The 50,929-nt window shown below is 56.1% G+C and carries 48 protein-coding genes; 22 read left to right on the forward strand and 26 right to left on the reverse strand.

From position 1 onward, the window contains the following. The 4 genes from arfA (HMPREF2796_RS07100) to HMPREF2796_RS07115 all read right to left on the reverse strand — a co-directional run. The coding region (gene arfA, locus HMPREF2796_RS07100) for an alternative ribosome rescue factor ArfA (RefSeq protein ID WP_141749204.1) at positions 1-83 on the reverse strand (83 nt) is incomplete at its 3' end. Between the two features lie 200 nt (positions 84-283). Beyond that, the gene (locus HMPREF2796_RS07105) at positions 284-1,549 is read right to left on the reverse strand and encodes a Glu/Leu/Phe/Val family dehydrogenase (protein WP_070632350.1); all 1,266 of its coding nucleotides are present in this window, start codon (positions 1,547-1,549) and stop codon (positions 284-286) included. A 362-nt stretch (positions 1,550-1,911) separates the two neighbouring features. Next, positions 1,912-2,145 carry an alternative ribosome-rescue factor A gene (gene arfA / locus HMPREF2796_RS07110; protein WP_070632353.1) on the reverse strand — a complete coding sequence of 78 codons (234 nt, stop codon included), beginning with the start codon at positions 2,143-2,145 and terminating at the stop codon, positions 1,912-1,914. 213 nt (positions 2,146-2,358) lie between these two features. Then, positions 2,359-3,195: a 23S rRNA (adenine(2030)-N(6))-methyltransferase RlmJ gene (locus HMPREF2796_RS07115; RefSeq protein ID WP_070633455.1), complete on the reverse strand. Its 837-nt coding sequence runs from the start codon at positions 3,193-3,195 to the stop codon at positions 2,359-2,361. 556 nt (positions 3,196-3,751) lie between these two features. On the opposite strand from HMPREF2796_RS07115, the gene HMPREF2796_RS07120 reads away from it, so the two are divergent. Further along, positions 3,752-5,257 carry an SEL1-like repeat protein gene (locus HMPREF2796_RS07120; protein WP_070632356.1) on the forward strand — a complete coding sequence of 502 codons (1,506 nt, stop codon included), beginning with the start codon at positions 3,752-3,754 and terminating at the stop codon, positions 5,255-5,257. A gap of 249 nt (positions 5,258-5,506) precedes the next feature. Beyond that, on the forward strand, positions 5,507-5,857 hold the full coding sequence (erpA, locus tag HMPREF2796_RS07125) for an iron-sulfur cluster insertion protein ErpA (RefSeq protein ID WP_003821808.1): 351 nt from the start codon (positions 5,507-5,509) through the stop codon (positions 5,855-5,857). Between the two features lie 212 nt (positions 5,858-6,069). On the opposite strand, the gene glyA is transcribed toward erpA, so the two are convergent. The 4 genes from glyA to ilvA all read right to left on the reverse strand — a co-directional run bounded on the left by glyA (position 6,070) and on the right by ilvA (position 10,439). Further along, the gene (gene glyA / locus HMPREF2796_RS07130; protein WP_070632360.1) at positions 6,070-7,320 is read right to left on the reverse strand and encodes a serine hydroxymethyltransferase; all 1,251 of its coding nucleotides are present in this window, start codon (positions 7,318-7,320) and stop codon (positions 6,070-6,072) included. 392 nt (positions 7,321-7,712) lie between these two features. Then, positions 7,713-8,036: a divalent-cation tolerance protein CutA gene (cutA, locus tag HMPREF2796_RS07135; RefSeq protein ID WP_070632362.1), complete on the reverse strand. Its 324-nt coding sequence runs from the start codon at positions 8,034-8,036 to the stop codon at positions 7,713-7,715. A 141-nt stretch (positions 8,037-8,177) separates the two neighbouring features. Continuing rightward, a complete protein-coding gene (locus tag HMPREF2796_RS07140) occupies positions 8,178-8,813 on the reverse strand; it encodes an alpha/beta hydrolase (protein ID WP_070632366.1) in 636 nt (211 codons plus the stop codon). Positions 8,814-8,912: 99 nt separating this feature from the next. Next, positions 8,913-10,439 (reverse strand): threonine ammonia-lyase, biosynthetic, encoded by a 1,527-nt coding sequence (gene ilvA, locus HMPREF2796_RS07145; RefSeq protein WP_070632369.1) that lies wholly within the window; start codon positions 10,437-10,439, stop codon positions 8,913-8,915. 281 nt (positions 10,440-10,720) lie between these two features. On the opposite strand from ilvA, the gene HMPREF2796_RS07150 reads away from it, so the two are divergent. After that, positions 10,721-11,962 carry a D-alanyl-D-alanine carboxypeptidase family protein gene (locus HMPREF2796_RS07150; RefSeq protein WP_070632372.1) on the forward strand — a complete coding sequence of 414 codons (1,242 nt, stop codon included), beginning with the start codon at positions 10,721-10,723 and terminating at the stop codon, positions 11,960-11,962. Positions 11,963-12,038: 76 nt separating this feature from the next. Here the strand turns inward: HMPREF2796_RS07150 and HMPREF2796_RS07155 are convergent, their stop codons facing one another. From HMPREF2796_RS07155 to murU, 5 genes are all read right to left on the reverse strand, one after another. Continuing rightward, positions 12,039-12,815, reverse strand: a complete 777-nt coding sequence (locus tag HMPREF2796_RS07155) for a hypothetical protein (RefSeq protein ID WP_070632375.1) — start codon at positions 12,813-12,815, stop codon at positions 12,039-12,041. 104 nt (positions 12,816-12,919) lie between these two features. Beyond that, positions 12,920-13,681, reverse strand: a complete 762-nt coding sequence (locus HMPREF2796_RS07160; protein ID WP_141749184.1) for a surface-adhesin E family protein — start codon at positions 13,679-13,681, stop codon at positions 12,920-12,922. Between the two features lie 121 nt (positions 13,682-13,802). Next, positions 13,803-14,579 (reverse strand): hypothetical protein, encoded by a 777-nt coding sequence (locus HMPREF2796_RS07165; RefSeq protein ID WP_070632381.1) that lies wholly within the window; start codon positions 14,577-14,579, stop codon positions 13,803-13,805. Positions 14,580-14,653: 74 nt separating this feature from the next. Beyond that, positions 14,654-15,736: a FlxJ family methyltransferase gene (locus HMPREF2796_RS07170; protein WP_070632384.1), complete on the reverse strand. Its 1,083-nt coding sequence runs from the start codon at positions 15,734-15,736 to the stop codon at positions 14,654-14,656. Positions 15,737-15,879: 143 nt separating this feature from the next. Then, positions 15,880-16,578 carry an N-acetylmuramate alpha-1-phosphate uridylyltransferase MurU gene (gene murU / locus HMPREF2796_RS07175; RefSeq protein ID WP_070632387.1) on the reverse strand — a complete coding sequence of 233 codons (699 nt, stop codon included), beginning with the start codon at positions 16,576-16,578 and terminating at the stop codon, positions 15,880-15,882. Positions 16,579-16,856: 278 nt separating this feature from the next. On the opposite strand from murU, the gene HMPREF2796_RS07180 reads away from it, so the two are divergent. Both HMPREF2796_RS07180 and HMPREF2796_RS07185 read left to right on the forward strand, forming a co-directional pair. Beyond that, positions 16,857-17,108 carry a DUF1289 domain-containing protein gene (locus HMPREF2796_RS07180; RefSeq protein ID WP_064085009.1) on the forward strand — a complete coding sequence of 84 codons (252 nt, stop codon included), beginning with the start codon at positions 16,857-16,859 and terminating at the stop codon, positions 17,106-17,108. Between the two features lie 50 nt (positions 17,109-17,158). Then, the gene (locus tag HMPREF2796_RS07185; RefSeq protein WP_070632390.1) at positions 17,159-18,076 is read left to right on the forward strand and encodes an EamA family transporter; all 918 of its coding nucleotides are present in this window, start codon (positions 17,159-17,161) and stop codon (positions 18,074-18,076) included. A 61-nt stretch (positions 18,077-18,137) separates the two neighbouring features. Here the strand turns inward: HMPREF2796_RS07185 and mutY are convergent, their stop codons facing one another. Then, positions 18,138-19,154 carry an A/G-specific adenine glycosylase gene (mutY, locus tag HMPREF2796_RS07190; protein WP_070632393.1) on the reverse strand — a complete coding sequence of 339 codons (1,017 nt, stop codon included), beginning with the start codon at positions 19,152-19,154 and terminating at the stop codon, positions 18,138-18,140. Positions 19,155-19,314: 160 nt separating this feature from the next. On the opposite strand from mutY, the gene HMPREF2796_RS07195 reads away from it, so the two are divergent. Continuing rightward, a complete protein-coding gene (locus HMPREF2796_RS07195; RefSeq protein ID WP_070632396.1) occupies positions 19,315-20,472 on the forward strand; it encodes a THUMP domain-containing class I SAM-dependent RNA methyltransferase in 1,158 nt (385 codons plus the stop codon). A gap of 82 nt (positions 20,473-20,554) precedes the next feature. On the opposite strand, the gene aspA is transcribed toward HMPREF2796_RS07195, so the two are convergent. Both aspA and pip read right to left on the reverse strand, forming a co-directional pair. Beyond that, on the reverse strand, positions 20,555-21,952 hold the full coding sequence (gene aspA, locus HMPREF2796_RS07200) for an aspartate ammonia-lyase (RefSeq protein WP_070632399.1): 1,398 nt from the start codon (positions 21,950-21,952) through the stop codon (positions 20,555-20,557). A 232-nt stretch (positions 21,953-22,184) separates the two neighbouring features. After that, positions 22,185-23,123, reverse strand: coding sequence for a prolyl aminopeptidase (gene pip, locus HMPREF2796_RS07205; protein WP_070632403.1), 939 nt, complete (start codon positions 23,121-23,123; stop codon positions 22,185-22,187). A 702-nt stretch (positions 23,124-23,825) separates the two neighbouring features. Between pip and HMPREF2796_RS07210 the strand changes: the two genes are divergently transcribed. From HMPREF2796_RS07210 to HMPREF2796_RS07240, 8 genes are all read left to right on the forward strand, one after another. Beyond that, complete coding sequence (locus tag HMPREF2796_RS07210) at positions 23,826-24,113, forward strand: FeoA family protein (RefSeq protein WP_064106137.1); 288 nt, start codon at positions 23,826-23,828, stop codon at positions 24,111-24,113. A gap of 163 nt (positions 24,114-24,276) precedes the next feature. Beyond that, entirely contained in the window at positions 24,277-26,139 is a 1,863-nt protein-coding gene (locus tag HMPREF2796_RS07215) for a ferrous iron transporter B (protein ID WP_070632406.1), read from the forward strand. Further along, entirely contained in the window at positions 26,139-26,267 is a 129-nt protein-coding gene (locus HMPREF2796_RS10830) for a FeoB-associated Cys-rich membrane protein (RefSeq protein ID WP_003683546.1), read from the forward strand. The genes HMPREF2796_RS07215 and HMPREF2796_RS10830 overlap by 1 nt, the downstream gene beginning before the upstream one ends. 312 nt (positions 26,268-26,579) lie before the next feature. Next, positions 26,580-27,689: a glycerol dehydrogenase gene (locus tag HMPREF2796_RS07220; protein ID WP_023886366.1), complete on the forward strand. Its 1,110-nt coding sequence runs from the start codon at positions 26,580-26,582 to the stop codon at positions 27,687-27,689. A gap of 593 nt (positions 27,690-28,282) precedes the next feature. Beyond that, a complete protein-coding gene (locus tag HMPREF2796_RS07225) occupies positions 28,283-29,053 on the forward strand; it encodes a (Fe-S)-binding protein (RefSeq protein ID WP_070632409.1) in 771 nt (256 codons plus the stop codon). Further along, positions 29,050-29,748 carry a LutC/YkgG family protein gene (locus HMPREF2796_RS07230; protein WP_064087067.1) on the forward strand — a complete coding sequence of 233 codons (699 nt, stop codon included), beginning with the start codon at positions 29,050-29,052 and terminating at the stop codon, positions 29,746-29,748. Before HMPREF2796_RS07225 ends, HMPREF2796_RS07230 begins: the two co-directional genes overlap by 4 nt. After that, positions 29,745-31,199: a LutB/LldF family L-lactate oxidation iron-sulfur protein gene (locus tag HMPREF2796_RS07235; protein ID WP_064104644.1), complete on the forward strand. Its 1,455-nt coding sequence runs from the start codon at positions 29,745-29,747 to the stop codon at positions 31,197-31,199. The genes HMPREF2796_RS07230 and HMPREF2796_RS07235 overlap by 4 nt, the downstream gene beginning before the upstream one ends. Positions 31,200-31,402: 203 nt before the next feature. Beyond that, positions 31,403-32,959 (forward strand): L-lactate permease, encoded by a 1,557-nt coding sequence (locus HMPREF2796_RS07240; RefSeq protein WP_070632412.1) that lies wholly within the window; start codon positions 31,403-31,405, stop codon positions 32,957-32,959. A gap of 119 nt (positions 32,960-33,078) precedes the next feature. Here the strand turns inward: HMPREF2796_RS07240 and HMPREF2796_RS07245 are convergent, their stop codons facing one another. Together HMPREF2796_RS07245 and alaS are read right to left on the reverse strand one after the other, a co-directional pair. Beyond that, on the reverse strand, positions 33,079-33,429 hold the full coding sequence (locus tag HMPREF2796_RS07245) for a VOC family protein (protein ID WP_070632415.1): 351 nt from the start codon (positions 33,427-33,429) through the stop codon (positions 33,079-33,081). Between the two features lie 103 nt (positions 33,430-33,532). Then, positions 33,533-36,154, reverse strand: coding sequence for an alanine--tRNA ligase (gene alaS / locus HMPREF2796_RS07250; protein ID WP_070632418.1), 2,622 nt, complete (start codon positions 36,152-36,154; stop codon positions 33,533-33,535). Between the two features lie 305 nt (positions 36,155-36,459). Between alaS and HMPREF2796_RS07255 the strand changes: the two genes are divergently transcribed. After that, positions 36,460-37,533 carry a ubiquinone anaerobic biosynthesis protein UbiU gene (locus HMPREF2796_RS07255; protein WP_239683339.1) on the forward strand — a complete coding sequence of 358 codons (1,074 nt, stop codon included), beginning with the start codon at positions 36,460-36,462 and terminating at the stop codon, positions 37,531-37,533. A 251-nt stretch (positions 37,534-37,784) separates the two neighbouring features. Here HMPREF2796_RS07255 and HMPREF2796_RS07260 read toward each other — a convergent pair whose 3' ends face one another. Then, on the reverse strand, positions 37,785-38,654 hold the full coding sequence (locus tag HMPREF2796_RS07260) for an acyl-CoA thioester hydrolase/BAAT C-terminal domain-containing protein (protein WP_070632421.1): 870 nt from the start codon (positions 38,652-38,654) through the stop codon (positions 37,785-37,787). 93 nt (positions 38,655-38,747) lie between these two features. Between HMPREF2796_RS07260 and HMPREF2796_RS07265 the strand changes: the two genes are divergently transcribed. From HMPREF2796_RS07265 to HMPREF2796_RS07285, 5 genes are all read left to right on the forward strand, one after another. Further along, entirely contained in the window at positions 38,748-39,080 is a 333-nt protein-coding gene (locus HMPREF2796_RS07265) for a hypothetical protein (RefSeq protein WP_070632424.1), read from the forward strand. Positions 39,081-39,091: 11 nt separating this feature from the next. Then, positions 39,092-39,343 carry a hypothetical protein gene (locus HMPREF2796_RS07270; protein WP_064084940.1) on the forward strand — a complete coding sequence of 84 codons (252 nt, stop codon included), beginning with the start codon at positions 39,092-39,094 and terminating at the stop codon, positions 39,341-39,343. A gap of 42 nt (positions 39,344-39,385) precedes the next feature. After that, complete coding sequence (locus tag HMPREF2796_RS07275; RefSeq protein WP_070632427.1) at positions 39,386-40,306, forward strand: U32 family peptidase; 921 nt, start codon at positions 39,386-39,388, stop codon at positions 40,304-40,306. Between the two features lie 11 nt (positions 40,307-40,317). Continuing rightward, positions 40,318-40,761 (forward strand): ubiquinone anaerobic biosynthesis accessory factor UbiT, encoded by a 444-nt coding sequence (locus HMPREF2796_RS07280; RefSeq protein ID WP_070632429.1) that lies wholly within the window; start codon positions 40,318-40,320, stop codon positions 40,759-40,761. 245 nt (positions 40,762-41,006) lie between these two features. Further along, positions 41,007-41,804 carry a formate/nitrite transporter family protein gene (locus HMPREF2796_RS07285; protein WP_070632432.1) on the forward strand — a complete coding sequence of 266 codons (798 nt, stop codon included), beginning with the start codon at positions 41,007-41,009 and terminating at the stop codon, positions 41,802-41,804. Between the two features lie 183 nt (positions 41,805-41,987). Here HMPREF2796_RS07285 and HMPREF2796_RS07290 read toward each other — a convergent pair whose 3' ends face one another. The 3 genes from HMPREF2796_RS07290 to HMPREF2796_RS07300 all read right to left on the reverse strand — a co-directional run bounded on the left by HMPREF2796_RS07290 (position 41,988) and on the right by HMPREF2796_RS07300 (position 43,871). Beyond that, complete coding sequence (locus tag HMPREF2796_RS07290; protein WP_070632435.1) at positions 41,988-42,416, reverse strand: PaaI family thioesterase; 429 nt, start codon at positions 42,414-42,416, stop codon at positions 41,988-41,990. After that, a complete protein-coding gene (locus HMPREF2796_RS07295) occupies positions 42,413-42,883 on the reverse strand; it encodes a PaaI family thioesterase (RefSeq protein ID WP_064104692.1) in 471 nt (156 codons plus the stop codon). The genes HMPREF2796_RS07290 and HMPREF2796_RS07295 overlap by 4 nt, the downstream gene beginning before the upstream one ends. 130 nt (positions 42,884-43,013) lie before the next feature. Beyond that, positions 43,014-43,871 (reverse strand): segregation and condensation protein A, encoded by an 858-nt coding sequence (locus tag HMPREF2796_RS07300; protein ID WP_070633457.1) that lies wholly within the window; start codon positions 43,869-43,871, stop codon positions 43,014-43,016. A gap of 163 nt (positions 43,872-44,034) precedes the next feature. Between HMPREF2796_RS07300 and HMPREF2796_RS07305 the strand changes: the two genes are divergently transcribed. Continuing rightward, positions 44,035-44,478 (forward strand): RpiB/LacA/LacB family sugar-phosphate isomerase, encoded by a 444-nt coding sequence (locus HMPREF2796_RS07305; RefSeq protein WP_070632438.1) that lies wholly within the window; start codon positions 44,035-44,037, stop codon positions 44,476-44,478. A gap of 131 nt (positions 44,479-44,609) precedes the next feature. Here HMPREF2796_RS07305 and HMPREF2796_RS07310 read toward each other — a convergent pair whose 3' ends face one another. The 3 genes from HMPREF2796_RS07310 to HMPREF2796_RS07320 form a co-directional block, all read right to left on the reverse strand. Further along, positions 44,610-46,088, reverse strand: coding sequence for an RNA ligase (locus HMPREF2796_RS07310; protein WP_070632440.1), 1,479 nt, complete (start codon positions 46,086-46,088; stop codon positions 44,610-44,612). 97 nt (positions 46,089-46,185) lie between these two features. Beyond that, positions 46,186-46,773, reverse strand: coding sequence for a hypothetical protein (locus HMPREF2796_RS07315; RefSeq protein ID WP_070632443.1), 588 nt, complete (start codon positions 46,771-46,773; stop codon positions 46,186-46,188). Positions 46,774-46,851: 78 nt separating this feature from the next. After that, positions 46,852-47,568, reverse strand: a complete 717-nt coding sequence (locus tag HMPREF2796_RS07320; RefSeq protein ID WP_070632446.1) for a hypothetical protein — start codon at positions 47,566-47,568, stop codon at positions 46,852-46,854. A gap of 328 nt (positions 47,569-47,896) precedes the next feature. On the opposite strand from HMPREF2796_RS07320, the gene HMPREF2796_RS07325 reads away from it, so the two are divergent. Then, positions 47,897-49,273 (forward strand): nucleobase:cation symporter-2 family protein, encoded by a 1,377-nt coding sequence (locus HMPREF2796_RS07325; protein WP_023886388.1) that lies wholly within the window; start codon positions 47,897-47,899, stop codon positions 49,271-49,273. Between the two features lie 132 nt (positions 49,274-49,405). On the opposite strand, the gene HMPREF2796_RS07330 is transcribed toward HMPREF2796_RS07325, so the two are convergent. Further along, the gene (locus tag HMPREF2796_RS07330; RefSeq protein WP_070632449.1) at positions 49,406-50,707 is read right to left on the reverse strand and encodes an ATP-binding protein; all 1,302 of its coding nucleotides are present in this window, start codon (positions 50,705-50,707) and stop codon (positions 49,406-49,408) included. Between the last annotated feature and the right edge of the window lie 222 nt (positions 50,708-50,929).

Raw genomic sequence — 50,929 nt, forward strand, 5'->3', positions numbered from 1 at the left:
GTTTTGTGCCGGAACAGATTGGAGCGCACCAGCGCTTTGAGTGCGTTATCACGGATTTTTCCTTTATTGAGTTGATGTGCCATCGGGCTTTCCTTTTGTTTTGTATCTTGAATTGTTAAACCTATCTTTATCATTTTATTAAGTAATTCTGGTGTCATTCGGCATCTCTGCTACTCCCTGATTACGCTGTCAATACCTAGTTAAAGGACAAATATCCATAAACGAAAGGGTTGCCCGAATATTTTCAGGCAACCCTTTATCAAACCGTTTTTTCAACAAGCCATCAATACCAGCCGCGCAGCTTCATCGCTTTTTCAACACGGCGGATACTCATCATGTAAGACGCGGTACGCAGGTCCACATCATACTCTTGCGCCAGATTCCAAATATCGCGGAATGCTCGGCGCAGAACAACGGTTTCTTTTTCCTGAACTTCGTCAAATTCCCAGTAATAGCCTTGCAGGTTTTGCACCCATTCGAAATAGGAAACCACCACGCCACCGCAGTTCGCCAGAATATCGGGCACGACCAATACGCCGTTTTGACGCAGGATGGCATCAGCTTCGGGCGTAGTCGGACCGTTTGCGCCTTCGACCACGATTTTGGCGCGGACTTTGCCGGCATTTTCGGAAGTCAGTTGGTTTTCCAGCGCGCAAGGGGCGAGTACATCCACATCCAGCGCCAAGAGTTCGGCATTGCTGATTTCCTTGCCGTAACCGGCTTTGTTAGTGATAAAGCCGTTGGTCTGATACTCTTTGAATAGGGCTTCCATATCCAAGCCGTTTTCATTGTAGATGGCGACATCGACAGTGGAAACGGCAACAATTTTTGCACCAGCTTTGTGCGCGTAATAGCCCGTGTGATAGCCCACATTGCCGAAACCTTGAATGGCGTAGGTTGCGCCTTTCACGTCTTTACCGAGTTTCTCCAAAGCTTGGACGGCGGCGAAGTTCACGCCGTAACCCGTCGCTTCGGTACGCGCCAAAGAGCCGCCGAATTCGACCGGCTTGCCGGTAAACACGCCGGGCGCGGATTTTTTAACGACGTTTTCGTAGGCATCGACCATCCACGACATGATTTTGCCGTTGGTGTTCACATCGGGGGCGGGAATATCGATTTTCTCTCCGATCAGCGGGGAAATGGCTTCGGAATAAGCGCGTGAAATGCGTTCCAACTCTGCTTCTGAATAATCGCGCGGATCCAAAGTAATGCCGCCTTTGCCGCCGCCGTAAGGAATGCCTGCGACACAGCATTTGATGGTCATCCAAATTGACAGGGCTTTAACTTCGTCCAGATTCACATTCGGGTGAAAGCGCACGCCGCCTTTGTAGGGGCCGACGGCATTGTTGTGTTGCGAACGGTAGCCGGTAAAGGTTTTGACCGTGCCGTTGTCGAGTTTGACGGGGAAGCTGACTTCCAAGGCGCGTTGTGGGTTTTTCAGAATTTCATACACCGCAGGGTCGGCATTGAGCCGGTCGCAGGCGGTTTTCACCTGTTTGCGGGCGATTTCGAACGGATTCAGGGTTTCTTTTGCAGCAGATTGGGACATTTTTCCTCCTTCTCATGTTGGGTTGAGCTAAAAGGGCTTGCGGTCGTAACTATAACCAATTTCCAAACAAAATATAATAGAGTGTGGCCAATAATTGAAAAATATATTCATTTGTATAGGGTTTTATTTTCCCCAGTTTTTCAATATTTGGTTTTGACGGCCGATGGGTATGCCAGAATGAGCGGATTTAATAGGGATGTTGATGGTGCGAATCAGCGGCAATTTCAAACAAGCTATTTTTTAATGGCTGTATATGAAATGATAAATAGATAGTTGATAACGCTTAAAAACGGATAGTTCGCGGTGGTGGCAAGGTAGTGTGGCGATGTCGGCACATTACAAAACATGGAGCGTTGAAAAAGCTACCTGCACGGAATGGGAGGTGGGCAGGGAGGGCTGAGGCGGTTATCAGTGTAGCGATACAAATCAAAACGGGACGGTTGTTCAAAACCGTCCCGCCATTTTTTTGCTGCCTGCCTGTTGTAGCTGCCTTTGCCTTTCTTTTTGCGTTCCGTTTTGTGCCGGAACAGATTGGAGCGCACCAGTGCTTTGAGTGCGTTATTACGGATTTTGCCTTTATTGAGTTGATGTGCCATAGGGCTTTCCTGTTGTTTTGTATTAAAACGGGCGCGGATTGTAGCCTGCCGGTTAGGATGGGGCAAGGGGGGCAGGCTACCTGAAAATTGATGTTGTTAAGCAGAGGGGATATGATGCTGCAGGGTTTTGCATTATTGCTTTGCTGGTTTGGCGTGGTGCTGTATTTTTCAGGTAGCCTTTGCATGAAAAAGGCTACCTGAAAACTTAAATGCTTAAGCGCTTTCTTGCTCCAGCACAAACCTAGCGCCTTTGTCTTGCGCCAAGAGTTCGGCGAGGGCAGGCAGGTTGGCGGCGAGCTGTTCGGCCAGCAGATAGGGCGGATTGATAACGAACATGCCGCTGCCGTGCATACCGAAGCCGTCGCTGCGCGGGGCGTGGGCATGCAGTTCGGCTTGCAGCCAATGGGTAGCGGGCAGTTTGTGCAGTTCAGCGGGCAGTTGGCGGCTTTCTTCGCGCGAAAGGCAGGGATACCACAGCAAATAGCAGCCGGTGGCGAAGCGGCGCAGGGCAGCCTGCAGGGTTTTGACTACTTGGCGGTAGTCTTGTTTTTGTTCGTAGGGCGGATCGATGAGGATTAGGGCGCGTCGCGTCGGGGGCGGCAGGAGGGAAATCAGGCTTTGGTAGCCGTCGCTTTGTTTGGTGATGATGCGGCGGTCGGCGCGGGTGTTTTCCTGCAGCAGGGCGAAGTCGGCGGGATGCAGCTCAAACAGGCGCATTTTGTCGCTGTCGCGCAGCAGGCTTTGGGCAAGGCGGGGCGAGCCGCAATAGAAATCGGGCGCGGGCAGGATATGGCGCAGGTGTTGGCGGAATTGTTCCAGTTCGGCAGGCAGGGCGGGCGCGGCGAGCAGGCGGCCGATGCCTTGTTGGTGTTCGCTGGTTTTTTGTGCGGCATCGTCTGTCAGGCGATATAAGCCGGCACCGCTGTGGGTGTCGATATACCAATAGGGCTTGTCTTTACGGTTGAAGTAGCTGAGGGTGAGAAACAGGATAAAATGTTTGAGCATGTCGGCGTGGTTGCCGGCATGGAAGGCATGGCGGTAGCTGAGCATGGGGTGGCGCTGAGTTGGGAAAAGCGGCATTTTATAGCGGGTTGGTTCGCTTCCGCTACTTTGGCTAAATATTGCAGATAAAAAAAGGTGTGGCAGTCGGCCACACCTAAACACACACACATCAAGAGGAAAATGAATCCAATGTTGCAAGAAACAGGAGCATCTCTATTTCAACCAACCGGCTTTGATTGTCAGCCGGGCACTAAATCCTTTCAACTTGGAGGGAATTATAAAGATAATAGTCGGGAGAAATATTGACCAAAATCAAATGAACGACAATTCATAGCCCGAAAGTTTGGCAATTTATGCGTAAAAGAGGCTCCGTTAGCAAATTATCGGTGTGTTCTGGCTTTTCAGGTAGCCTCAAATAGCTTAAACGGGCTGCCACAGGGTATACCGGCATGCTAAAATGTCTGTATATTAACAAGATGCCGTGCAACAGAACAGTTAGCGGGCAGGGGAATAGCCCTTGCCAACCGGCCTTAACTAGGGAGTGGCGGTATGCGGCCAGGCCGCAATAGCCGCCAAAAGAAAGATTTAAATACGGTTGGAACGAATGATTAAATTTGCACTCGGGCGCAAAGCCGTTAAGCTGGTGAAAACAAATCGGACGGGGCAGGATAATCTGCCTGATGCCGAAGCCTATTACCGCCGCGCCCAACAGCTGTTGGAAGCAGAAGACACCCGCGAAAAAGCCGTGGCCGATATGCTCCAGGCCGCCGAAATGGGGCATCAGCAGGCGCAATACGAGCTGGGCGAATGGAACCGCCAAGGCCAAAATGTGCCGCAAAACTATGCCACCGCACTATATTGGCTGGAGCGTGCCGCCGCTTCAGGCTACCTGAAAGCCGCCTACAGCCTGGCTTTGATGCAGGCCAACGGCGAAGGAATGCAGCAAGACGTATTGGCCGCCAGCCAAGTGATGCAGCATCTGGCTGCGCAAAAATTCCCGCCGGCCATTGTGTGGCTGATGGAAAACGCGGCCGCCCACGGCCAGCACCAAAAAGCCTTTGCCTGGGCCTCCCATGCCGCCGCGCTGGGCGAACCGCAGGCGCAATACCACATGGCCTATGCCCTCCTGCACGGATTGGGCACCAAAACCGACGTGCGCCAAGGCATCAGCTGGCTCAAACGCGCCGCCGAGCACGACTACGGCGATGCGCAATGGCAGCTCGCCCGCCTGTATGAAACCGGCCGTTTCGGCGGCATGGACAAAGCCAAAGCCTTGCATTGGTATGAACGTGTGGCTGCCAAAGGCGTGGTGGCTGCCCAAAGCAAGGCCGGGCATATGCGGCTTAACGGTATCGGCTGCGCTGCCGATCCCAAAGCCGCCGTACAATGGATTATCCAAGCTGCCAATGCCAACGACTCGGAAGCGTTGAACCTGCTGGCCAAACAGCTGCTCACCGGGCAGGGCATCCAGCAAAATTTCGAAGCCGCCGTGCGCTGCCTGGAGCAGGCCGTGCGTTTGGGTAATGCCGACGCCATGTATCAGATGGGCGATGTGTACCGCTACGGCTTGGGTGTATCCAAAGACGACAAACTGGCGCGGCAATGGTATGAACAAGCCGTGCTCAACGGGCATGAAGAAGCCAAAGAAAAGCTGGCCGAGCCGGTGAAACCCCAGCGCCGTGCGTCCGACCCGGTGTGCCACTTGCCCGACCCGGAAGAGCAGCTGGCCGAAGAACACTACCGGCAAGCCTTCGTTTGCCACTTTGGCCTCAATGGTGCGACCCAAGACATCGGCCAAGCCTTCTCGCTCTACAAAGCAGCCGCCGAATATGGCCTGCCGCGTGCGCAAACCAACCTCGGCATGATGTTTTTCCTTGGCGAATTTGTGGGCAAAGACTACGAAAAAGCCGCAGCCTGGTTTAAAAAAGCCGCCATTCGGCATGATCCCGTGGCGCACTACAACCTCGCCTGCCTCTACTACCACGGCTGGGGCGTGCGTGCCAACGCCGGCGAAGCGATTTCCCACCTTAAAGCCGCCATCGCGCAAGGCCATAAGAACGAAGGCGAGTGGCAGAAGCTCTTAGAGCAATGGCAGGAAGAATTGGCTTAGGGCTGCCTGAAATCAAAAGGCTACCTGAAAAATGGCAAAAGGTTTTTCAGGTAGCCTTTATATGCAGTGATGGCGAAACGCAACGCCTGCCTTAAAATATTTTGCCGCAGGCACCGCCTGCCTGCACTTTAAACCCGCAGCATCCGCCCTTATTTGCCGCTTAGAATTTACTCAAGGCCGACTTGCCCGCAAACACCGCTTTGCGCCACAATAAGCCCATCCCGCATAACACAGAAAAAGGAATAAATCATGTCTGACATTGATCACAGCGATCCCATTATCTTCACTGAAAGCTGCTGCAATAAGGTAGCCGAGCTGATTGCCGAAGAAAACAACCCCGATTTGAAACTGCGCGTGTTTGTGAACGGCGGCGGCTGTTCCGGCTTCCAATACGGCTTCACTTTCGACGAAATCGTGAACGATGACGACTTCCAAATCGAAAAAAGCGGCCTCGTTTTCCTAATCGACCCGATGAGCTACCAATACCTGCTCGGCGCGGAAATCGACTACACCGAAGGCCTGCAAGGCTCACAATTCGTTATCCGCAGCAATCCGAATGCTGTAACCACCTGTGGCTGCGGTTCTTCGTTTTCGGTTTGATTGGTTCAAGCGCATGAATGAAAGGCTACCTGAAAGTTTCAGGTAGCCTTTTAAACAAGAATGCTACAGCGTTGTCTTGCCTTGCCGTATTACTCATACTGACGGTGACTTGCCGCCTTATCTGTAATCCGCTATATATTGAATGACATAAAAAAGCCGGCTGGAAACAGCCGGCTGGTTTTATTTCAAGCGAGGCGATCCAAGCTGTCTGCTTATGTGCCGTATACCGGGAATTGGTCGCACAAGGCTTTCACTTCGCCGGCCACGCGAGCCAGGTTGGCTTCGTCTTCGGGTTTGTCCAGCACATCGGCCACCAGATTCGCCAGTTTGCGGGCGGCAGCTTCGTCGAAGCCGCGGGTGGTGATGGCGGCGGTGCCCACGCGGATGCCGGAAGTAACGAAGGGTTTTTCCGGATCGTTCGGGATGGCGTTTTTGTTGATGGTAATCAACGCTTTGCCCAGTGCGGCTTCAGCGGCTTTGCCGGTGATGTGTTTCGGGCGCAGATCCACCAGGAAAACGTGGCTTTCGGTGCGGCCGGAAATGATGCGCAGGCCGCGTTTTACCAACTCTTCGGCCATGGCGGCGGCATTGATTTTCACCTGTTTGGCGTATTGCTTGAATTCAGGTGACAGGGCTTCTTTGAAGGCCACGGCTTTAGCGGCAATCACATGCATCAGCGGACCGCCTTGCAGGCTGGGGAAAATAGCGGAGTTAAGCGCTTTTTCGTGGGTGTTGTCACGGCACAGAATCACGCCGCCGCGCGGGCCGCGCAGGGTTTTGTGGGTAGTGGTGGTAACGAAGTCGGCGTGCGGCACGGGGTTGGGGTATTCGCCGGCGGCAATCAGGCCGGCGTAGTGTGCCATATCCACAAACAGGTACGCGCCTACTTTATCGGCGATTTGGCGGAAACGTGCCCAGTCAATTTCCAAGGCATAGGCGGAGGCACCGGCCACAATCATTTTGGGTTTGTGCTCAAGCGCGAGGCGTTCCACTTCGGCGTAGTCGAGCACTTCGTTTTCGTCCAGGCCGTAGGTAACGGCGTTGTAGAGCTTGCCGGAAATGTTTACCGATGCACCGTGGGTGAGGTGGCCGCCGTGGGCGAGGCTCATGCCGAGGATAGTGTCGCCGGGTTTCAATACGGAGGCATACACGGCTTGGTTGGCTTGCGAGCCGGAGTGGGGTTGTACGTTGGCATAGGTGGCGCCGAACAGTTTTTTCACGCGCTCGAGGGCAAGCTCTTCGGCCACATCCACGTGTTCGCAGCCGCCGTAGTAGCGTTTGCCGGGGTAGCCTTCGGCGTATTTGTTGGTGAGCTGGCTGCCCTGGGCTTCCATCACGGCGCAGCTGACGTAGTTCTCGGAGGCAATCAGCTCAACGTGGTCTTGCTGGCGCTTGTCTTCGGCGGCAATGGCGGCGGCGAGGTCGGGATCGTATTTGGCGATGGTGATGCTGCGGGAAAACATATTTGGGTCTCCTTTGACAGACAATGGATGGATGCTGGCGGGCAGCGGGGGATAAGCTGAACAAACCTGCTCTTGCCCCGACTGTGCCGTTTGTACTGCCGACGGTTGGCTGGGGAAGGGGAGTTTATTTAACTCATGTTAGGCGGTATTGTAGCCGAATTCGGTGCCGATAGCTAAAGCCCTTTGCTTCCTGCGGCGGCGGCTGGTCTGGCTATATGGATTAGCCTATTTGCGGCTTGTGGCTTGGCATGTAGCAAAGTCCTTCAGCTGTATGCGGCTGGCAACGAAGGCTACCTGAAAGCGGGCTCTGCGGGTTTCTGCGGAGCTAATATTTCAGGTAGCCTTTGATCTGCGGCAATAGTGGATGAGAGGCTGGATTAAAGCTCGCCGGGTTACGGCGCGAGGTTGTCGTTCAGCCATTTCAGGTAGCCTTCTGCGCCGCCGGATACGGGCAGCAGCAGGATTTGCGGGCAATCGTAGCTGTGCTGCTCGAGAATCAGGCGTTCAACGGCGGGATAGTGCTGCTCGGCGGTTTTGATGGTGAGGCGGATTTCGCTGTCGCAACAGAGCTCGCCCTGCCAGAGGTATTGGCTTTGAATGGCTTCGTATTGTACGCAGGCGGCGAGGCACTGTTGCAATAGGAGCCTGCCGATGCGTTCGGCTTCGGCTTGGCTGGGGCAGGTGGTGAGGATGATGGCGGGTTGGCAGGCGGGCATGGCGGTAAGGAGGAGATGAGTTTCAGGTAGCCTGGTTGGGCGCCGTAGGCTGGCGGACATTGTGGTTTCAATGGGGGGAAGTATGGCGGATAGTTTTTCAGGTAGCCTGTCCAATCCAAAGGCTACCTGAAACCGATCAGCTTATTTTTCCAACAGGCTGGGTACGAAGCGCAGCAGGATGTCGCGCAGGGGGATGAGTTTGCCGTGGAAGAAGTGAGAGGATTGGGGCAGCACAACCACGGGGATGTCTTGCGGGGCGGCCCAGCCGAGGGCGTTGGCCAGTGGGACGACTTCATCAATTTCGCCGTGGATTACCAAGGTGTGCGCCGGGTCGGTGGCTTGGGCAGCGGGCACTTCATACATGCCCACGGCGGGGCCGAGCAGTACGAGGGCATCGGGGCGGCGCTGCTGGGCGGCAAACAGGCTCACGTAGCCGCCGAAGGAGAAGCCGGAAATGATGAGTTGGGCGGCATGGGGGTGTTGGCTCTGGGCGTAGTCGATGACGGCGAGGCAGTCGTCGGTTTCACCTCGCCCGTAGTCGTGTTCGCCTTCGCTTTCACCCACGCCGCGCAGATTGGGCAGATAGCAGTGGAAGCCTAGGCGGGCATAGACTTTGGCGGCGGTTTGGATCACTTTGTTGGTAAACGTGCCGCCGTGCAGGGGATTGGGGTGATTGATGATGGCCACGCCGCGCTCGGGGGCTTCGGGCGGCAGATAGATGGTGTGCAGGCGGCCGGCGGGGCCGTCTATCCAGAGTAGGTGTTGGGGAGCGAGCATTTGGGTTCTCTTGGTTTATAAATGGATTTTGGTTTGAACTGCGCTAAGGCTGATGCTTTCAGGTAGCCTGAACGAGCTGATGAGGCTACCTGAAAAGATTTAGGCCTGGCCGAGGAACAGGCGGTAGGCGGCGTTGCCGGTTTGTTCGGTGTGCACATAGCCCAGCTCTTGCAGGAAGGTGTCGAAGGCTTGGTTGTCGGCGGGCGGCACGTCGATGCCCACCAGTATGCGGCCGTAATCCGAACCGTGGTTGCGGTAGTGGAACAGGGTGATGTTCCAGCCGATCTGCATGCGGTTGAGGAAATAGGCCAGTGCGCCGGGGCGTTCGGGGAATTCAAAGCTGAACAGGCGTTCGTGCGCCACTTTGCCGGTGCGGCCGCCCACCATGTAGCGGATGTGGATTTTGGCGGTTTCGTCTTCGGAGAGGTCGGTGTTGGGCAGGCCGGCGGCGGTGAGCTCGGCGCTGATGGCGGCCAGGTCGGCCGCGCCTTTGCTTTGGATACCTACAAAAATATGGGCGGTGGTGTCGTCGCCGTAGCGGTAGTTGAATTCGGTGATGTTGCGGCTGCCCAAGATGTTGATGAACTTGAGGAAGCTGCCAGGCTGTTCAGGAATCGACACGGCAAAAATGCCTTCGTTGCCTTCGCTCAGTTCGCTGCGCTCGGAAACGTGGCGCAGGCGGTGGAAATTGATGTTGGCGCCGCTGGTTACGGCAATCAGGGTTTGGCCCTGCGCCTGCTCGCGGGCGATGTAGGCTTTGAGGCCGGCCAAGGCCAGCGCGCCGGCGGGCTCGCAGATGCTGCGGGTGTCGTCGAAAATATCTTTAAGCGCGCCGCAGATGGCGTCGGTGTCCACCGTGATGATTTCGTCCAAAAATTCGCGGCACAGGCGGAAGGTTTCTTCGCCCACCAGCTTCACCGCCGTGCCGTCTGAAAACAGGCCGACATCTTTGAGAGCCACCAGGCAGCCTTCTTCGATGGAGGTTTTCATGGCGCAGGAGTCATGGGTTTGCACGCCGATTACTTTGATTTCGGGACGCACCTGTTTGATGAACACGGCCACGCCGGCCGCCAGCCCGCCGCCGCCGATGGGCACGAACACGGCATCAATCGGCTTGGAATGCTGGCGCACGATTTCCAGTCCGATGGTGCCTTGGCCGGCAATCACGTCGGGGTCGTCGAACGGCGGGATATAGGTTTGGCCGCTGCTTTTGGCCAGCTTTACGGCGTGGTCGTAGGCATCGTTGAACGACACGCCTTTGAGTACCACTTTGCCGCCGCGCGAGCGCACTGCGTCCACTTTAATCTGCGGCGTGGTTTCGGGCATCACGATGGTGGCTTCGCAGCCGAGCTTCTGCGCGGAAAGCGCCACGCCCTGGGCATGGTTGCCAGCGCTGGCGGTAATCACGCCTTTCTGCAGCAGCTCGGGCGGCAGCTTGGCCATTTTGTTGTATGCACCCCTGATTTTGAAGGAGAAAACGGGCTGGAGGTCTTCGCGTTTGAGCAGGATGCGGTTGCCGCTGCGCGCGGAAAGGTTGCGGGCGAAATCCAGCGGCGTTTCGGCGGCCACGTCGTAAACGCAGGCGGTGAGGATGCGGGTAAGATAGTCGGTGTGGGGCAAAGGCATGATGGTGGTGTCTGAAATCGTTTTGAAAGGCGGCAAGATACTCCGTTTGCGCTGCCGCTGGCAAGAAAAATCAGGTTAAACGCTTAGCAATACAAGTTTGAGCGGCTATAATCGGCGCAATTTTGCCGCATGATTGGTTTTTGGCGGCAGGTTACCTGAAAAAATTTCTGCCTTGCAGCACCTCTGCTGCGCTTTAACTTCGTTGCAGCCCCGCTTTCAGGTAGCCTCAATCCCAAGCCTGCTGGCGGCAAGCCATTCAATCAAATCCAACAGACAACGCAATGAAACAAAAACTCACCCTCCTCACCTTATCCCTTTTAGTGGCCGGCTGGCAGGTGCAGGCCGCGCCGCAAGCCGCTTCCGCCCCCAGCCAAGCCTCTGCGCCCGCCGCTTCCGCCCCGGCCGCTGCCAATTCCGCCGCCACCCAGCCCGTAACCGCTGTGGGACTGCCCGAAATCAAAGCCTCGGCCTATGCCGTGTATGACGCGCAAAGCGGCCAGATGCTCGCCTCGCACAAATTAAACGAACACATCGAGCCCGCCTCGCTCACCAAGCTGATGACCGCCTATTTGGTGTTTAAAGCACTGGAAGAAGGCAAGCTCAAACCGGATCAAACCTTTACCGTGTCCGAGCAGGGCTGGAAAGCGGAAGGTTCGCGCATGTTCCTCGACCCGAAAACCCCCGCCCGCGTGGACGATTTGCTCAAAGGGGTGATTGTGCAGTCCGGCAACGATGCTTCCATCACCTTGGCCGAAGCCGTGGCCGGCAGCGAAGCGCAGTTTGTGCAGCTGATGAACGCCGAAGCCAAACGGCTCGGCATGAACGACACCCATTTTGAAAACAGCACCGGCCTGCCCGGCGCGCAGCACTACACCTCGGTGCAAGACCTCATCACCCTTTCCGCGGCCATCATTCACGACTATCCGCAATACTATCCGCTCTATTCCATCCAATCCTACAGCTACAACAACATCACCCAGCCCAACCGCAACCTGCTGCTCTACCGCGACCCCGACGTGGACGGCATGAAAACCGGCCACACCGACAGCGCCGGCTACAACCTGGTTGCCTCCAGCAAACGCAACGGCCGCCGCGTGATTTCCGTGGTGGTGGGCACCGAAAGCATGCAGGCGCGCGCCGCCGAGAGCAGCAAACTGCTCAACTGGGCGCTGCAATCCTACGACACGCCCAAGCTGTATGACGCCGAGACCGCCATTTCGCAGGTGAAAGTGTATAAAGGCGCGGATAACTCGGTGAACGTGGGCTTTATCGACGCCACCTACATCACCGTGCCGCACGGCCAGGCCGCGCAGCTTCAGCCCGTACTGGAAACCGTACAGCCCGTGCTCGCCCCGATTAGCAAAGGCCAAGTGCTCGGCACCGTGAAATTTATGGACGCGCAAAACCGCGTGGTGGCGCAGAAAGACGTGGTGGCGCTCAACGACGTGGCCGAAGCCGGCTTCTTCGGCCGCCTGTGGGACAGCATCGTGCTGTGGTTTAAGAGCCTGTTTAGCGGGTCTTGATACAGTTTGATTGATGCGATAAAGGCTACCTGAAAACTCGGAACGGGGTTTTCAGGTAGCCTTTTTTGGCTGCTGCCTATCGGCGGTTGGCGCAAAAGCCTTGGGGGATGACGACATCGACCGAACCCGGGCGGTTGGCGAAAGTAAGGTGTTCGTGTGTGGCGAAATGACGGTTGTTTTCGGCATTTGTCCGATCGGTGCAGGTGGCGTTTTCTAGAGATTGTTGGAGAAAGGTACGGAAAGCGGATAAGTTTGAGCCGATGATGGATGGGTCGGTAATAATGAAGTATCGGTGTATGGTTGGATTCTTTGTGTCCACTGCTACCCGTATCAAAGTTAGTTGCTCGTTCAGTTTGAGTGGTAACTGTTGATTTGTAGTGGCTGCAATGTTAGCTGCAACTTCCATTTTTTCAGACTCTGTTTGGGGATGGATGGTGGAATGGGTAGCGCAATATCCTTTAGGGAGCGTGGCAGTAATAACATCATTGCGCCTATCCGCCAGACGATAGCGCATGATTACGCCTGATAGATCACTGAGTTGCCAAGCTTCTCTGCTTCCGCATAAAAATCCTAAGTTTAGATCTGACAGGTTGGATTGTAGGAGAGGCAGCAAGTCAATCGGAAGGGGTTTGGGCTGAGAAGAGGATTCTGTATTGATAACGACATCAAACACGACATGGCCATTTTCCAACAATACTCTATGGCTAGCGGTGTTACTGCCGAAACGGGCAGATGGTTTGCGATTGATGGAATTGATGACGGTTTGCAGCTCTTGCCGGGTGGGCTGGGCTTGGATGCTTGGGGCGGCGGCCAGCAAGACGGTTAGGAGGAGGGTTTGAAGGCGTGCGGACATGAGGTTTCCTGTTGCTTCCCGGGTTGGGCTACCTGAACCGGGGTTTCTGCGGAGCTTGGCTTGCGGGTGGTTTTTACATGGTATGAGTTCGGTTTTCAGGTAGCCTATCGGCTGCCTTGCTCACGTTCCTGCCGGCGTTGCAGGTTTTTGTTGATGATGGCGGCTTCGAGTTTTTCCACGGCCATGCGGCTGTTCCACAGCGGGCGTGCCTGTATGCGGCAGGCTTCGGCGGCGGCTAGGGCTTGAGGGGTTACGGTGTGCGGATCGAGCACGAAGGTTTCGTTGCGCGGGATGTCGCGGGTGAGGGCTTGGCCGCGCCCGAAGAAGCGGCTGTAGAGGGTGTTGGTGAGGAGCGTGCCTTGGCCGTTGGCGCAGTTTATGTGTAGTTTCAATATACTGGAGCGCGGTGCGTTGCCGGATTCCTCATCGGTGGAGTTGATGATCATGTTGAAGTACACGCCGCTCGGGGTATCCGGGTCGAAGCGGGTGCTGGCAAGGTCGAAATAGGAGCTGAGGTGGTTTTCGCAGTTCCAGCAGACGAGGCCGTGGGTTTTGTGGTCTTGGTTGAGGCGGTCTTGCGGGAGGACGGTATGGCGGGTGAGCAGGACGGGACCGTTTTGGGTTTTGCTATATACGGTGCTTTCCATCAATACGGCATCTTCTTGGGTAGACTGTGGTTTTCTGAATTCTTGGGTGTGTGACACCATAGACAGGTCTTCGCCTGCGGCGGGCGTTGGAGCGGCTGCGGGGATGGAGGCGGTGTTCGGTGCAGGTGCGGGCGCAGAGGGGGCTTGCTGTATGGTTTCGGATGGGTTGGAGCAGGCGGCGAGAAGGGATATGGACAGGATGGAGAGCAGGGGTTTCATGATAGAGAGGGAATAGGTGGAAAGGGTTTAATTGTGCTCGGCTATACAAGCTACCTGAAAACGGGTTTTGCAAATCTCTGCGAAGCCGAGGTTTCAGGTAGCCTTTGTGTGCCCGGGCGGTTTATTTTGCGTCTTCGGTGCAGCTGTTTTTGGCAACGGTGGCTTCGAAGGTTTCGGATTGGCCGGGGAGGGTGAAGTGGTGGGCGGTGGGGTAGTAGTGGTTGCTTTGGGCGAGCAGTGGGTCGTCGCACACGAGGGTGCGGGCTTCGGTTTGCAGTTTGGCGCGGATTTGTGCGACGGGCTGTTTGGTGAGCTCGGGGTCGTTGAGGGTGAGGTATTTGTGCATGGTGCGCGTGGTGTGGTCGAAGCGGACGCGTTGCAGAGTAAGTTTGTCTTCGGTGAGGGGAAGGCGCTGGTTCATGCCGGGAATGAGGAGGATGAGGGCGGCGATTTGCCCGTTTTCTTCCTGTTGCGCCGGGCTTTGGCTGCTTTGGATTTGGGCACAGCGGCCGGCAGGGATGGTGATGTTGATGGGGGCGGTTTCGCCGCTGATGGTGTAGCGGGTAGTGAGGCTGCGGGTTTGGTTGAGGGCGGGGAATTGGGGGTGTTCGCACCAGGAGGCTTCGGCAAGGGTTTGCAGGGCTTGGACGGTGGGCTCGCGTTCGGCAGCAGGCGGCAGGGGGAGCAGTTGGCTGTTGATGGTGGCATCAATCAGGATGTTGCCGCCTTGTGCGGCAGCGCGGCGGATGGTGAATGGGCCGGATTTGATGGGCGCGTCGTGGTTGATGCTGCGGATGAATTGGGGCAGGCCGGGGGCTTGGCGGGCGGGCTGTTTGGCTTGGGCGGCAAGGGGCAGGGCGGCGGCGGATAGGATGAGGGCTAATTTGATGGCTTGCATGGTGGGTTCCTTTTATGCGGGTTGGAGGCTACCTGAAAACTGCGGTTTGGTTTTTCAGGTAGCCTTTTTCTATTTTACGCTTTCTTACAGCACAAGAGGCTGTGGCCGAGGCCGAGGTTGTCGTGGATTTTGGCTATTTGCAGGCCGGCGGCTTCGATGCAGCGGCTGAGGTCGGCGCTGTGGAAGATTTTGCTGTTGCCGTTGGCCAGGGCGGTGAAGTAGAGGCTGGTTTGGGTGAGGCAGTAGGCGGCGGTTTCGTATTTTTGCCTGTCCCACAGGGGCTCGAGGATATAGAGGGTACTGTTTTCACTCATGCTGGCAGCGGCGCGGCTGAGGATGGAGGTAACTTGCTGTTCGGTAAAGCAGTCGAGGAATTGGCTCATCCAGATGGCGTCGAAGCCTTCGGGGAATGGGGTGGCGGGGTCGAGCAGGTTGGCGGGGTGGCCGTGGATGCGGTCGGCGCCGGGCAGGCTGGCGGTGTGCTCTTTCATCAGTTGGATTTGCTGGGGCAAATCCATGATGGTGACCTGCACTTCCGGGTAGTATGCCACGCATTGCAGTGCCCAGCGGCCGGTGTTGCCGCCCACATCGAGCAGGCGGCGGACGGGTTGGGAAAAGACGATTTTCAGCGCGGCGGGGAAGGATTGGTCGGAATAGAAGTGGTCGAAGGCGAGCCATTTTTCGAGGGTGCGCGGGGGAAGGCTGGAGAGGCCTTCATACACGGTGGGCCAGTTGCCGAACACTTTGAGCCCGGCGGGGCGGCCTTCGAGCAGGGCGGCTTCGAGGTCGAACGCGGCTTGGTAGCAGACGTCGTGCACGAAATCCATGTTGATGGGGGACATGGGGTCTTTGATTAAAAACCAGCCGACTTTGCTGATGCGGTAGCGTTCGTTTTCGCAGAGGACGGTGCCGATGGAGAGGGAGGCTTCGAGCAGCACTTGGGCGGCGTAGCGGCTGAGCTTGGCTTCTTGGGCGATTTCTTCGAGGGTTTGGCCTTCGGCGGCGCGGTTGAGCCGCTCGAGGATGCCGAATTTCACCATCAGGCGGGAGGCTTGGAAGGCGATGGGGCCGAAGATGATTTGCTGGGCAAGGCGCTGGGCTTCTTGGGCGGTGTGTTGTTCTTGGTTGTATCGTTCGAGGGTGTGCTTGGCGTTCATAATGGATTGGCCGATAAAGGGGTTTGGGTTTTCAGGTAGCCTTTAAGCATAGGAGAAGGCTACCTGAAAGCGTCAGCTTCAACGAAGTTAAAACGGAGCTTACGAAGAAAGCAAAGCTAAAACGGATTTTGGATAAGGCAGTATCAGCCTGCCCATTGCCCGCTGATGCGGGCGGCTTCCTGCAGGCGTTCGGGCGTGCCCACATCCAGCCACAGGCCGGTGTGTATTTCGCCGCACACCTGGCCTTGCTGCATGGCTTGGCGTAGCAGGGGGGCGAGTTTGGCGCGTTGGTGGGCGGCGGTGTGGGCGAAAAGCTCGGGGCGGTAGAGGCCGATGCCGCTGAAGGTGTGGGCGGACTCTTGGGTTTCGGCGTCGCTAACTTGGCCGCCGGCTTGCAGGCGGAAGTCGCCTTGCGGGTGGTGCGGGGGGTTGGGCACGAGCCAGAGGTGGGCGAGGGTGTGCTCGCTCATTTGGGCGGCACGCTCGATGGCGGCGCGGCAGTCGAAATCGGTAAGGATGTCGCCGTTGATTACCAGGAAAGGCTCGCTGCCTAAGAGCGGTAGGGCGGTGGCGATGCCGCCGGCGGTTTCCAGCCCGCCGGGTGCTTCGGGCGAATATTGGATAGACACGCCATAACGGCTGCCGTTGCCGAGGCCTTGTTCAATTTTTTCGCCGAGCCAGGCGTGGTTGATAACGATTTCTCTGATGCCGGCGGCGGCCAGGCGGCGCAAATGCCAGCCGATGAGCGGCTCGCGGCCGCAGGGGAGCATGGGTTTGGGCAGGGCGTCGGTAAGCGGGCGCATCCGCTCGCCGCGCCCGGCAGCCAGGATCATGGCTTTCATGGTTTCAGGTAGCCTTAAGAGTGAGAAAACCGGGCGATTATATAGCGGAATGGGTTTTCAGGTAGCTTTTTGGTGGGGCAGGGGGTATTTGCGGGTTTGGTGGATGCCTAATAAATAGCGAAGATTGATGTCGGCTGCTTGCTTGGTGAGGCTACCTGAAAAACTTCAGCTTCGCCGCATTCTGGTGATATGGCATTTTCAGCCACCCCTTCCGCCGCTGGCTTCCACCCAAACGCTTGCTATACAATGCCGCCTTCGCGCAGCGTTTCGCACACACTATGGAACAACTCGAATTTTTCAGCATTCCCAGCCCCTGCATCGGTGTTTGTCAGGCCAATAGCAAGGGCTATTGCAAAGGCTGTTTGCGCAGCCGTGAGGAGCGGCTGTATTGGCTGAAGCTTACGGATACGCAGAAGCAGAATGTGCTGCGCCTGTGCCGTTTGCGCAAGCGCAAACTATTGCAGTTGGCGGCTGAGCAGCAGGTTGTTTCTATTGAGCTGCCGGAGCAGATGGATTTCGATTTTTTCTAAGCTGCCATCCTGCCCTTTCTTTTTTCTCTTTTATCGTTAAATATCAATTTATGCCGGTTTTATCTGCTTTATCTTTTCTTCCTGCCTCCTGGACATGGCAGTTTCTCGCCTTGGCGGTGTTGTGCAGTGTGGCGGTTTCTGTGTTGCTGAAAATAGCGCGCAAACAAGGAATTCACATTGAACACGCAATTGCGGTGAACTATATTGTGGCTACGGCCTGCTGCTGGCTGCTGCTTGCGCCGCCGCTGGATAGCCTGCGCGGGACGGATATTGGCGGCCTGTGGCCGTTTTTGGCTTTGGGCGTGCTGTTGCCGAGCATTTTTGTGGTGATGGCGCGGGCGGTGGAACAGGCTGGGATTGTGCGCTCGGATGCGGCACAGCGCCTGTCGCTGGTGTTGCCGGTGTTGGCGGCATTTCTGCTGTTTGGCGAACGGCTAAACAGCAATAAAATCGTGAGCATCGTGCTGGCTTTCAGCGCGCTGGCGGCTTTGCTCTACAAGCCGGGCAAGGGTAAGCAGGATGGCGGGATGTTTTGGCTGGCGGGGGTATGGTTGGGCTTCGGAGTGATTGATATTTTATTCAAACAGCTATCCAAAACCGGGCAGGCGATGTCGTTGAATCTGTTTGTGGCCTTCGCGCTGGCTTGCGTGCTGATGTGGGGTTATGTGTGGCGGCAGGGCAAACCGCTTAAGGCGGCGGATTTTGCCGGCGGTCTGCTGCTCGGGCTGTTGAACTTTGGCAATATCCTGTTTTATATCAAGGCGCACCATGCTTTTTCCGACGACCCGACCTTAGTATTTGCCGGCATGAACTTGGGCGTGATTGCGTTGGGCACGCTCACCGGCGCGCTGGCGTTCAAGGAAAAGATTTCGGCAGTGAATCAAGCCGGCATTGTGTTGGCACTCGCGGCGATTTACAGCCTGTTTTATTTAGATTGGCTGCTGGCGAAGCTGGGCGTTGCAATATAAGTTTCAGGTAGCCTCAATCGAAACCGAAAGGCTACCTGAAACTTTCAGGTAGCCTCTTGCTTTACCCGCGCCGCAAATATTCTGCCAGGGGCTTAGGCAAACCATATTCCGCCGCATTGGCCCACAGGCTGCCGTGTGCCGCAGCGGCCGCCACTCCGTTTGCCTGTAAAGGCGTAATCTGCAACAGGCGGTGCGTGAGGCGGTGGCTCACCAAATCTCCTTCGGCCAAATCTTCCGCTGCCACGTCGAACGCGGCTGCGCGCTCATACAAATCATCCAACCGCTCGAAGCAGGGCACGCAGTAGAGCCCGCCCCAAATGCCGCCGGACGGGCGTTTTTCCAGCAGTACCCGGCCCTGTTTGTCGCGCAGCACCAGCCAATACAGCGCCACCTCCTTCACCGCCACCGCGGTTTTCTTGCGCGGCAGCTCGGCAATCCGCCCTTGCTGTTTGGCCAGGCAGATTTCCGCCATCGGGCAGGTATCGCAGCGCGGTTTGCTGCGTTTGCACACCAGCGCGCCCAAGTCCATCAGCCCTTGCGTGTAGGGGGTCATTTCCTCGGCTGCGGGCAGCAGGCTTTCGGCCAAATCCCACAAAGCGGTTTCAAATTTTTTGTCGCCGATTGCCCCGTCTTGCGCAAACACGCGGCACAAAACGCGCTTTACGTTGCCGTCTAAAATCGCTTCGCGCCGGCCGAAGGCAAAGGCGGCAATCGCTGCCGCCGTGCTGCGCCCCACGCCCTTGAGCGTTTCAAGATCTTGGCGCGTATCGGGAAAGCGGCCGCCGAAATCGTGCACCACCTGTTTGGCCGCCGTATGCAGATTGCGGGCGCGGCTGTAGTAGCCCAACCCGGCCCACAGCGCGAGCACTTCGTCTTCATCCGCCGCAGCCAGCGCGGCCACGTTTGGAAACTCCGTTAGAAATCGCGGGTAGTATGCCAACACGGTGGACACCTGCGTTTGCTGTAGCATAATCTCCGAAAGCCACACCGCATACGGCTCACACACCTGCCAAGGCAGGCCGTGCCGCCCGTGTTGCTTTTGCCAGCGCACCAGTCGGGCGGAGAAATCTGTGTTCATATTGAAAGGCTACCTGAAACCGAAAATTCCGTATTGTATAGCGGATTAAAATGGCAATGATACTGCCCAAGCTGCCGCCGGATACTTTTCAGGTAGCCTCCCGCCGCAATCTGCCCGTTTCCCGCTATAATCCCAGCCCCAACCAACCCGATTGCCAGCCATGACCATCCACACCCTCTTCGCCACCTGCCCGCGCGGCCTCGAAACCATCCTTGCCCAAGAGCTGGCCGCCCAAGGCTGCACCCATATCGCCCCCACCGATGGCGGCGTATCCTGCCAAGGCAGCCTCGAAGCCGCCTACCGCGCCAACCTCCACTCCCGCACCGCCAGCCGCATCCTGCTGCAACTGGCCAAACAGCCCTATCGCAGCGAAGACGACATTTACCGCGCCGCCAAAAGCATTCGTTGGGAAGACTGGTTCCATGCCGGGCAAACCTTCAAAATCAAGGTCGAAGGCAAACGCGCCCGCGTGAAAAGCCTCGACTTTACCGCCCTCAAAATCAAAGACGGCCTGTGCGACCGCTTCCGCAGCAGCCAAGGCCAACGCCCCAGCGTGGACAAAGCCGATCCGCACATTCGCATCCACGCCTTCATCAGCGAGCAGCACGCCGCCATCTTTATCGACACCAGCGGCGAAGCCCTATTCAAACGCGGCTACCGCCAAGACACCGGCGCCGCCCCCCTGCGCGAAAACCTCGCCGCCGGCCTGCTCCTGCTCGCCGGCTACAACGGCAGCCAGCCTTTCCAAGACCCTTTCTGCGGCAGCGGCACCCTCCCCATCGAAGCCGCCCTTATCGCTACCCGTCGCGCACCCGGCCTCGACCGCCGTTTCGGTTTTGAGCAGCTGGATAACTTTGATGCCGGCCTCTGGCAGCGTCTGCGCCAAGAAGCCCAAGCTGCCGTGTTGCCGCAAGCTCCCGCACCCATCGCCGGTAGCGACACCGACCGCCGCCTGATCCAAACCGCCGCCATCAACGCCCGCGAAGCCCAAGTGGCCGGGCACATCGTTTTTCAGGTAGCCGACGTGCGCGACACCCGACCCAACGGCGAAAACGGCATCCTCCTCGCCAACCCGCCCTACGGCGTGCGCCTCGAAGAAATCCACACCCTGCACGCGCTCTACCCCCAGCTCGGCTCCTGGCTCAAACAGCACTACCCCGGCTGGCTCTGCGGCCTGCTCACCGCCGACCGCGACCTGCCCAAACTCATGCGCCTGTCGCCCAAGCGCAAAATTCCCCTGTATAACGGCAACCTTGACTGCCGCCTGTTCCTGCTCGACATGGTGCGCGGCTCCCACCGCACGCCCAAGGTGGAATAGCTGTATTTAAGCATTAAACAAAAGGCTATCTGAAAACCAGTAATCGGTTTTCAGGTAGCCTTTATTTTGTTTCACCTCAAGCTTACAAATGCGGATTGGCCAAGTTTTGTGGCGACAGGATGCGGTCGAGCTCCGCTTCGCTCAAGAGCTGGCGCTCCAGCACTACTTCGCGCACGGTTTTGCCGGTTTGGGCGCAGATTTTGCCTACCAAGTCGCCGTTTTCGTGGCCGATATAGGGGTTGAGATAGGTTACCAGGCCGATGGAGTTGAAGACGTAGCGTTCGCAGATTTCGCGGTTTACCGTGATGCCGCGCACGCATTTGTCGGCCAGGGTAACGGCGGCGTTGCCTAAGAGCGAGATGCTTTCAAACATGGATTGCGCGATAACCGGTTCCATCACGTTGAGTTGGAGCTGGCCGGCTTCAGCGGCAAAGGTGATGGTGGTGTCGTTGCCGATTACTTTGAAGCAAACTTGGTTCACCACTTCGGGAATCACGGGATTTACCTTGGCGGGCATAATCGATGAGCCGGCCTGCATTTCCGGCAGGTTGATTTCTTTCAGGCCGGCACGCGGGCCGGAGGAGAGTAGGCGCAAGTCGTTGCAGATTTTGGAGAGCTTCACGGCGGTGCGCTTCAGGGCGCTGTGCACCATCACATAGGCGCCGCAATCGGAAGTGGCTTCAATCAGGTTTTCGGTGAGCTTGCAGGGTAGGCCACTGATTTCGGAAAGTTTTTGCACGGCCAGCGGCGCGTAGCCTTGCGGTGTGTTGATGCCGGTACCGATGGCGGTGGCGCCGAGGTTTACTTCCAACAGCAGTTGACGGGTGCGTTCGAGATTGGTTTCTTCTTCTGCCAGCAGCACTTGGAAGGATTGGAATTCCTGGCCGGCAGTCATGGGCACGGCATCTTGCAGCTGGGTGCGGCCCATTTTTAGTATGTCTTTGAATTCATCGGCTTTGGCAGCAAAGGTGTCTTTCAGGTGTGCTAGTTTGCCCAATAGTTCGCCAATGCTGGTGTATACAGCCAGCCGGAAGCCGGTGGGGTAGGCGTCGTTGGTGGATTGGCTGGCGTTCACATGATCCATGGGGTTGATGATGTCGTAGCGGCCTTTGGCGTGGCCTAAGGCTTCCAATGCGAGGTTGGCGATGACTTCGTTGGTGTTCATATTCACCGAAGTGCCGGCGCCGCCTTGGAATACGTCGGATGGGAACTGGTCGAGGCAACGGCCGTTGAGCAGCACTTCGTCGCAGGCTTGGGCAATGGCGGCGGCGATTTCGGGCTTGAGTGCGCCCAGCTCGCCGTTGGCCTGGGCTGCAGCTTTCTTCACCATCACCATGCTGCGCACAAACTGGGGCACGTCGGAGATTTTCTGCCCGGAGATTTGGAAGTTTTCCACTGCGCGCAGGGTGTGGATGCCCCAGTAGGCGGCAGCGGGGATTTCGCGTTCGCCTAAGAGGTCGTGTTCGGTGCGGGTTGTCATGTTTGGATATCCTTTGAGTGGGGTAGGGTGATTAACGAAGGAATGCTGCAGCGTTAGTCTGTATATTGCTGATGGCTCGCTGCATGGTGGTAAGAGTGTGTCTGTGGACTTTCATTACCAACAAAATGATAGCAGTTCATTGCCGGGCATGATTGGCATTAAATCAAAAAGGCTACCTGAAACAGCAAAATGGTTTTCAGGTAGCCTCATCGAGAGTGCTCAACGGAATCAATCAAGCGCCGAGCCGTTCGGCAAATTCATCGGTGGCCTGCACTAGGGCATCGGCGATGGCAGGGTTTTGCGCGTAGTGGCCGCTTTGGATAATCCGCAAATCGGCCTGCGGCAGTGCCTGCTTCAAATCCCATGCGCTGCGGGTGGGAGTGCAGAGATCGTAGCGGCCTTGCACGATGATGGTGGGGATATGTTGGATTTTGTGGGCGTTGGCCAAGATGGATTTATCGCCCTGTAACCACCCTTGGTGCATGAAATAGTGGTTTTCGAAGCGGGCGATGGCCAAGGAGGCTTGTGGGTCTTCGTCTACTGGTTTGGGGTCGAACCAAATCAGCCAGCTTTCCCAATCTGCCCAAGCTTTGGCGGCAGGCAGATGCACGGCGGGGTCGGGCGAATTAAGCATCCAATAATAAGCCTCAACCAGCGAGCCGGCGCGTTTCTCCAGCGGCACAGCGGCTAAATAGCGCTGCCATTGCTCGGGGTAAATCATGCTCACGCCGCCTTCTTCGCTCAGCCAATTAATTTCAATTTGGCGGCAGAGGAAAATGCCCCGCAAAATCAAGCCGCGTACACGGTCGGGATAGGTTTCGGCATAGGCAAGAGATAGGGTGCTACCCCATGAACCGCCGAATACCAGCCAGCTCTCGATGCCAAGCATTTTTCTTACTTTTTCAATGTCTTCAACCAAATCCCAGGTGGTATTTTCGCGAGTTTCGGCATAAGGGGTGGATTTGCCGCTGCCGCGTTGGTCGATGATGATGACACGGTATTTTTCCGGATTGAAAAAACCCCGGCAAGCCGGACTAGATCCAGCGCCAGGGCCACCGTGCAGGAAGATAACAGGGATGCCTGCGGGATTACCGCTTTCCTCCCAGTAGATCGTGTGGAGCTCAGATACAGGCAGCATGCCGCTGCGGAGTGGTTCTTGAATCGGATACATAAACTTCTCCTTAATTCAGAATTTGGACAGATATCGGTATTGCCTAATAGATGCTCATCGATACTCCGTTTGCCATCTGTGCATAAGATGTTCTAAAAAGGAATGATACGACGTTGGCTCGCTTTATGGTTAACCTAATACTATCTGCAGCTTGCCGCCTGGTTTCATTCCTATTTGGAACGACTATATAACGGCTCCGGGCATATCGTAAGAATAATCATACACCATTTTGTTTATTTTTTAAATTTCCGTAAAGATTTGTTTTTATTTAAATGGTTTAATAGAGTAATGGTTGGGCTGAAATACGCAATAGGTGCGGCTTGGCAGGTAGGAATTATGTGTGGCTAAATAGTTTCATTTGCATATGGTGGAGCACCAGACCGTCAATCTACATGGAAAGCTGCTTCAGCAACATGATGAAACAAAATAAAAGGCTACCTGAAAATTTAGCTTCGCAGAAACTTTGCTGCGTTGCATTTTCAGGTAGCCTTTTTATTTGCTTTTCATATTGTCTTACTTTGAGCAGAAAACCATTCTTTTTTGATTTAACACAATAATTTACTTAATAAAGCTAGAATGATTGCGGTTTTCGGTTTGAGTTCTACGTTAATAAGATTTATTATCATAGTAACTTCGACAAGAAAAAATAATCAAAACCATTTTTGCCGTGAAACTACCAACTTCGTTCTAGAGAGTCCTGCCATGTCCACCATCCCACTCTCCCAGCTGCGCAAAGGCGCGGTTGCGCATATCGATTCCATTGTCCCCAATCCTGTGTTCGGCGAGCTTGATGCCTTGGTGTCGCGCCGTTTGGCGGATTTGGGTTTTTCCGGCGGCATGCCTTTGCAGGTGATTGCCGTGGGCGGCTTCGGGCGCGGGCCGTTTGCGGTGCGCTTGGGCAACCAGTCGCAGTTTTCGCTGCGGCAGGAAGAGGCGGGGAAAATTATGTGTCATTTGGTTGATGCGGAACAGAAGCAGCCTGCACCTTAAAGGCTACCTGAAAGCGTCAGCTTCAATGAAGTTAAAATGAAAAAGCAGCCTGCAATCCTGCCGACCAAAGTGCAGGCTGCCTGAAACCCGTGTCGCGCCGCCCGAAAGCAGCCTGCACGCGGCAAACAGAAGGAAAACCGAGAAAAATCAAAAAGGAAATACGATGGAATTGAGCTATTTCGCCCTCATCGGCGCGCCGAACTGCGGCAAAACCGTGTTGTTCAACGGGCTGACCGGCGCGCACGCCAAAGTGGCCAATTATCCGGGCGTAACGGTGGACAAGCGCGAAGGCGCGTTTTTGGACGACGAAGCCGTGCGCATTGTTGATTTGCCCGGCACATACAGCCTGCGTACCACCAGCCCCGACGAAGCGGTGGCGAAAGACGTGGCGGTGGGCAAACTCGGCATTCCGCCCGATGCGATTATCGCCGTGGCCGACGCGACCAACCTGCGCATGACCCTGCGCATGATTTTGGAACTGAAAACGCTGAAACTGCCGATGGTGGTGTCGCTGAACATGAGCGACGTTGCCCGCAGAAGGGGCTTGAATATCGACGCAGCTAAACTGAGCGAGTTGTTGGATGCACCTGTTTTGGAAACAGTTGCAGTGAGCGCGTCGGGCGTACAGGCGGTACGCGAAGCCGTGGTGAAGCTGCCGCGCAAACGCTCTTTCCCCGCCAATCCCGCTTCTGCCGAACGCACGCTTGATGCGCTGGAGAGCGACAAGCTTTATCAAGAAGTCGAATCGATTTTGGCACAAGTCGTGCGCACCCAGATGACGCTGCCCGCATGGCACAAAAAACTCGACGACATCGTGCTGCACCCCGTCTGGGGCATGATTCTGCTGCTGTTCATCCTGTTTATGGTGTTCCAAGCGGTTTACACATGGGCGGCGCCGATTATGGACGCCATCGAAGGCGGCTTTACCGCGCTGGGCGAATGGATAGGCGCCAACATGGAGCCGGGCATCCTTAGCGACTTGCTCGTCAACGGCGTCATTGCCGGTTTGGGCAGCGTGTTGGTGTTCCTGCCGCAGATTACGATCTTGTTCGCCTTCATCCTGCTTTTGGAAGACTCCGGCTACCTGCCGCGCGCAGCGTTCCTGCTGGATAACGTGATGGCGAAAAGCGGCCTGTCCGGACGCTCGTTCATCCCGCTCCTGTCGAGTTTCGCCTGCGCCGTCCCCGCCGTGATGTCGGCGCGTACGATTAATGACCCGCGCGAACGCCTCGTTACCATCGCCGTCGCCCCGCTGCTGACCTGTTCCGCGCGGCTGCCCGTGTACGCGCTGATTATCGCCGCCGTCATTCCTGACCGCACAGTAGGCGGAATCTTCAACCTGCAAGGACTGACGCTGTTCGTCCTCTATCTCGCAGGCATCCTGTCGGCTGCACTGGCGGCATATATCATGAAACGCTTGGCACGAGTCAAAGGCAACGTGCAGCAATTCCCCCTGCTGATGGAGCTGCCGACCTTCCGTACGCCCAATTTCAAACACATCATCACCAGCCTGTGGGACAGGGTCAAAGCCTTCCTGAAACGCGCCGGTACGATTATCTTCGCGCTGACCGTGGTTTTGTGGGGTTTGGTCAGCTGGCCGCAACCGCCCGCAGGCGCGACTGGGGCTGCAATCGATTACAGCCTCGCCGGCATGATCGGCAATACCATCCAGCCGCTGTTCGCCCCGCTGGGCTTCACTTGGGAAATGTGTATCGCCATGATTCCGGGCATCGCCGCGCGTGAAGTCGTCGTTGCCGCGCTGGGTACGGTCTATTCCGTCAGCGCGTCGTCTGAAGACGCGGTACAAAACGCGCTGATTCCGATTGTACACAACAACTGGGGCCTGCCGACCGCCTTCGCCTTCCTGGCTTGGTATGTGTACGCCCCCATGTGCGCCGCGACATTGGCTGTGATTAAACGCGAAACCAAATCCACAAAAAGTATGGTGATGATTACCGGCTATTTATTCCTGATGGCTTACTTCGCCGCATTTGTGGTTTACCAAATTACTTCAAGGATAATGTGATGACTCAATATATTATCGTCGGCTTGATTATGCTCGCCTGCGTATTCTTCCTCTTGCGGAAATTCGTATTCAAACCGAAAAAACGCGATTGCAGCAGCGGCTGCGGCAAATGCGGCGGTTGCGGTTAGGCCTGCCGAACAGAAAAGCAGCCTGCACCCTGTTTGGGGAAGGTGCAGGCTGCTTTTTCATTTTAACTTCGTTGAAGCTGACGCTTTCAGGTAGCCTTTCGGAAGTTTGAGGCTACCTGAAAATCCCTACCCCGCCAGCGGACGGACACGGATTTGCATGAAGAATAGGGTGGCCTGAAAGAAATATCCTTTGATTTAAAACAATAACATCGCCTTCATGCCTTGCATCGGGGCATGCACTATGGTTTATTTTTCGGTTGAGTAAACAGACAACACCATCCGACCTTATCCAACCTGATGAAAGGAAATACCATGCAAACCATCGCCATCCAATCTCCCGGCAAATACATCCAAGGTGCAGGCCTGTTCGGGCAAATCGGCGCACACGTTTCGCCGTTGGCTGACAACGTAGCCGTGTTGGCGGACAAATTCGTCCTGTCCATCTTGCAGGACAAACTTTCAGGTAGCCTGAATGCGTCCGGCGTGCAGCACACGATTGTGCCGTTTAACGGCGAGTGCAGCCGCACCGAAATCGAACGTGTAAAAAACATTGCCGAACAAAACGGCGCCAAAGCCGTTATCGGCGTGGGCGGCGGCAAAACATTGGATGCGGCCAAAGCGGTTGCCTATTACGCAGGCCTGCCCGTGGTTGTGTGCCCCACCATCGCCTCCACCGATGCGCCGTGTTCCGCGCTGTCCGTGATTTACACCGATGCGGGCGAGTTTGAATCCTACCTGTTCTTCCCCAACAATCCCGAACGCGTGCTGGTGGACACCGAAGTAGTGGCCAACGCACCGGTGCGCCTGCTGGCCGCGGGCATCGGCGACGCACTGGCCACATGGTTTGAAGCGCGTGCCTGCGCCAACAGCGGCGCGGACACCATGGCCGGGGCGAAAGTGTCGCCCACCGCGCTCACACTGGCCAAACTCTGTTACGAAACGCTGCTGGAAAACGGGCGCAAAGCCGTGTCTGCCGTAAAAGACAAAGTGGTAACCCCCGCCGTGGAACGCGTGGTGGAAGCGAACACCTATTTGAGCGGCGTGGGTTTTGAAAGCGGCGGTTTGGCGGGCGCGCACTCAGTGCACAACGGTTTGACCGTGCTGCCCGAAACCCACCACAACTTGCACGGCGAAAAAGTCGCTTTCGGCCTGCTGACCCAGCTCATGCTGGAAAACGCAGACAACGCCGAGCTGGAACAGGTTGTCGGCTTGTGCGTGGATGTCGGATTGCCCGTTACGCTGGCACAAATCGGCGTAACCGAAGGCATTGAAGCCAAAATGCGCCAAGTGGCCGAAGCCGCCTGCGCCGAAGGCGACACCATGGGCAATATGCCCGGCAACGTGCAGCCCGCCGACGTGTATGCCGCACTGCTCGCCGCTGACCGCTTCGGCCGGGATTATCTGGCAAAATCAGCGCGTTGAGCCGGATGAGGCTGCCGTTCTGGGCAACCGCACCGGAAAAGCATGGTTGGTTTCAGGCTGCCTGAAACCCGGCAGCGGGGTGCGCTGTGCCCGTTTCCCAAACCACAAAAAGTCTCAGCCTGGATAAAGCTACAAAAGTATTATTTTCAGCCATTTCATGAGATTGAGTATTCTTCCTTGAAAAAGCAGCCTGCACTTTAGATGGGTAGGGTGTTTGTGGTGAGAAGGCTACCTGAAAAATTTCAGGTAGCCTTTTGGTTAGAAATTGGCTAGTGAAACAGCCTTTCGGATTATGCAATACCGGCATTGCCACGCCGGTATTTTGTTATGTCGTGCTTCCAAATTTTCAGGTAGCCTTTAGTCGAATGGAATGGCAATCCATTGATCAAATATAAATTTCTTCTGTCTCCCGCATAACAATGAATTTTACTCTGCAATCTGCTAAAGCTGCTCTCTACTATATTAGCAACATTCACCATTAACCATACTTTAATAAGTATCTTGACCGCTGAAAAGTATATCGCTTAAAGTAGCACGGATTTGCTATGGCAAATACATTTATTGATTCTTAAATAACCATAAGAAGCATAATCATGAACACCAACCAAACCACCCCGCACGGCGGCAAACCCGCCGATGTTTACTTTTTCGGCACCTGCCTTTTGGATTTGTTTATGCCGGAAGCAGGTATGGACGCCATCACGCTGCTGGAGCAGCAAGGCATCAAAGTGCATTTCCCGATGGAGCAAAGCTGCTGCGGGCAGCCTGCATTCTCTTCTGGGCACCGCGAAGAAGCATTTAATGTGGCCAAAGCCCAGCTCGCTTTGTTCACCGAAAACTATCCTATTGTTGTGCCTTCCGGCTCTTGCGGCGGCATGATGAAGCACCATTGGCCCAAATTGTTTAAAGGCAGCGAATACGAACAGCGCGCCAACGAATTGGCCGGCCGTGTGGTTGAGTTCACCAATTTCTTGGTCGACATCGGCTACGAGCCCAAAGACGTGGGTGAGCCGGTGAAAGTGGCGGTGCATACTTCCTGTGCGGCGCGCCGCGAAATGGGCGTGCACATCACCGGCTGGAAGCTGATCGACAGCCTGCAAAACGTGGAGCGCATCGTGCACGACCACGAAAGCGAATGCTGCGGCTTCGGCGGCACGTTCTCCGTGAAGCAATCCGACATTTCCGGCGCGATGGTGACCGACAAAGTGGCCGCGCTGAAAGAAACGCAGGCCACAGAAATCGTGAGCGCGGATGCAGGCTGCATGATGAACATCGGCGGCAAAATCGCCAAAGACGAGCCGAACATGCCCAAACCCAAACACATTGCCACATTCTTGCTGGAACGCACGGGAGGTAAAGCATGAGCGCGCGCGACAATATTCTGGCCAAACTCCGCAAAGCCAACGCCTATCCGATGGCAGAGCCGCAAACTTTCGATTACTACCAAGAAATGTCGCCCGAATGGGAAAGCGAAACCGCCCGCCTGCGCCATTGGGCAACCACCATGCGCGCGGTGAAAACCGAGATTTTCTGGGTGCGCGAAAACGATTGGGAACAAAAGCTGGTGGAAGTGGCGCAGCAAAAAGGTTTGCAAAACATGCTGCTTTCGCCGCAAACCGAACACGGCCGCCGCGCCCAAGAGGCTTTGCAGGCTGCTTCTGTGGAAACGCGCGCCTTCGACAAACCGATTGACGATTGGAAAGACGAATTCTTCGCCGACGTGCAGGCTGGTTTCACCTCGTCCGTTTGCGGCATCGCCCACACCGGCACGGTGATGATGGTTTCTTCGCCCGAAGAACCGCGCAGCCAAAGCCTGGTTCCCCCCGTACACATCTGCCTGTTCGATACACGCAAAATGTACGACACCTTTCATGCGGCGCTGCATGGCGAAGCCTTAATCGAAGCCATGCCCACCAATATCATTTTGGCATCTGGCCCATCCAAAACCGCCGATATCCAATTAACCCTTGCCTTCGGCGCACACGGTCCGCGCGATATGGTCGTATTGGCCATCCTGCCCGAGAATATCGACCCTGCCGATTTGGAGAATGCCGCATGAGAACCGAACAAACCGTACACTTCCATCCGCGTCCTGAAACCTTCAAAGCCAACGCGCGCGAAGCCCTGGCCGACAAACCTTTGCGCAAAAGCCTGCGCACGGCCATGGATATGCTGATGACCAAGCGCAAAATCGTGCTGTCGGACGAACAAGAACTGCAAATGCTGCGCACCCTGTGCGAGCACATCCGCCAACGTTCGCTATCCAAACTGCCCGATTTGCTGGAGCAGCTGGAAAGCAACCTGACCAAATTAGGCGTGAAAGTGCATTGGGCGGAAACGCCCGACGAAGCCTGCCGCATCATCCACGGCATTGTGATGCACCATCAGGGCAAACTGATGGTGAAAGGCAAATCGATGGTGAGCGAAGAAATCGAGCTGAACCATTATTTGGCCGATCGCGGCATTAAAGCCGTGGAAAGCGATTTGGGCGAATACATCGTGCAAATGGCCGGCGAAAAACCGACCCACATCGTGATGCCCGCCATCCACAAAACCAAAGAGCAAGTGAGCGAACTGTTCCACAACAACATCGGCACACCGCTGACCGACGACGTGGACCAACTCACCGGCTTTGCCCGCCAAGCCCTGCGCGACGTGTACCGCACCGCCGATGTCGGCTTGAGCGGCGTGAACTTCGCCGTGGCCGAAACCGGCACGCTGTGCCTGGTGGAAAACGAGGGCAACGGCCGCTTGTCCACCACCGTGCCGCCCGTGCACATCGCCATTACCGGCATTGAAAAAGTGGTGGCCAAACTGTCCGATATCCCGCCGCTTTACAGCCTGCTGCCGCGCAGCGCCATCGGCCAAAACATCACCACTTATTTCAACATGATTACCGGCCCGCGCCGTTCGGACGAGCTGGACGGCCCGCAGGAAATGCACCTGGTGCTGCTGGACAATGGCCGCAGCCAGGCCTACGGTGAAGAGCAAATGCGCCGCACGCTGCAATGTATCCGCTGCGGCGCGTGCATGAACCACTGCCCAGTGTACACCCGCATCGGCGGCGCGGCCTACGGCACCACTTATCCCGGCCCGATTGGCGAAATCCTGTCGCCGCACCTGCTGGGTTTGGAGCCCACCCGCGACCTGCCCACCGCCTGCACCATGTGCGGCGCGTGCGTGGAAGTCTGCCCCGTGAAAATCCCGATTACCGAGCAAATGCAGCGCCTGCGCGAAGAAGCGCAACGCGCGCCCGACGAAGCCGTGCCCTATCCGATTAAAGGCCAAGGCGCGTCGCATACCTTGGGCGAGCAGCTGGCTTGGCGCATGTTCGACGGCATCTTCGCCGGCAAAACTGCCTACCGCATGTTCGGCGCGCTGGCCACCAAGTTCCGCGGCCTGACTCCGGGCAAACAGCTGACTTGGACCGACAACCACGTGCCAATGAAGCCCGCGCCCAAATCGCTGCACCAGTTGTTGCAAGAAAAACAACAGAAAACTTCCGGCTAAACCGAGTGCAGGCTGCTTTCTGAGCCAATATAACCATAGCGCGGCGCGAAGCCGAAACCGTTTCAGGTAGCCTTTTTCAGGTAGCCTGATGGCGTACGGCAAGCGCTGCGCTGCATGTTGGAATGCTCAAAAAGCAGCCTGCACCCTGTATTTACCGCCTCCCCCTGCCTTCACGGCGTTTTATTGACACACACGGAGACATCATGAGTATCGCCCTTTCCGTCTTTCCTATCTTATTTCTGATTATTTTGATGATCGGCTTCAAAATGCGCGGCGACCGCAGCGCCATCTTGGCTGCATTGTCCGCTGTTTTGATTGCTATTTTTGCCGTGCCCAACGTGAGTGGCTTCGTACCCCCCACAGGCTACGGCGCTGGATATGTCGGTTGGGCATTTGCCGAAGGCGTGTTGAAAGCCATCTTCCCCATTCTGATTGTGATTCTGATGGCCTTGTTCAGCTACAACGTGCTGCTGGAAAGCAAACAGATTGAAGTGATTAAACAACAATTTACCAACATTTCCAGCGACAAGCGCATTCAGGTGCTGCTGATTGTGTGGGGCTTCGGCGGCCTGCTGGAAGGCATGGCGGGCTTCGGCACGGCGGTGGCCATTCCGGCCGCCATCTTGATTGGTTTGGGTTTCAGCCCGCGCTTCTCCGCGCTCGTATCGCTCATCGGTAACAGCGTGGCCACAGGCTTCGGCGCGGTTGGTATCCCCGTGATTACCTTGGCCAAAGAGGTGTTCGGCTCGGCGGTAACTGCTGAGCAGACCCATGCCATTGCCGGCGACGTGGTGATCCAGCTGGGCTTCTTGATGTTCTTGGTGCCGTTCGTCATCCTGATGCTGACCGACACGTCGAAAAAATACATCGTGCCCAACATTATCCTGTCGGCCGTGGTGGGCGCATTGTCGCTGGGCGTGCAATTTGTGGCCGCTTATTTCATCGGCGCGGAAACGCCTGCCATTTTGGGCAGCATTGCCTGTATCGTCTTCATCGTGCTGTATGCGAAAATGACCGAGAAAAAAGATACGCCGGCCGATAAAGCCATCAGCATGGGGCAAATGGCAAAAGCATGGGCGGTGTACGGCTTCATCCTGTTCTTCATCATCATGGCCAGCCCCTTGTCCGGCCCCATCAGCGCGTTTTTGAAATCCACACTGGTGAGCAAAATCCACCTGCCGATTTATGCGGAAGGCAAATATTTCTCCTTCGGCTGGTTGTCTAACGCCGGCTTTATGCTGTTCTTGGGCGCGTTTATCGGCGGCTTGGTGCAAGGCGTTTCCGCCGGCAAACTGTTCCAGATTCTGGGGCAGACTTTGGTGAAAATGAAGGCTTCTGGCATCACCGTCATCTGCTTGGTGGCCATGAGCGCGATTATGAGCCACAGCAGCATGATTGCCGTGATTGCCAAAGGCTTGGTAGACGCCACCGGCACGTTCTATCCGCTGGTTGCACCGCTGGTGGGCGCCATCGGCACCTTCGCCACCGGCAGCGACACTTCTTCCAACATTCTGTTCGGCAAACTGCAAGCCTCCGTGGCCGACCAACTGGGCATGAATAAATCATGGCTCGCCGCCGCCAACACGGCCGGCGCGACCGGCGGCAAAATTATTTCGCCGCAAAGCATCGCCATCGCCACCGCCGCCTGCGAACAGCAAGGCCAAGAAGGCGCCTTCCTGCGCTCGGCCATGCCTTATGCGATTGTGTATGTGATTATTGCCGGCATTACGGTGTATTGCTTTACTGCATTCGCACTGTAACGTTGTTGGCATCAAAACAGCCTGCACTCTAGTTTGGAGAGTGCAGGCTGTTTGTATGGGAAGGCTACCTGAAAGTTTGCTGGTGCTATGCTATGTAAACTCTCCCCCTAGAGAATCGTTTACTCATGCTGCAAAATATTCACCAGCTGCCCAAACGGATCGCGCACAAAAAAGCGGCGCACGCCCCAAGGTTCAGTAGCCGGCCCGTATTCAGGCGTGAAACCAGCATGCTGCATCCGCTCTAATAATTCGTCCAGATTGTCCACCTCAATAGACAAATCAGGCACAGGCATACCAGAACCGCCTTCACTAGCAAAACTGACCTGCACAGACATAGTCGCATCCTGTCCGTAGGTCTGTATCCACCCATGATCCATCAGCAATTCCAGTCCAAGCAAGTCATGGTAGAAAGCCTTTGCTGCGGCGGGTTGGGTTACGTTTATATTGGCCACAATGCGTTTAACGCCCATGCTCGATCCTTATTTTAAAACGGCTGAATAATCAGACATCAATATTCAATATAAGTTTTAGGCTACCTGAAAACCCACTTTCAGGCAGCCTGCACTTTTCTAATTACAGCTTCTCTCTAACCCAGCCTTCTGCCGAATCCAGCATCGCGCCAACTTGGGAAGCATCCGTCCCCCCCGCCTGTGCCAAGTCCGGTCTGCCGCCGCCTTTGCCGCCGACTTGTTCGGCTGCAAATTTGACCAAATCACCTGCTTTCACTTTGCCGGTCAGGGCTTTGGATACGCCGGCGCACAGGGAGACTTTGCCGTCGTTCACTGCCGCTAAAAGAATCACGGCGTTGTCGGATTTGCCGGTTAAATCGGTAACGATTTCGCGCAGGGCGGCTGCGTCGGCTTCGATTTGAGCGGCGACGAGTTTGGCTGCGTCCAAGTCTTTGGCGTTGTCCAAGAGTTTGGCGCCTGCGTGGACGGCGAGTTCGGCTTTGGCTTTTGCCAACTCTTTTTCCAAGGCTTTGGCGTTTGCGGCGTTGGCTTGGATTTTGGCGAGTACGTCTTTTTCGGTTTGGGCTTTGACTTCGGCGATGATGTTTTGCATCAGGCTTTCTTGGTTTTGCGCCCATGCCAGCGCGGCAAGGCCGGTGATGGCTTCTACGCGGCGGATGCCTGCGGCGATGCCGCCTTCGCTGATGATTTTGAAGAAGCCGATGTCGCCGGTGCGGGCGACGTGGGTGCCGCCGCACAGTTCGGTGGAGTAGTCGCCCATGGTGATGACGCGGACAAAGTCGCCGTATTTTTCGCCGAAGAGCATCATGGCACCGGATTTTTGCGCGTCTTCAATGGACATGGTTTCTACTTTGACGGGCACGTTGGCGATAATCGCGGCGTTGACGCGGCGTTCGACTTCGGCGATTTCTTCCGCGCTGATGCCTTGCGGGTGGGAGATGTCGAAGCGGGTCAGCTCGGCGTTTTGCAGGCTGCCTTTTTGTTCGACGTGTGTGCCCAAAACATCGCGCAGGGCTTTGTGCATCAGGTGGGTAACGCTGTGGTTGCGCATGATGCTGTTGCGGATGTCGTTGTCGATTTCGGCGGATACGGCATCGCCCACTTTTAGACGACCTGATACGACTGAGCCGAATTGTCCGTGTACGGCGGCTTTGATTTTCTGCGTGTCTTCGACACGGAAGCGGTTTTCGCCTGCGAAGATAAAGCCCACATCGCCAACTTGGCCGCCGCTTTCGGCGTAGAACGGGGTTTGCTCCAAAACGACTACGCCTGCTTCGCCTGCTTGCAGTTCGTCCACGGCTTCGCTGCCTTTGTATAAGGCAATGATTTTGGTTTCTTGGCTGCGTTTTTCGTAGCCTGTGAACTCGGTGTCCGCGCCTGTGTAGTCCAGTTGCGCATTGGCTTTGAAGTTTTGCGCGGCGCGGGCGCGGGCGCGTTGGGCTTCCATTTCGCGGTTGAAGCCTTCTTCATCCAAATCGATATTGCGTTCGCGGCAGATGTCGGCGGTCAAATCGTATGGGAAGCCGTAGGTATCGTAGAGTTTGAAGATGATTTCGCCGTCCAATTTGTTGCTGCCTTTGGTCAAGGCGTTTTCCAGCAAAGCCATGCCGGTTTCCAAAGTTTGGGCGAAGCGGCTTTCTTCGTTTTTCAGGGCTTCTTTGATTTGGGCTTGTTTCTCTTTCAACTCAGGATACGCATCGCCCATTGCTTCCACCAAATCGGGCACGAGTTTGTAGAAGAACGCCTGTTTCTGACCGAGTTTGTAACCGTGGCGCACGGCGCGGCGGATGATGCGGCGCAGTACATAGCCGCGGCCTTCGTTGGACGGCATCACGCCGTCGGCAATCAGGAAGGAGCAGGAGCGGATGTGGTCGGCAATCACTTTCAGGCTCGGCTCGTCCATGCTGAACGGCGCGCCGGTTTCGCGGGCAACGGCTTTGAGCAGGTCTTGGAACAGGTCGATTTCGTAGTTGCTGTGGACGTGCTGCATTACTGCCGCCATGCGCTCCAAGCCCATGCCGGTATCGACGGACGGCTTGGGCAGCGGGTTCATATTACCTTGCTCGTCGCGGTTGAACTGCATGAATACGCAGTTCCAAATTTCAATCCAGCGGTCGCCGTCTTCTTCAGGGCTGCCGGGAATGCCGCCCCAAATTTCTTCGCCGTGGTCGTAGAAAATTTCGGAGCACGGGCCGCATGGGCCGGTGTCGCCCATCTGCCAGAAGTTGTCGGACGCGTATTTCGCGCCTTTGTTGTCGCCGATGCGGACGATGCGCTCGGCAGGCATACCGATCTCGTTCAGCCAGATATTATAGGCTTCGTCGTCTTCGGCATACACGGTCGCCAAGAGTTTGTCTTTGGGCAGGTTCAGCCATTCAGGGGAAGTGAGGAACTCCCAAGCGAAGTGGATGGCGTCGCGTTTGAAGTAGTCGCCGAAGGAGAAGTTGCCCATCATTTCGAAGAAGGTGTGGTGGCGGGCGGTGTAGCCGACGTTTTCCAAGTCGTTGTGTTTGCCGCCGGCGCGTACGCATTTTTGCGCGGTGGTGGCGCGGTTGTAGGCGCGTTTGTCAAAGCCGAGGAATACATCTTTAAACTGGTTCATACCGGCGTTGGTAAACAGCAGCGTCGGGTCGTCGTGCGGCACGAGCGAAGAGGAGCGGACGATGGTGTGGCCTTTGGATTCGAAGAATTTTAGGAATTTTTGGCGTAGTTCGGAGGTTTTCATGGCGTTTCGGTATCTTTCAAAATAATGATTCGGGCGGCTGGTGCGCTTAACAAAAATTGGGCGTGATTTTACTGCATATTGCAGGCGGCTGCCTACTTGCGCGGTGGATGAAAGGGCAGGATTTTCAGGTAGCCTTTTGCTTGCAGGCTACCTGAAAATTGGCAATACGCTTTCAGGTAGCTTTATTTGCCAGGGCTCAGGCTACCTGAAAAATACCTGCCCAGCGAAGTTGATTTAAATCAGCGCCAAACCGCCGCCTTGCCCGTAGAATGCCCAGTATTTGCCCACAGACAAACGGACACGCTATGCTGTTTGACGACTTCCAGCCTACCCACCAAACCCAACCCGCTGCCCGGCCGCAGCCGGCCGAGCGCGGCCGCATCCCCGAACTCGTCTGCCCCGCCGGCAACCTGCCCGCCCTGAAAACTGCCGTGGACAACGGTGCGGACACGGTTTACATGGGGCTGAAAGACGCGACCAACGCGCGCAATTTCCCCGGCCTGAATTTCGACCAAAAATCCATCATCGAAGGCATACGCTACGCCCACGACCGCGGGCGGCAGGTGCTGATGGCCATCAACACCTACGCCCAAGCCGGGCAGGTGGAACGCTGGCGGCGCGCCATCGACACCGCCGCCGATTTGGGCGCGGACGCGGTGATTGTGGCCGACCCCGCCGTGATGGCTTACGCCTGCGAAAAACACCCCAACCTGCGGCTGCACATGTCGGTGCAGGGTTCGGCCACCAATTACGAAGCCATCAATTTAATGAAGGACTTGTTCGGTATCCGCCGCGCCGTGCTGCCGCGCGTGCTGACGATAGACCAAGTGCAGCATGTGATTGAAAACACGGATGTGGAGATTGAAGTGTTCGGCTTCGGTAGCCTGTGCGTGATGGTGGAAGGCCGCTGTATCCTGTCGAGCTACGCCACGGGCGAGTCGCCGAATATGCAGGGCGTGTGTTCGCCTGCCAAGGCTGTGCGCTGGGAGCAGCTGCCCGACAAAATGAATGTGCGGCTCAATCAGGTGATGATTGACCAGTTCAACAAAGACGAACCGGCAGGCTATCCGACCTTGTGTAAAGGCCGTTTTGAGGTGAACGACGAAACCTATTACGCATTGGAAGAGCCGACCAGCCTGAACGTGTTGGAAGTGTTGCCGCAGCTCATCAAAATCGGCGTGGCGGCGGTGAAGGTGGAAGGCCGCCAGCGCAGCCCGATGTATACCGCGCAGGTTACGCGCACGCTGCGGCAGGCTTTGGACGCAGCGGCGGCAGACCCCGCACACTACCGCGTAACCCCCGCATGGGACGCGGCTTTGGGCAAGGTGTCCGAAGGCAGCCAAAGCACGCTGGGCGCATATAACCGGCCTTGGAAGTAGTTTCAGACGGCCTCAAGGCCGTCTGAAAGGCTACCTGAAAAAGCAGCTTTAGGTCAGATTCTCGAATCCGACACTTCGATCAATATAAATGTCGGATACAAGTATCCGACCGCTTCCGCCGACAAAGGTGCGGTGCGGATGCGAGCCAAATCAAACGCGGATTGGGTTTGGCGGCGTGAATAAATTTCAAGCAGCCCGAAGGCCGTCTGAAAAGTTTCGGCTGCTTTGAAGGCTTTCAGACGGCCTTTGCCCTATTGCCAGCCGTGGAAAAAGTCAAGTGCCTGCGCCAGCGCGTCGCGGGCGGCGGCCATGTAGTCCTGCGGGTAACGGCGGGCGTTGGCAAACAGTTTGTGCCAGCGGCTTTCCACCGGAAACAGGGAATGCCCCGCGCGGTGGTAGGCGCGTTCGATGACGGGATACTGGAAGCCGCCGTCTTCCAAGCGGCGGACGATGCGCCGCGCGGCTTCGTATGAAGGCCACATGGTGTCGTCTTCGGCGGAAAGCAGCAGCACCGCGCCTTGGATGTTTTCCACCCGTATGCGTGTTTCCTCCGCTGCACCGACCGCATCGCGGTAGCAGGAGCGCAGACAAAGGCTGCGGGTTTTCACGCAATCCCGCAATACGCGCAGGCGGTTCATGTGGAGCGGGCAATATGGCAGGTCGCACCCCCGCCAGGTGAAGGCGGAACAGTCAAGCAGCTTCCTGCGCGGCGCGGTTTGTAAACCCTGCACGCATACGTCCAGCGGGCTGACGGCGGCCACGCGGCCGATGTCGGGAATCAGGGAGGCGGCCAGCAGGGCGAGTTGCGCACCCATGGAAATACCCCACACGCCGGTTTGGCAAAAACCCATTTCCTGCGCCCGCCGCACGGCGGTTTCCACCGTTTCCACGGCAATTTGCGCCAGCCCCTGCGCCAGGTGCGGCTGCCCCCAGTAAGGCACGGCCAGCGCAGTCAGACCGTTTTCGGCGAACACGGCGGCATAGGTTTGCGTGAGCGCGTAACTGCCGTCGCTGCCGCCGAGTATGATAACGATGCGGTCGGAAGGTGGCGCGTACCGGCCGCGGTACAGCGCGGCGGTCAGGCCGTCTGAAGCGTAAGACAATATCCGGTCGGGCTGCATGGCTTGCTCCTAAAAACAAAGCGTTAAAGTTAAAGCATTGTCCCACCGTTTTGCGGTAGGGGCTACCTGAAAAACAGTGCGGAAAATAAGAGCATGAAAAAACACATCGAAGACCTGCGCAACGCCCTATACAAATACGACCTGACCGTGGCCGTCGAAGAAGATACCCATGCCTTCCCCGCCGTGTGGACGCTTGCGCACCCTTATTTCACGCTGCCGCTGACCATCACCTTCCACAACGCCCACGACACCGGCCTCGTACCGCTGTATGCCAGCTTCGGCTGCTACTTAATGGAAAAGCCTGAAATATCGCTGTATTTCACCAAAACCAACCGCCACTCGTGGCAGCGCGATTTGGCCGCTTTTATCGAAACGCTGATGCAATATATCTACGCCGCCGAAACCGAACACAATAAGGCCGTCTGAAAAGGAATCCTATGCACATCACCTTCCCGGAATGGTTTGATGACCTGGCTGAATTTGAAGCCGAGAGCAAAGGTTGCCTGTTGGATTTTCCATTGCATATCAACGGACAAGAGTTTGTTTTTACCTTCTACGATTTGTGCCGCCTCAATCAAACCTATGCCGATGATTCCGCCGCCGATTTTTTAGAGAACGAAGCCGTCGTTGTATTGCAGGCCGTAAACCGGAAAAACATTGCCCGCTTTGCCCAAACGATTTTCAGGTAGCCTCCAGGCCGTCTGAAAAGACAAAAAAACAAAGGAACATCCATGAAACTCTCCCTCGCCCCCATCCAATTCTTCTGGCAGAAAGAAACCCTGCTCGAATTCTACGTTCAGATGCTCGACAGCCCGCTCGACACCATCTATCTGGGCGAAACCGTCTGCTCCCGCCGCCAGAAAATGCGTTTCGACGACTGGTTCGGCCTCGCCCAAGACCTCGCCGACAGCGGCAAAGAAATCATCCTTTCCTCCCAAGTGCTGCTCGAAAGCGAATCCGACCTCAAACGCCTGCGCAAAATCACCGGCCAAACCCAATTCAAAATCGAAGCCAACGACATGGGCGCGGTCAAACTCGCCCGCGAACACGGTATCCCCTTCGTGGCCGGCGCCAGCCTCAACATCTACAACGAAGCCACCCTGCAACTCTTCCAAAACCTCGGCGCATACCGCTGGGTCGCCCCCGCCGAACTCGCCCGCGACAAAGTGGCCGACATCGCCCGCCTTTCAGACGGCCTCGAAACCGAAATCTTCGCCTGGGGCAAAATCCCCTTGGCCTATTCCTCCCGCTGCTTCACCGCGCGGCACTACAACCTAAACAAAGACAGCTGCGAATTCCGCTGCCTCGACCACGAACACGGCCTCACCATGAACACCCGCGAAGGCCAGCCGTTCCTCACCATCAACGGCATCCAAACCATGTCCTACGGCAGCCAATGCCTGCTGCCGCACCACGCCGACATAGCCGCCATCGGCGTAAACATCCTGCGCCTCTCGCCCCAGCTCACCGACATGCCGCGCATCATCGAACTGCACCGCGCCGTGCTCGACGGCCAAACCACCCTAGACGAAGCCCTGCCCGAACTCGCCCGCCTGTCCACCGGCACGCCCGTGGACGGCTATTGGCTGGGCAAACCCGGCATCGAAGCCGTGGAAGCCCACCGCAAAGCCTACGGCATCAACGCCGTCTGAAAGGAAACCAAATGCCCCTACCCGACATCACCCTGCCGCAATGGTGCGCCCAAATCGGCCGCCGCCTGCCCGCCCTGCCGCCGCGTTTCGCGCTGGTTAAAACCCTCAATCTCATGCTCAAGCGCGGCCTCTTGCCTGCCGACATGAGCCTGTTTGACGGACGCACCTTCGAAATCGACGTACTCGATGCCGGCATCACCGTGCGCTTCACCGCTGACGGCGAACGCTTCCTCGACCGCCGCTTCGAAGGCGAACCCGACCTCCGGCTGGCCGCCAACGGCGTGGATTTCCTGCGCATGATGCTGCGTGAAGAAGACCCGGATACCCTGTTTTTCAAACGCAAACTGCAAATCGAAGGCGACACCGAATTGGGGCTGATCACCAAAAACCTGCTCGACAGCGTGGAATGGCCGTTTGCCGAACAGTTGGTGAAATGGCAGGAAATGTTTGAATAGGCGCCCGTGAGGCGTTACCGCTTCGTTTGAACTGTGTTGAAGCCAAGTCTTTCAGGTAGCCTGCCATACTTGCCTGAGGCAGCTGAAACGGATAGGCTACACCGCAGCAGCACAATAAGCCGGTATGGCTGTGCCGACACCGGCACCAGAGAAGTTTTCAGGTAGCCTGTGTTGGCTTTAGTAGGGCTACCTGAAACATACAAATCATAATTTGAAAGCAATCCAATTTGAAAAAGGGAACCGCTATGGCGCAATCCGTATTTGTGGAAAAAATCGAGCAGGCCTGCCACAAGAAAGCGTGGCTGTTTGAGCACAGCAAGTCGAAGTATGCGCTGCGTTCGCTGATTGCCGGCATGCTGCTCACGCTCACGCCGGCCACGGGCGTGATTGCGGCGGATGTGCTCAACACGGTGCACCCTTCGCTGGGGCGTTTTGCTTTCCCGTTTTTCTTCTCGTGGGGGCTGGTGTATATCCTGTTTCTCAATACGGAGCTCACCACTTCCAATATGATGTATCTCACGGCCGGCACCTTCCTCAAAAAAATCAAATGGGAAAAGGCGCTGATTATTTTGCTCTACTGTACGGCATTTAATTTAATCGGCTCGATTGTCACCGCCTGGCTGTTCAACCAAACCAGCGCGTTTGCCCACATTTCGGCGGATGGCTATTTGGCCAATATGGTGGAGCACAAGCTGGAGCGGCCAAACGGCCTGGTGCTGGCGGAGGGGATTTTTGCCAATCTGTTTGTGAACGTGGCGGTGGTGGCGTATCTGTTGCTGAAGGAGCAGGCGGCGAAGATTGCGGCAGTGTTTGCGGCGGTGTATATGTTTGTGTTTTTGGCCAACGAACACGTGGCGGCGAACTTTGCTTCGTTTGCGCTGGTGGGCTTCAATCAGATTGCCGATAGCGTGTCGCATTTTGAAGCGCTGAATATCCTGCGTCATTGCAGCGTGGCTTTTGTGGCGAATTGGATTGGTGGCGGGCTGCTGATTGGCGTGCCGTATGCGTTTTTGAATAAGGATGAGGGAGAGTATGTGGATTAGGGTTTGATGTGTCATCCCAAAAGAGCGGATGAAAATGAAGAATGGGACAAAAAGGTGAACCACAGATAGTACAGCGAGGAGAACCAACACCGTAGCATTCTTTTTCCATTATAAAAATTTCAGGTAGCCTGTTTTCCGTTAAAACAGGCTACCTGAAATTTTGTGCATGTCGAAGGCAGAAAACTATTGGGCGGCGGGCATTTGGAAGTGGCAGCGGGCCACCACAATGGGTTTGGCGGGATCGGACTGCCAGGCTTCCACCGCCACGTTGGCGATGCGGCTGCCTTGGCGGGTGAGGGCGCAACGGGCGTAGGTGGTTTCTGGTTTGCCGCTGCGCAGGTAGTCGAGCGATAAATCGATCATTTTGGGCAGCTCGGCGAGGCCGGCCTGGCGGTAGAGGAAGAGCACGGCGCAGCTTTCGATGAAGCCGCCGAGCATGCCGCCATGCAGGGCGGGTAGGAAGATATTGCCAATGTTTTCGCGTTTGTATGGCAGAGCAAACAGGGGCGTGCCGTTGGATTCGCCGCATTGCAGGCCGATGAATGCGGTGTAGGGGATGAGTTTGGCGGCTTCGGCAGTGAGCTCGGGAGATAGGATGAAGGGGCTGCTCATGCTTGCAACATCTCCTGTAGTTTGGCTTGTTCTGCGGGGGTGAGCGGGGTACGCATGAAGGTGGCCATGCCCAAGGCAAAGGGGTCGGAAGGGTCTTCTTGGTAGCAGCTGCTGCGCACGAAAGCCACTTGGCCGGCCAGGCGGTAGCATTCGGCGCGGCCGTAGATGCGGCGGCCGGGGGTGGCGGGGTGCATGTAGTCGATGCGCATATCGAGAGTGGCGAGGATTTCGGCACTGGGCAGCTGGGCGGTTACCGCGCAGGCGGAAACCATATCCACCAGGGTGGTGATGGTACCGCCGTGAATGGTTTGGGTGTCGTGGCGGCCAACGAGGTGGGGCTGCCAATCGAAACTGAGCACAGGGCGGCGGGCGCGGATGCCTTCGTAGCGCAGGCCGATGGCGCGGGAATGGGGAAGGTCGAGGAAGTGTTGGCTGAGAATGCGGTAGAGGTCGGAATTGGCAGGCATGGCGGTTTCGATTTGGAGCGATATATTTTCAGGTAGCCTTTAGGAGGCGGAGGGGTGTTATTGTTTGACTGGCAGGAGGCCTTGTCAAGGCTGGCTGGAAACCATATCGCTGTATGGGCAGCCTGCCTTGCTATTGGTTTGCATCATCGCCTTCGCTTTGCAGCACAGCGGTTTCATCTGCCTCACCGGGCAGGCGCACCAAAATATCGCCAAACGCGCCGTCTTCCTGCGTGAGCCGCACCAACCCTTCCTTTACCAGCTCCAACAGGGCGATAAAGCACACCACCACCTGCGCCACGCCGCTCTCCGGCTCAAACAGTCGGCTGAAGCGGCAGCCGCCGTCTTGCAGATGCCGCAGGATGCGGCTCATGGTGGCGCGCACGGAAAGGGCTTCGTTTTCCTGCACCACGGTGTGGCTGCGGCGTTGGCCGGCGCGGGAGAGGATGGCGAGCCAGGCTTGGGTGAGGTCGGCCAGCTGTACTTCCGGCAGCTTGGCGGCGGTGGTGATTTCCAGCGGCAGATACGCCCAAGCGAAATCGCGGCCGGCGCGGGGCAGTGCATCCAATCCCACGGCGGCGAGCTTCATCTGCTCGTAGGCCAAGAGGCGGCGCACCAATTCGGCACGCGGGTCTGCAATCTCTTCATCTTCGGCAGCAGGCGGCGCGGGCAGGAGCAGACGTGATTTGATTTCAATCAGCATCGCCGCCATCAGTAGGTATTCCGCGGCCAAATCCAGGCTTTGCTCGTCCATTTGCGCGATATAGGCCAGATATTGCTCGGTAATCTTGAGCATGGGGATATCCAGCACGTCGATGTTTTGCTTGCGGATAAGGTACAGCAGCAAATCGAGCGGGCCTTCAAAACTGTGCAGCACCACCTGCAGCGCATCGGGCGGGATAAAAAGGTCGGCGGGCAAGTCGGTAACCGGCTGGCCGAACAGCGTGGCGATGCCGGGGCTGCTCGGCGTATCGGACGGGAGAACGGGCATTTTCAGGTAGCCTTTAACGGGCAGAAAGCGGGGATTATAGTGGATTTTATACAATGCAGTCTGATACTCCGAAAGGCTAGCTGAAAGCCGAAGCCCGGCTTGAAAGCAGCAGCCAAGCGGCGCATACTGACAGCATTTCCCACATCAGAATAAGGAGCGATTGATGAAACTCGTGATAGCCGCGCCGGCCAACGGCGTTGAATTGAAAAACGCACTCAAAACGCATCTGCAACACGACCCGCGTGTGACGGGCCTGGTGGATTTGTCGTCGCCAGACGGCACCTATCCGCAGCTCTCCTTTGCCGCCGCGCAGGAAATAGCCGCCGGCTGCGCCGACCGCGCCATTTTGATTTGCGGCACGGGCGTGGGCACCGCGATTGCCGCCAATAAAGTACGCGGCATCCGTGCCGCCACCGCCCACGACCTGCTCACCCTGCGCGGCTCGGTGGAAAACTATAACGCACAAGTGCTGTGCATGGGGCAAAATGTCATCGCCGCCCCCGCCGCTTGGGCACTGGTCAACATCTGGCTGGATTTGCGCCACGACACCTCCAGCGGCTATGCGCCGAAAGTAGGCGAGATCGAAGCCTTCGAACGTGGTGTTTGACGGGCTTGCAAACCGTAAACGCACAAAAGGCTACCTGAAACTTTAGCTTCGCAGAAACTACACTGCGTTCGTTTTAACTTCGCAGAAACTCACTGCGTTCGTTTTCAGGTAGCCTTTTTTCTCAGCTATTCTTACAACTGGCGCAAGAATGCTTGGATAAACGCGATCTTATCCAATTCCGACATGGCGTTGAACGCTTCGCGATGGTCGCGGATGTGGTCGATTAAGGGGTAAAACTCTTCATCGACGTGGCGTTTGTCCAGTTTGCGGCCGATGTTGCCTTCGTTGCTTCGTCCCAGAAACTTGGAAATCAGGTAATACGGCGATTTGAGTTTGAACAGCATTTCGCCGTTTTGCGCATCAAATACCATAAAGCCTTCGTGCTCCACATTTTTCAGACGATCTTTCAGCTCGCCGAACGTGATGTTTTTCAGCGTCTCGGGGCGGCGGATGCCGTATTGTTTGCCGATTTCGTCTAATTCGGCTTCGCTAAATTGATGGCCTGTCGCCACGTCGATGCAGCCGATTAAGGTTTCGCCCAATTCTTCGCGGATGATGTGGACGTCTTTCGCGTCTGTAATTTCAAATAAAAAAGTGTGGTTCGGATAAGCGCGGAACAGGGTTTCGTATTGCGCGCAGTGTACGGCAGTCATGTCCGCGAACGCGCTATCAAGCGAACCGGTAGTCGAATACAGCACTTTGCCGTCAAACGCCGCGCCGTGGGACGGGTGGTCGCTTGGAAGCGAGACGAAAGTGCAGCAGCCGAGGAAGCCGTTCACTTTTACCACCGCGTCCACCAATCGCTCGTCGCCGACGCGGATTGGATAACGGCTGCCTTTGGCGATACGCTCCGAGTAATTGAACACTTTTTTAAACGGACGCACGATGATGCGGTTGTGCGCATCGATAATCAAACCGCGCATTTCCAGCAGCGCATCGTCGAAGCGGTTGTTGTAGAACACGCTGCGGGCGTATTTCAACACGCGCAATTCGGGATAGCGCTTGGATGCTTTGGCGGTAAAGTTGCGGCTGCCGTGTTGCAGATAGTGTTCGGTGACGAAGGTTTGCTGCGCTTCGTCAAACGACAGGGCGTGCTGCTCGATGGCCTGCATTTGTTCGATTTGTGCCAACTGCGCCGCGCTGGCGGGTTGTCCGGCTTCGATGTGGATTTCGCCGGGCAGGGGGTTTTGATTGAGCTTCACATAGGCTGCCAGCACGTCGTGCTCTTTCACGCCGTGTTGGTTGGGGAAAAAGTTGTGCAGGCGGTAGGCTTCGGTGTGGAAGCCGTGTTTGGCGGCCCAATCGAGCAGGTGGCGGCAGCGGGAGGCTTTTTGGTTGGTGTTGGAATTGATGATGAGGATGGGGCGGGCAGGATTTGCCCGGCCTGCAATTAAAGCATTGCGCATCATGGCATTGCCTTGTTTCTGCGCTTTATCCACGGCCTCGCCCGACCAGCGGTATACGCCGTTTTCATCGGTGAGCAGCAGGTCGTTTTCGATGCGGATGATTTCGGCATCGGGGTATTGCTTGGCAAACTCGGCGGCTTTTTGTTCGGCGAAAGTCGATTTTCCCGAACCTTGATGGCCGCGGATAAGGATGAATTTTTGCATGGTTGCGTGTCTTTCTTTTGTCGGTTTGTTTTCGCTTCGCAGCAACTCTTCTGCGCTGCATTTTAACTGCGTTGAAGCTTCGCTTTCAGGTAGCCTTTCAGGACAGGCTACCTGAAGAAGAGCGGTGATGTCGTTTTATTTCGGCATCGATTTCTTGCGCCAGCCGGTTAATGGGGTAGCTTGGCCAGTTAGGGTATTGGTGGCAGTGGTAGCAGTGCCAATAGCTGCGGATGCGGTTTTGCTGTTTGCGCCAGTAGGCAGGGTTTTCGGCTAAGAAGGCGGCCAGGATGGCGCGATTGTGGCGGAAAAAGGTGTGTACTTGCTCTTGAATGGGCAAAACGTATTCGCCGAGCAGTTGGGTGGCGAAGGGGGCGACAAAGGCGGGCTGGCCGGGGTCGAGCAGGGCGGCGAAGTGTTGTGCGCGGATGTGGCCGTCGTAGTGCCGGGTGTGCAGGCAGTGGAACATGGCGTGCTGGATGGAGTTGAGTGATTCGGGTCGGTGGGCAATGGTGAGGCCGTATTGCCGGCGAATCAGGCGGATGGTTTGGCCGCCCAGCAGCAGTTTGTCCGGCTCTGGAGTGGGGCTCGGGGAGCGGGGGTGTTGCATATTGGCCAAGAGCTGCGCCGCTTCGGTTTGGCAGGCGGCGGGAAAGGCTTGGAGAAAGAGTGGGGTGTGGGCAGTCATGGTTTGTTTGGTTTGCGGTTTCAGGTAGCCTTGGGGGAGGATTAGAGGCTACCTGAAAGTTTGTTGCTGTGTGTTCAATTAGTCGGTGGCAGAGCCCATGATGCCAGTGTAGAGGCGGTTTTGCGGGCTGTATACGGTCCAGAAGTATGTGCCCCACCATTCGCGGCCGTCTGTAAAATAGTCGGAACAATCGGTGTTCCATGCGTAGGCTTCGATGTGGTCCAGGCTGCCGAACAGTTGGCGGCAGAAATCGAGAAAATATTCGCCGGTTTCGCGGGCCGTTTGGCCGAAGTGGGCGGGGTAGGGCGGATTGAGGAAGGCGTGGCAGAAGGCGCTGCTGGGCATCTCTCTGGCAATGGTGTGCTCGGCATCGGTTTCGCTATGGTGGTAGAGGTAGCGGCCGAATTGGCTGCCTTGTCCGCGCACGATGAGGCGGGAGTGTTGCAAATCGAGCTGGTTGCCGTAGAACTCTGTTGCGCTGATTTTGCGACCCATATCGGTTTGCAGGCTGAAATGTTGGGCAAGCGGGGCGGGAGCGGGCACTTGGTATCGGGCTGCGCGCTGCATGGCCTGTGCGTTGCGCTCGGCGATAACGGCATGCAGGGTGTGGTTGGCGGTGGCCAGGTGGTATTCGCGGCGTTCGGTCTCGTTGGCGGCGGCAGTGGTGTAAGCGAATTGCTGGAAATCGAGCACGCCGCCGAGCTCGTGGAAGCGGCTGATAGAGGCACAGCGTTGGCGGTGTTGCCATTCAGGCAGGCCGGCGTGGGGTAGGGTTTCTAGGTGGAGCAAGGGCATGGGTGCTTTCAGGTAGCCTTTTTAACAATATGATTTGTTTAGCATGGATTGTGCCAAGTAGTGAGTTGTTTGTCTAATAGATTGATATTACAGGGGACTATATTTTATCGGTAGGCGGATGATTAGTATGTATGGTGAAAGATATAGTTTTATAGATAGTATTTATAGAAATATAGCTATGAATTATAAGGCTACCTGAAAACGGAATACGCTTGCTTTGCGCTGATTGTGTAAAAAGCATTACAATCGCGCCCAAATTTGAGCCGGGGCTGCTGTTTTACGGCGGCTTTGGGAGTTGCTAATCCTTTTATTATCAGGGAAATAAATTATGGCTGATGCCGATATGAAAGCCGCCGCCGAGGCGGATTTGGTGTATAAGCTGGAAGACAAGCCGCCGTTTGCCAATGCGCTGTTGAGCGCAATAACGCATTTGTTGGCGATTTTCGTACCGATGGTTACTCCGGCGCTGATTGTGGGCGGTGCGCTGAAACTGCCTGCAGAAACCACGGCTTATTTGGTTTCGATGGCGATGGTGGCTTCCGGCATCGGCACGTTTTTGCAGGTGAGCCGCTTCGGGCCGGTGGGCTCGGGACTGCTTTCGATTCAGTCGGTAAACTTTTCCTTTGTGGGCGTGATGATTTCGCTGGGTTTGGGCATGCGCGAAGGTGGACTGAGCGAGTCGGCGATGCTGTCCACGCTGTTGGGCGTGTCGTTTGCCGGGGCGTTTTTGATTTGCGCTTCGGCTTGGGCGCTGCCTTATTTGAAACGGGTGATTACGCCTACGGTGAGCGGCGTGGTGGTGCTGCTGATCGGATTGAGCCTGATTGATATCGGCATCACTGATTTTGGCGGCGGTTTCGGCGCGAAGGGTACGGATGCTTTCGGCTCAGTGCAGAATATCGGCTTGGCTGGGTTTGTGTTGGTCATCGTGTTGCTGTTCAACTGTATGCGCAATCCGTTTTTGCGCATGAGCGGCATCGCGGTGGGGCTGGTGGCGGGTTATATTGCCGCGCTGGCGATGGGTATGGTGGATTTTTCGCCGTTGCAAAACACGCCGCTGTTCACGCTGCCTGTACCGTTTAAATATGGCTTTGCCTTTGATTGGAGCGCGTTTTTGGTGGCGGGTACGATTTATCTGTTGAGCGTGTTCGAGGCGGTGGGCGACCTTACGGCCACGGCGATGGTGTCTGGCCAACCATATGAGGGCGACGAGTTTCAAAAACGGCTGCGCGGGGGGGTGTTTGCCGACGGGCTGGTGTCGGTGATCGCTACGGCGCTCGGCTCGCTGCCGCTCACCACGTTTGCGCAAAATAACGGCGTAATCCAAATGACGGGCGTGGCCTCGCGCCATGTGGGGCGTTATATTGCTGTGATTTTGGTGCTGGCCGGGCTGTTCCCCGTGGTGGGGCGCGTGTTCACCACCATTCCTTCGCCGGTGCTCGGCGGGGCGATGGTGCTGATGTTTGGCCTGATTGCGATTGCCGGCGTGCGCATCATCATGACCCATGGCATCAACCGCCGCGAGGCCGTAATTGCGGCTACTTCGGTGGGCATCGGCTTGGGCGTGGCTTTTGAGCCGGAAGTATTTAAGGCGCTGCCGGAAGTGTTCCGTAACGCGATTGCTGCCGGCGGCATTATGGCGGTGGCGCTGAATCTGATTCTGCCGAGAGACGAGAAAGATCAGGTGGTAAGGCTGGAAGAGTAATCGCCGGCAGCCCTTAATTTTGTTGAAGTTGATGCTTTCAGGTAGCCTTTTGGATAAGAGGCTACCTGAAAATTTTGTGCAAACGGTTTTCAGGTAGCCTCCAAATAGCCGGCGGGGAAATACCTGCCTTGTTCATTTTTCATTGCAAAACGCGCATACGCTATATAGCGGTACATTCGTCATCCACTCCTGCTCCCGATAATCAGCCATGGAAAAACGTATCGCCTGTTCGGGCTTGAACTGCTCGGTGTACACCTTCAAACTTTTCGCTTTCAAATTTTCTTCCGCCTTCACTTCAATCGGCATCACACCTTGCCCGCGCTGCAACACAAAATCCACTTCCGCCGTGCCTTTTTCGCTTGCCCAGTAGAAAACGGGATTATCTTGCGAAGCAATGAGTTGCTGCAAAACGTATTGTTCGGTGAGCGCGCCTTTGAATTCGGTGAAAATGCGGTTGCCTTCCAGCAGGGTGCCCGCATTCAGCCCGCTTTGCGCGGCGAGCAGCCCTACGTCTAAGCCGTAGAGTTTGAAGGCGTTGTCTTGGTAGGCGGTAAGGGGGAGGTGCGGCTTTTTGATGCGCGGCACGATGTGTACCAGCCCGCTGTCTTTGAGCCATTGCAGGGCGGTTTCGTAGTCTTTGCTGCGGGCGCCTTTTTGCAGGTGGGCATAGATGAACTTTTTGTTTTCTTTGGCAAGCTGCTCGGGGATGGCCTGCCATAAGGCACGCACGCGCTGCACGGTGTGACCGTCGGCAATGTGTTTGGAGAAATCCTGCCCGTAGGCCGTGAGCAGGTTTCGCTGGATTTGGCGCACTTCGCTGAAATTTTGCGTGTCAATAAAGGTTTGTACCGCTTCCGGCATGCCGCCGACAAAATAATATTGGCGCAGTAACTCGATATAGCGGCTTTTCATGGCGGCAATCAGCGGCCAATCGCACATTTCCAAGAGCTGCACCAAATCCTGCTGCCCAAGCGCGGTGAGGAATTCATGAAAATCCATCGGATAGAGCGGTAGGAAATCCACCTTGCCAACAGGAAAGGAAACCTGATGGTGCAGGGAGATGCCCAAGAGCGAGCCTGCCGCTGCAATGTGGAGCTGCGGCGCATTTTCGTAGAAATATTTGAGCGATGCCAAGGCCTGCGGCACTTCTTGAATTTCGTCAAAAATCAGCAGGGTATCTTCGGCTTGAATATCCACGCCGCTTTCGATTTTCAGGCCGAGCAGCAGGCGGCTGATGTTGTAATCGCCTGAAAACAGGGTTTGCATGCGTGGGTTGTGGTCGAAATTGATGTAGGCGGTTTGGGCGAAACAGGTTTCGCCGAAATGCTTCATCGCCCATGTTTTGCCCACCTGTCTTGCCCCTTGGATAATCAGTGGTTTGCGGTTGGGCTTGTGTTTCCACTTTTTTAAGGATTGGATGATTCTGCGCTGCATAGGAAGTCCTAATGGCCGATTTTTTGGCATTATACAGACGGGAATACATTTTTCCTAATGAAAAAATAGAGGATTACTACATTTTTTCGAATGAAAAAATGATGGGTAATTACATTTTTCTAATGGAAAATTCGGCGGCATTGGGCTGCGCAGATAAAGGAGGGCAGGTTTTAAACCTGCCCCTGCGGAATTTCAGGTAGCCTTTTGGATAAGAGGCTACCT

It is taken from the genome of Eikenella sp. HMSC071B05, from assembly GCF_001811325.1.
Classification (GTDB): Bacteria; Pseudomonadota; Gammaproteobacteria; order Burkholderiales; family Neisseriaceae; genus Eikenella; species Eikenella corrodens.

Coding starts and splice junctions, on each gene's coding strand:
- HMPREF2796_RS07265 (WP_070632424.1), top strand. CDS start 38,748: ATGAAAAAACACATCGAAGACCTGCGCAACGCCCTATACAAATACGAC.
- pip (WP_070632403.1), bottom strand. CDS start 23,123: ATGTATCCGATTCAAGAACCACTCCGCAGCGGCATGCTGCCTGTATCT.
- HMPREF2796_RS07120 (WP_070632356.1), top strand. CDS start 3,752: ATGATTAAATTTGCACTCGGGCGCAAAGCCGTTAAGCTGGTGAAAACA.
- HMPREF2796_RS07140 (WP_070632366.1), bottom strand. CDS start 8,813: ATGCTCGCTCCCCAACACCTACTCTGGATAGACGGCCCCGCCGGCCGC.
- HMPREF2796_RS07150 (WP_070632372.1), top strand. CDS start 10,721: ATGAAACAAAAACTCACCCTCCTCACCTTATCCCTTTTAGTGGCCGGC.
- HMPREF2796_RS07225 (WP_070632409.1), top strand. CDS start 28,283: ATGAACACCAACCAAACCACCCCGCACGGCGGCAAACCCGCCGATGTT.
- erpA (WP_003821808.1), top strand. CDS start 5,507: ATGTCTGACATTGATCACAGCGATCCCATTATCTTCACTGAAAGCTGC.
- HMPREF2796_RS07280 (WP_070632429.1), top strand. CDS start 40,318: ATGCCCCTACCCGACATCACCCTGCCGCAATGGTGCGCCCAAATCGGC.
- HMPREF2796_RS07325 (WP_023886388.1), top strand. CDS start 47,897: ATGGCTGATGCCGATATGAAAGCCGCCGCCGAGGCGGATTTGGTGTAT.
- HMPREF2796_RS07315 (WP_070632443.1), bottom strand. CDS start 46,773: ATGACTGCCCACACCCCACTCTTTCTCCAAGCCTTTCCCGCCGCCTGC.
- HMPREF2796_RS07105 (WP_070632350.1), bottom strand. CDS start 1,549: ATGTCCCAATCTGCTGCAAAAGAAACCCTGAATCCGTTCGAAATCGCC.
- HMPREF2796_RS07290 (WP_070632435.1), bottom strand. CDS start 42,416: ATGAGCAGCCCCTTCATCCTATCTCCCGAGCTCACTGCCGAAGCCGCC.
- glyA (WP_070632360.1), bottom strand. CDS start 7,320: ATGTTTTCCCGCAGCATCACCATCGCCAAATACGATCCCGACCTCGCC.
- mutY (WP_070632393.1), bottom strand. CDS start 19,154: ATGAACACAGATTTCTCCGCCCGACTGGTGCGCTGGCAAAAGCAACAC.
- HMPREF2796_RS07320 (WP_070632446.1), bottom strand. CDS start 47,568: ATGCCCTTGCTCCACCTAGAAACCCTACCCCACGCCGGCCTGCCTGAA.
- HMPREF2796_RS07195 (WP_070632396.1), top strand. CDS start 19,315: ATGACCATCCACACCCTCTTCGCCACCTGCCCGCGCGGCCTCGAAACC.
- aspA (WP_070632399.1), bottom strand. CDS start 21,952: ATGACAACCCGCACCGAACACGACCTCTTAGGCGAACGCGAAATCCCC.
- cutA (WP_070632362.1), bottom strand. CDS start 8,036: ATGCCCGCCTGCCAACCCGCCATCATCCTCACCACCTGCCCCAGCCAA.
- HMPREF2796_RS07285 (WP_070632432.1), top strand. CDS start 41,007: ATGGCGCAATCCGTATTTGTGGAAAAAATCGAGCAGGCCTGCCACAAG.
- HMPREF2796_RS07270 (WP_064084940.1), top strand. CDS start 39,092: ATGCACATCACCTTCCCGGAATGGTTTGATGACCTGGCTGAATTTGAA.
- alaS (WP_070632418.1), bottom strand. CDS start 36,154: ATGAAAACCTCCGAACTACGCCAAAAATTCCTAAAATTCTTCGAATCC.
- HMPREF2796_RS07230 (WP_064087067.1), top strand. CDS start 29,050: ATGAGCGCGCGCGACAATATTCTGGCCAAACTCCGCAAAGCCAACGCC.
- HMPREF2796_RS10830 (WP_003683546.1), top strand. CDS start 26,139: ATGACTCAATATATTATCGTCGGCTTGATTATGCTCGCCTGCGTATTC.
- HMPREF2796_RS07115 (WP_070633455.1), bottom strand. CDS start 3,195: ATGCTCAGCTACCGCCATGCCTTCCATGCCGGCAACCACGCCGACATG.
- HMPREF2796_RS07300 (WP_070633457.1), bottom strand. CDS start 43,871: ATGCCCGTTCTCCCGTCCGATACGCCGAGCAGCCCCGGCATCGCCACG.
- HMPREF2796_RS07180 (WP_064085009.1), top strand. CDS start 16,857: ATGGAACAACTCGAATTTTTCAGCATTCCCAGCCCCTGCATCGGTGTT.
- HMPREF2796_RS07235 (WP_064104644.1), top strand. CDS start 29,745: ATGAGAACCGAACAAACCGTACACTTCCATCCGCGTCCTGAAACCTTC.
- arfA (WP_070632353.1), bottom strand. CDS start 2,145: ATGGCACATCAACTCAATAAAGGCAAAATCCGTAATAACGCACTCAAA.
- HMPREF2796_RS07310 (WP_070632440.1), bottom strand. CDS start 46,088: ATGCAAAAATTCATCCTTATCCGCGGCCATCAAGGTTCGGGAAAATCG.
- HMPREF2796_RS07305 (WP_070632438.1), top strand. CDS start 44,035: ATGAAACTCGTGATAGCCGCGCCGGCCAACGGCGTTGAATTGAAAAAC.
- HMPREF2796_RS07260 (WP_070632421.1), bottom strand. CDS start 38,654: ATGCAGCCCGACCGGATATTGTCTTACGCTTCAGACGGCCTGACCGCC.
- HMPREF2796_RS07215 (WP_070632406.1), top strand. CDS start 24,277: ATGGAATTGAGCTATTTCGCCCTCATCGGCGCGCCGAACTGCGGCAAA.
- HMPREF2796_RS07220 (WP_023886366.1), top strand. CDS start 26,580: ATGCAAACCATCGCCATCCAATCTCCCGGCAAATACATCCAAGGTGCA.
- HMPREF2796_RS07330 (WP_070632449.1), bottom strand. CDS start 50,707: ATGCAGCGCAGAATCATCCAATCCTTAAAAAAGTGGAAACACAAGCCC.
- HMPREF2796_RS07160 (WP_141749184.1), bottom strand. CDS start 13,681: ATGAAACCCCTGCTCTCCATCCTGTCCATATCCCTTCTCGCCGCCTGC.
- HMPREF2796_RS07155 (WP_070632375.1), bottom strand. CDS start 12,815: ATGTCCGCACGCCTTCAAACCCTCCTCCTAACCGTCTTGCTGGCCGCC.
- HMPREF2796_RS07295 (WP_064104692.1), bottom strand. CDS start 42,883: ATGCCTGCCAATTCCGACCTCTACCGCATTCTCAGCCAACACTTCCTC.
- HMPREF2796_RS07210 (WP_064106137.1), top strand. CDS start 23,826: ATGTCCACCATCCCACTCTCCCAGCTGCGCAAAGGCGCGGTTGCGCAT.
- HMPREF2796_RS07240 (WP_070632412.1), top strand. CDS start 31,403: ATGAGTATCGCCCTTTCCGTCTTTCCTATCTTATTTCTGATTATTTTG.
- HMPREF2796_RS07185 (WP_070632390.1), top strand. CDS start 17,159: ATGCCGGTTTTATCTGCTTTATCTTTTCTTCCTGCCTCCTGGACATGG.
- murU (WP_070632387.1), bottom strand. CDS start 16,578: ATGAAAGCCATGATCCTGGCTGCCGGGCGCGGCGAGCGGATGCGCCCG.
- HMPREF2796_RS07255 (WP_239683339.1), top strand. CDS start 36,460: ATGCTGTTTGACGACTTCCAGCCTACCCACCAAACCCAACCCGCTGCC.
- ilvA (WP_070632369.1), bottom strand. CDS start 10,439: ATGCCTTTGCCCCACACCGACTATCTTACCCGCATCCTCACCGCCTGC.
- HMPREF2796_RS07245 (WP_070632415.1), bottom strand. CDS start 33,429: ATGGGCGTTAAACGCATTGTGGCCAATATAAACGTAACCCAACCCGCC.
- HMPREF2796_RS07170 (WP_070632384.1), bottom strand. CDS start 15,736: ATGAACGCCAAGCACACCCTCGAACGATACAACCAAGAACAACACACC.
- HMPREF2796_RS07165 (WP_070632381.1), bottom strand. CDS start 14,579: ATGCAAGCCATCAAATTAGCCCTCATCCTATCCGCCGCCGCCCTGCCC.
- HMPREF2796_RS07275 (WP_070632427.1), top strand. CDS start 39,386: ATGAAACTCTCCCTCGCCCCCATCCAATTCTTCTGGCAGAAAGAAACC.